The 46,575-nt window shown below is 64.2% G+C and carries 37 protein-coding genes and 4 pseudogenes; 30 read left to right on the forward strand and 11 right to left on the reverse strand.

The window, feature by feature from the left end; genetic code table 11:
- Positions 1-122: 122 nt before the first annotated feature.
- The 13 genes and pseudogenes from FUT88_RS13845 to FUT88_RS13905 all read left to right on the forward strand — a co-directional run bounded on the left by FUT88_RS13845 (position 123) and on the right by FUT88_RS13905 (position 14,948).
- Positions 123-1,130: a porin gene (locus FUT88_RS13845; protein WP_325205669.1), complete on the forward strand. Its 1,008-nt coding sequence runs from the start codon at positions 123-125 to the stop codon at positions 1,128-1,130.
- 164 nt (positions 1,131-1,294) lie between these two features.
- Positions 1,295-2,308 (forward strand): 2-dehydro-3-deoxygalactonokinase, encoded by a 1,014-nt coding sequence (locus FUT88_RS13850; protein ID WP_147215931.1) that lies wholly within the window; start codon positions 1,295-1,297, stop codon positions 2,306-2,308.
- Positions 2,309-2,384: 76 nt separating this feature from the next.
- Positions 2,385-3,389 carry an arabinose ABC transporter substrate-binding protein gene (locus FUT88_RS13855; protein ID WP_147215933.1) on the forward strand — a complete coding sequence of 335 codons (1,005 nt, stop codon included), beginning with the start codon at positions 2,385-2,387 and terminating at the stop codon, positions 3,387-3,389.
- A gap of 33 nt (positions 3,390-3,422) precedes the next feature.
- Positions 3,423-4,958, forward strand: a complete 1,536-nt coding sequence (araG, locus tag FUT88_RS13860) for an L-arabinose ABC transporter ATP-binding protein AraG (protein ID WP_147215934.1) — start codon at positions 3,423-3,425, stop codon at positions 4,956-4,958.
- Positions 4,959-4,975: 17 nt separating this feature from the next.
- Entirely contained in the window at positions 4,976-5,983 is a 1,008-nt protein-coding gene (gene araH / locus FUT88_RS13865) for an L-arabinose ABC transporter permease AraH (RefSeq protein ID WP_147215936.1), read from the forward strand.
- Between the two features lie 10 nt (positions 5,984-5,993).
- A pseudogene (locus FUT88_RS13870) lies at positions 5,994-6,907 on the forward strand (SMP-30/gluconolactonase/LRE family protein).
- A pseudogene (locus FUT88_RS13875) lies at positions 6,888-7,771 on the forward strand (aldose 1-epimerase). Before FUT88_RS13870 ends, FUT88_RS13875 begins: the two co-directional pseudogenes overlap by 20 nt.
- Positions 7,768-8,574 carry an SDR family oxidoreductase gene (locus FUT88_RS13880; RefSeq protein WP_147215937.1) on the forward strand — a complete coding sequence of 269 codons (807 nt, stop codon included), beginning with the start codon at positions 7,768-7,770 and terminating at the stop codon, positions 8,572-8,574. The pseudogene FUT88_RS13875 and the gene FUT88_RS13880 overlap by 4 nt, the downstream one beginning before the upstream one ends.
- Positions 8,571-9,197 carry a 2-dehydro-3-deoxy-6-phosphogalactonate aldolase gene (locus tag FUT88_RS13885; protein ID WP_147215939.1) on the forward strand — a complete coding sequence of 209 codons (627 nt, stop codon included), beginning with the start codon at positions 8,571-8,573 and terminating at the stop codon, positions 9,195-9,197. The genes FUT88_RS13880 and FUT88_RS13885 overlap by 4 nt, the downstream gene beginning before the upstream one ends.
- 20 nt (positions 9,198-9,217) lie before the next feature.
- Positions 9,218-10,366: a galactonate dehydratase gene (gene dgoD, locus FUT88_RS13890; protein ID WP_012762895.1), complete on the forward strand. Its 1,149-nt coding sequence runs from the start codon at positions 9,218-9,220 to the stop codon at positions 10,364-10,366.
- Positions 10,367-10,481: 115 nt separating this feature from the next.
- Positions 10,482-12,508: pseudogene (gene tkt, locus FUT88_RS13895) on the forward strand (transketolase).
- A gap of 86 nt (positions 12,509-12,594) precedes the next feature.
- A complete protein-coding gene (gene gap / locus FUT88_RS13900; RefSeq protein WP_009241512.1) occupies positions 12,595-13,593 on the forward strand; it encodes a type I glyceraldehyde-3-phosphate dehydrogenase in 999 nt (332 codons plus the stop codon).
- Positions 13,594-13,904: 311 nt separating this feature from the next.
- Positions 13,905-14,948, forward strand: coding sequence for a LysR family transcriptional regulator (locus tag FUT88_RS13905; protein WP_147215941.1), 1,044 nt, complete (start codon positions 13,905-13,907; stop codon positions 14,946-14,948).
- A 71-nt stretch (positions 14,949-15,019) separates the two neighbouring features.
- Here FUT88_RS13905 and fur read toward each other — a convergent pair whose 3' ends face one another.
- Entirely contained in the window at positions 15,020-15,451 is a 432-nt protein-coding gene (gene fur, locus FUT88_RS13910) for a ferric iron uptake transcriptional regulator (RefSeq protein ID WP_147215943.1), read from the reverse strand.
- Between the two features lie 149 nt (positions 15,452-15,600).
- Here fur and FUT88_RS13915 point away from each other — a divergent pair, with 149 nt between their 5' ends.
- From FUT88_RS13915 to FUT88_RS13950, 8 genes and pseudogenes are all read left to right on the forward strand, one after another.
- A complete protein-coding gene (locus FUT88_RS13915; RefSeq protein ID WP_147215944.1) occupies positions 15,601-16,257 on the forward strand; it encodes an outer membrane protein assembly factor BamE in 657 nt (218 codons plus the stop codon).
- 123 nt (positions 16,258-16,380) lie between these two features.
- Positions 16,381-17,172: a 4-hydroxy-tetrahydrodipicolinate reductase gene (dapB, locus tag FUT88_RS13920; RefSeq protein ID WP_147215945.1), complete on the forward strand. Its 792-nt coding sequence runs from the start codon at positions 16,381-16,383 to the stop codon at positions 17,170-17,172.
- A 175-nt stretch (positions 17,173-17,347) separates the two neighbouring features.
- The gene (leuS, locus tag FUT88_RS13925; protein WP_147215946.1) at positions 17,348-19,981 is read left to right on the forward strand and encodes a leucine--tRNA ligase; all 2,634 of its coding nucleotides are present in this window, start codon (positions 17,348-17,350) and stop codon (positions 19,979-19,981) included.
- Positions 19,982-20,011: 30 nt separating this feature from the next.
- Complete coding sequence (gene lptE, locus FUT88_RS13930; RefSeq protein WP_147215948.1) at positions 20,012-20,536, forward strand: LPS assembly lipoprotein LptE; 525 nt, start codon at positions 20,012-20,014, stop codon at positions 20,534-20,536.
- A 25-nt stretch (positions 20,537-20,561) separates the two neighbouring features.
- The gene (gene holA, locus FUT88_RS13935) at positions 20,562-21,638 is read left to right on the forward strand and encodes a DNA polymerase III subunit delta (RefSeq protein WP_147215950.1); all 1,077 of its coding nucleotides are present in this window, start codon (positions 20,562-20,564) and stop codon (positions 21,636-21,638) included.
- Positions 21,639-21,712: 74 nt separating this feature from the next.
- Positions 21,713-22,993: a glutamate-5-semialdehyde dehydrogenase gene (locus tag FUT88_RS13940; protein ID WP_147215984.1), complete on the forward strand. Its 1,281-nt coding sequence runs from the start codon at positions 21,713-21,715 to the stop codon at positions 22,991-22,993.
- An 85-nt stretch (positions 22,994-23,078) separates the two neighbouring features.
- The gene (locus FUT88_RS13945; protein ID WP_027680553.1) at positions 23,079-23,501 is read left to right on the forward strand and encodes a CopD family protein; all 423 of its coding nucleotides are present in this window, start codon (positions 23,079-23,081) and stop codon (positions 23,499-23,501) included.
- Positions 23,502-23,518: 17 nt separating this feature from the next.
- A pseudogene (locus FUT88_RS13950) lies at positions 23,519-24,927 on the forward strand (class I SAM-dependent RNA methyltransferase).
- Between the two features lie 33 nt (positions 24,928-24,960).
- Here FUT88_RS13950 and FUT88_RS13955 read toward each other — a convergent pair.
- From FUT88_RS13955 to FUT88_RS13995, 9 genes are all read right to left on the reverse strand, one after another.
- Positions 24,961-25,968, reverse strand: a complete 1,008-nt coding sequence (locus FUT88_RS13955; RefSeq protein ID WP_147215952.1) for a response regulator — start codon at positions 25,966-25,968, stop codon at positions 24,961-24,963.
- Between the two features lie 82 nt (positions 25,969-26,050).
- Positions 26,051-27,157, reverse strand: coding sequence for a two-component system hybrid sensor histidine kinase/response regulator PhcR (phcR, locus tag FUT88_RS13960; RefSeq protein ID WP_147215954.1), 1,107 nt, complete (start codon positions 27,155-27,157; stop codon positions 26,051-26,053).
- A gap of 7 nt (positions 27,158-27,164) precedes the next feature.
- Positions 27,165-28,493, reverse strand: a complete 1,329-nt coding sequence (locus FUT88_RS13965; protein ID WP_147215956.1) for a sensor histidine kinase — start codon at positions 28,491-28,493, stop codon at positions 27,165-27,167.
- 20 nt (positions 28,494-28,513) lie between these two features.
- Positions 28,514-29,926, reverse strand: coding sequence for a class I SAM-dependent methyltransferase PhcB (gene phcB, locus FUT88_RS13970; RefSeq protein WP_147215958.1), 1,413 nt, complete (start codon positions 29,924-29,926; stop codon positions 28,514-28,516).
- 662 nt (positions 29,927-30,588) lie between these two features.
- On the reverse strand, positions 30,589-31,626 hold the full coding sequence (locus FUT88_RS13975) for a two-component system response regulator (protein WP_147215960.1): 1,038 nt from the start codon (positions 31,624-31,626) through the stop codon (positions 30,589-30,591).
- 174 nt (positions 31,627-31,800) lie between these two features.
- On the reverse strand, positions 31,801-33,261 hold the full coding sequence (locus FUT88_RS13980) for an NAD(P)(+) transhydrogenase (Re/Si-specific) subunit beta (protein ID WP_147215962.1): 1,461 nt from the start codon (positions 33,259-33,261) through the stop codon (positions 31,801-31,803).
- Positions 33,258-33,587 (reverse strand): NAD(P) transhydrogenase subunit alpha, encoded by a 330-nt coding sequence (locus FUT88_RS13985; protein ID WP_147215963.1) that lies wholly within the window; start codon positions 33,585-33,587, stop codon positions 33,258-33,260. Before FUT88_RS13985 ends, FUT88_RS13980 begins: the two co-directional genes overlap by 4 nt.
- Positions 33,588-33,657: 70 nt before the next feature.
- Positions 33,658-34,020, reverse strand: coding sequence for an aspartate 1-decarboxylase (gene panD / locus FUT88_RS13990; RefSeq protein ID WP_009241493.1), 363 nt, complete (start codon positions 34,018-34,020; stop codon positions 33,658-33,660).
- Between the two features lie 81 nt (positions 34,021-34,101).
- A complete protein-coding gene (locus FUT88_RS13995) occupies positions 34,102-35,241 on the reverse strand; it encodes a Re/Si-specific NAD(P)(+) transhydrogenase subunit alpha (RefSeq protein ID WP_147215965.1) in 1,140 nt (379 codons plus the stop codon).
- Positions 35,242-35,475: 234 nt separating this feature from the next.
- Between FUT88_RS13995 and FUT88_RS14000 the strand changes: the two genes are divergently transcribed.
- From FUT88_RS14000 to FUT88_RS14020, 5 genes are all read left to right on the forward strand, one after another.
- Positions 35,476-37,602, forward strand: coding sequence for a TonB-dependent siderophore receptor (locus FUT88_RS14000; RefSeq protein ID WP_147215967.1), 2,127 nt, complete (start codon positions 35,476-35,478; stop codon positions 37,600-37,602).
- A 2-nt stretch (positions 37,603-37,604) separates the two neighbouring features.
- Entirely contained in the window at positions 37,605-38,747 is a 1,143-nt protein-coding gene (locus FUT88_RS14005) for a DUF1624 domain-containing protein (RefSeq protein ID WP_147215969.1), read from the forward strand.
- A 72-nt stretch (positions 38,748-38,819) separates the two neighbouring features.
- Complete coding sequence (locus FUT88_RS14010; RefSeq protein WP_147215971.1) at positions 38,820-39,314, forward strand: NUDIX hydrolase; 495 nt, start codon at positions 38,820-38,822, stop codon at positions 39,312-39,314.
- The gene (gene mnmA, locus FUT88_RS14015; protein WP_147215973.1) at positions 39,311-40,423 is read left to right on the forward strand and encodes a tRNA 2-thiouridine(34) synthase MnmA; all 1,113 of its coding nucleotides are present in this window, start codon (positions 39,311-39,313) and stop codon (positions 40,421-40,423) included. Before FUT88_RS14010 ends, mnmA begins: the two co-directional genes overlap by 4 nt.
- A 91-nt stretch (positions 40,424-40,514) precedes the next feature.
- A complete protein-coding gene (locus FUT88_RS14020) occupies positions 40,515-42,113 on the forward strand; it encodes an FMN-binding glutamate synthase family protein (RefSeq protein WP_147215975.1) in 1,599 nt (532 codons plus the stop codon).
- Between the two features lie 20 nt (positions 42,114-42,133).
- Here FUT88_RS14020 and FUT88_RS14025 read toward each other — a convergent pair whose 3' ends face one another.
- A complete protein-coding gene (locus FUT88_RS14025) occupies positions 42,134-42,742 on the reverse strand; it encodes a glutathione S-transferase (protein ID WP_024979069.1) in 609 nt (202 codons plus the stop codon).
- A gap of 239 nt (positions 42,743-42,981) precedes the next feature.
- Between FUT88_RS14025 and purB the strand changes: the two genes are divergently transcribed.
- The 4 genes from purB (at position 42,982) to FUT88_RS14045 (ending at position 46,530) form a co-directional block, all read left to right on the forward strand.
- Positions 42,982-44,355 carry an adenylosuccinate lyase gene (purB, locus tag FUT88_RS14030; RefSeq protein ID WP_147215977.1) on the forward strand — a complete coding sequence of 458 codons (1,374 nt, stop codon included), beginning with the start codon at positions 42,982-42,984 and terminating at the stop codon, positions 44,353-44,355.
- Between the two features lie 340 nt (positions 44,356-44,695).
- The gene (locus FUT88_RS14035) at positions 44,696-45,199 is read left to right on the forward strand and encodes a cytochrome b (protein WP_147215979.1); all 504 of its coding nucleotides are present in this window, start codon (positions 44,696-44,698) and stop codon (positions 45,197-45,199) included.
- A 98-nt stretch (positions 45,200-45,297) separates the two neighbouring features.
- Positions 45,298-45,870: a YceI family protein gene (locus FUT88_RS14040; RefSeq protein ID WP_147215981.1), complete on the forward strand. Its 573-nt coding sequence runs from the start codon at positions 45,298-45,300 to the stop codon at positions 45,868-45,870.
- A gap of 63 nt (positions 45,871-45,933) precedes the next feature.
- Positions 45,934-46,530, forward strand: coding sequence for a YceI family protein (locus FUT88_RS14045; RefSeq protein ID WP_147215983.1), 597 nt, complete (start codon positions 45,934-45,936; stop codon positions 46,528-46,530).
- The last annotated feature ends 45 nt before the right edge of the window (positions 46,531-46,575 follow it).

Raw genomic sequence — 46,575 nt, forward strand, 5'->3', positions numbered from 1 at the left:
TGCCTCCAGCGATCTCAAACCGCGCGCCGCACCGGACCCCGCCTACAAAAACATTTCAGGAGACGTCATGAATCGAACCACCGCTGTTCGCGGGATGCTGGCGTGCGCCTTGCGCTCGCTGGCTGACCGCCTCCCGCCTCGACACAACCAACGTCACGCTGTACGGCCGCGTCGCCAGCGGCATCGACTACCAGAACAACGTCGCCCCCACCGCGACCTCGCCGGGCGGCAGCCTCTGGCGCGCCGCCGACAACCAGTGGGGGACCAGCATGTTCGGGTTCATGGGCAAGGAAGATCTGGGCGGTGGCCTGCAGGCGCTCTTCCGGCTCGAATCCGGCTTCGGCGCGGCGCAAGGCCGGACCAACGGCGATGCGCTCTTCAACCGCCGTTCGTACGTCGGCCTGTCCAGCCCGACCTGGGGCACGTTGACGGCCGGCAAGAACCTCTTCATCAGCAACGACGTCTGGTTCCTCGACCCGACCGGCCAGCAGTTCATCGGCTCGGCCACGCTCGTGCGCGGACGCAACTGGCCGGGCGCCAACAACATCGTCGAATATCAAAGCCCGACCTGGGGCGGCTTCCAGATCGGCCTGCAGACCGGCTTGGGCGAGCAGCCGGGCTCCTTCACCAACAGCCGCCGCGATGGCGTATCGGCCGTCTACAAGACGGGCCCGCTGGAAGTACGCGCGATCTACGACGTGATCCGCGACGGCAACGGCAAGTTCAGCGACATCTTCAACTTCTCGAAGGAAGCGACGATCGGCGGCACGTACACCATCGGCAAGGCGAAGCTGTTTGCCGCGTATGAAAACCTGTCGGCGCCGGATGCCGCAGCGGGCGCGCCGACCAAGGCGAACCACTACTGGCTCGGCATCAACTACGAAGTCACGCCGGCGCTGACGCTGATCGGCGCGGCCTATCGCGTCAACGTCAACCATGGCGGCGGCAACGCCAACCTGTTCATGGCCGGCGCGAACTACAACCTGTCCAAGCGCACGATGCTGTACGCGAGCGTGGGCACGGTGCAGAACAGCTCCACCGCCAATTTCTCGGTGGAAGCGACCAACAACAACCCGGCCCCGGGCAAGAACCAGCTGGGTGCCTATACGGGTATCGTTCACTCGTTCTAAAAAACCGCTCATGATCCCGCTGTGCGCCCCGAACTTCACTGCGCGCGCCGCTGTCTTCAGCGATGGCGGCGCTTTCCGGGTCAACCTCGGGCCGCTTGCTGCGGGATCATGAAACGGTTTTTCGCCTCGGGCCCCGTCCCACGTCACACCAAGCAATGCCACGCATGAACATCCTCACCATCGATACCGGTACCACCAACACACGCGTCACGGTCTGGCGCGATGACGTTGCGCTTTGCCAGGCTGCGCGCCAGGTTGGCGTGCGCGATACCGCCATCACCGGCAACCGGACGACGCTGCAGCGCGGCGTGCAAGACACGATCGAAGCTGCGCTGCAGAAGGCCGGGTTTGGCATGAGCCAGGTCGACTTGGTGCTGGCGTCCGGCATGATCACCTCCAACGTCGGGCTGCACGAAGTCCCGCACCTGATGGCACCGGCTGGCCTGCGCGACCTGGCGGCCGGGATGGTGCAGGCGAGCATCCCCGAGGTGTGCCCCCAGCCGATCTGGTTCGTGCCGGGCGTGCGCAATCCGGTGGACAACCTCGGCCTGCACAACATCGAGTCGATGGACATGATGCGCGGCGAAGAGGTCGAGACCATGGGTTTGGTCTCGCGCCTTGGCATCACCGAACCGGCGGTGATCGTGCTGCCGGGCTCGCACTCGAAGTTCGTGCACCTGGACGCCGACCAGCGCATCACCGGCTGTGTGACCACGCTGGCCGGCGAGCTACTCCACGTGATCACGCACAACACCATCCTGGCCGACGCGCTCGACTCCGACTTCGCCACCGAGGTCGATCCGGAAATGTTGCTGGCGGGCGCGCGCAGTGCCAGCAGCATCGGTCTGGGGCGCGCCTGCTTCATGGTGCGCACGCTGGGGCAGTTCACGATCTACGAGCGCAATGCGCGGGCCAACTTCCTGCTGGGCGCCGTGCTGGGCGCGGATCTGCTCACGCTCAAGAACAGCAGCGCGATCCGCATGAACCCGGGCACGCAGTTCGTCATCACTGGCAAGCCGCTGTTGCGCGAGGCGCTGGCCGTGCTGGTGTCGGACGACGATTTCTTCTCGGGCAAGGTCACCGTCACCAGCAGTGAACAGCAGGAACACCTGGCCGGCAGCGGCGCGATCGCCATCGCACGCGAGCGCGGCCTGGTCAAAACCTTGAAGGTGGCGTAAGCCGGGCGCGCACGCCATTCCATCTTTCATCCAACCCAGAACAGATGCCGCAAAGACGGCGTCGCAAGGAGACAATATGCAACAACAACGACGCGGGACATTCAAGGCCATTGCGGCCGCCACGCTGTTCGCCATGGCCGGCGGCCTTTCGGTGTTTGCCCATGCAGCCGATGACGTGAAGATCGGCTTCCTGGTCAAGCAGCCCGAAGAGCCGTGGTTCCAGGACGAATGGAAGTTCGCAGATCAGGCCGCCAAGGAAAAGGGCTTCAAGCTGGTGAAGATCGGCGTGCCCAGCGGCGGCGAAGTCCTGACCGCCATCGACAACCTGGGCGCGCAGCACGCGCAGGGTTTCGTGATTTGCGTGCCCGACGTGAAGCTCGGGCCGGCGGTCGTGGCCAAGGCCAAGCAGAACAACCTCAAGCTGATGACGGTGGATGACCGCTTGGTCGATGGCGCAGGCAAGCCGATCGAGTCGGTGCCGCACATGGGCATCTCGGCCACGAAGATCGGCGAACAGGTGGGCGACGCCATCGCGCAGGAGATGAAGAAGCGCGGCTGGAACCTGTCGGAGGTGGGTGCCATCCGCATTGCCTATGACCAGCTGCCGACCGCCAAGGAACGCACCGACGGCGCAGTCGCCGCGCTCACCAAGGCGGGCTTCCCGGCCGCCAACGTGTTGACCAGCCCGCAGGCCAAGACGGATACCGAGGCCGCCTTCAACGCCGCCAACATCACGCTGACGAAGAACCCGAAGTTCAAGCACTGGATCGCCTTCGGCCTCAATGACGAAGCCGTGCTCGGCGCTGTGCGCGCAGCGGAAGGCCACGGCGTGAAGCCGGCGGACATCATCGGCGTGGGCATCGGCGGCAGCCAGTCGGCGCTCAACGAGTTCGCCAAGCCTGAGAAGACCGGCTTCTTCGGCACCGTGCTGATCAGCCCGAAGCGTCACGGCTACGAGACCTCGGTGAACATGTATGAGTGGATCAAGAACAACAAGGCGCCGGATCCGCTCATCCTGACCAGCGGCCGCCTGATGACGCGCGACAACGAAAAGGCCGTCCGCCAAGAGATGGGTTTGTGATTTTGCGGATGACGTTGTTGAAGGAGACTTGCCATGTCGGCGTTTCTTGAGTTTCGTGGCATCAGCAAGGTGTTTCCGGGTGTGCGGGCGCTGTCCGATGTGTCGTTCGGCATCGAATGCGGTCGCGTGCACGGCTTGCTGGGCGAGAACGGCGCGGGCAAGTCGACGCTGTTGAAGATCCTGGGCGGCGACTATCAGCCCGATGGCGGGCAGATCGTCGTCGAGGGAAAGCCGACGACGTTTCCGACCACGCGCGCGGCGCTGGATGCCGGTATTGCCGTCATCCACCAGGAATTGCAGACGGTGCCCGAGCTGACGGTGATGGACAACCTGCTGCTCGGCCACCTGCCGGCCAGCGGCGGGTTCATCCGCCAGCGCGAGGCGATGGCCTGGACGCGCGAGCAGCTCGGCCGCATCGGCGTCGACCTGGACCCGCGCGCCAAGCTGAAACATCTGTCGATCGGCCAGCGCCAGATGGTCGAGATCTGCAAGGCGATCCTGCGCGATGCGCGCGTGATTGCGCTGGACGAGCCGACGAGTTCCTTGTCGATCCGGGAGACCGACATCCTGTTCCGCCTCGTGAAAGACCTGCGCGCGCAGGGCCGTGCGCTGATCTACATCTCGCACCGGCTCGACGAAATTTTCGAGCTGTGCGATGGCTGCACGATCTTCCGCGACGGCCGCAAGGTGGCGGACTTCCCGTCGATGGCCAACGTCACGCGTGACGAGCTGGTGGCGCAGATGGTCGGCCGCCAGATCGACGACATCTTCGACTACCGCGCCCGCCCGCTGGGCGAGGTGCGCTTGCAGGTGGATGGCCTGATGGGCCCGAAGCTGGCCGAGCCGGCAAGCCTGTCCGTACGCCGCGGCGAGATCGTCGGCCTGTTCGGGCTGGTGGGCGCAGGGCGCTCGGAACTGGCCCGATTGATCTACGGGGCCGATCGCAAGACGGCGGGCAGCATCACGCTCGATGGCGTGCCGATCCGCATTCGCGATGTGGCCGACGCCATCCGCCAGGGCATCGTCCTGTGCCCGGAAGACCGCAAGGAAGAGGGCATCATCGGCTGCCGGTCGGTGTCGGAAAACATCAACATCAGCTGCCGGCGCAACCAGCGCCGCTTCGGCCTGTTCGTCAATGACCGGCAGGAAGCGAAGACGGCTGATCACTACATCAATCGGCTGCGCATCAAGACGCCCAACCGCGAACAGCCGATCCGCCTGCTGTCGGGCGGCAATCAGCAGAAGGCCATCCTGGCGCGCTGGCTGGCGGAAGACGACATGCGCGTGCTGATCATCGACGAGCCCACGCGCGGCATCGACGTTGGTGCCAAGAACGAGATCTACCAGGTGCTGTACGAACTGGCCGAACGCGGCGTGGCCGTGCTGATGATTTCCAGCGAGCTGCCGGAAATCCTCGGTGTGGCCGACCGCGTGCTCGTGATGAGCGAAGGCCGCATCGCCGGCGAATTGCCGCGCGAACAGGCCAACGAGCACGCCGTGCTCAAGCTCGCGCTGCGGCCTGAATCTGCGCCGTTGCCGTCCGCACCATTGCCGCCGCTGGCGGCATGAGAACCCCGGAGTCCAAGATGTCCCAGTCTCAACCCCTGCAACATTCCGATGCGCTCGCCGCATCGGCACGCTCTGCCATGAACAAGACGCGCCTGCTTCGCCTGCTGGACGATTTCAGCCTGCCGCTGATCTTCGCCATCCTCTTTGCCGCGCTGTCGTTCTCCGTCGAGTATTTCTTCTCGTGGCAGAACATGGTCGGCCTTGCGCTGTCCGTCTCGCAGATCGGCATGGTCGCCTGCACGATGATGTTCTGCCTGGCATCACGTGATTTCGATCTGTCGATCGGCTCCACGGTGGCGTTTGCCGGCGTGTTGTGCGCCATGATCATCAACGCCACCGGCAGCATTGCGCTCGGCATCGGCGCGAGCCTGGTGGCGGGCGCGATCATCGGCGGCATCAATGGTTTCGTGATCGCCAAGCTGAAGATCAATGCGCTGATCACAACGCTGGCCACGATGGAAATCGTGCGGGGCCTCGCTTTCATCGCCTCGCATGGGCAGGCGGTGGGCGTGTCCGACATGGATTTCTTCGACCTCGGCAACACGATCTTTTTTGGTGTGCCGACGCCGGTGTGGGTCGCGGCGCTGTGCTTTCTCGTGTTTGGTGTGCTGCTCAACAAGACGATCTACGGCCGCAATACGCTGGCGATTGGCGGCAACCCGGAAGCCGCGCGGCTGGCCGGCGTGAACGTCAACATGACGCGCATCGTGATCTTCCTGATCCAGGGCGTGATCGCCGCGCTGGCCGGCGTGATCCTGGCGGCGCGCATCACCAGCGGCCAGCCGAATGCGGCGCAAGGCTTTGAGCTGAACGTGATTTCCGCCTGCGTGCTGGGCGGCGTGTCGCTGCTCGGCGGCCGCGCGACCATCAGCGGGGTGCTGGTCGGCGTGCTGATCATGGGCACCGTGCAGAACGCGATGAACCTGCTGAACATCGACGCGTTCTATCAGTACCTCGTGCGCGGCGCGATTCTGCTGGCGGCGGTGTTGGTCGACCAGTTGAAGAACCGCGGCGGTCGTGAGTGAGGCCGTGCAGATGACAACCGCAACCACGCTGTCCGATCTGCGCTGCACGCTGGGCGAAGGCATCGTCTGGGACGGCGCCCTGCGCGTGCTCTGGTGGACCGACATCCAGGAATCGCTGCTGTGGCAGCACGATCCGGCGACGGGGCAGGAGCGTCAATGGCCGCTGCCGCAACGCGTCGGCTCTTTCGTGCTGACGGACGAGCCCGGCGTGCTGATCCTCGGCCTTGCCAAGAACATCGCCCGCTTCGACACGCGCACCGGCGCGCTCACGCTGCTGGCTGACGTCGAATCCGACAACCCGACCACGCGCGTCAATGACGGCCGCGCAGACCGCTCCGGCAACTACGTCTTCGGCACGCTGCACGAGGGCGGCCCCGAACCCACCGGCAGCTTCTATCGCTTCACGCCGATGGGCACGTTGCAACGCCTGGCGCTGCCGCACATCGCCATCGCCAACAGCATCGCCTTCAGCCCCGACGGCGAGACCATGTATTGGTGCGATACCAACAGCCGGCGCATCCACGCGTGCGACTACGACGGGCAGACCGGCGCAGTCGCCAATATTCGCGTCTTCGCCGATCTGCGTGACCAGGATGCCGATGGCGCCCACAAGGGTTCGCCCGATGGCTCGACCGTCGACGCAGACGGCTGCCTGTGGAATGCCGAGTGGGGCGGCAACCGACTGACGCGCTACGCACCGGATGGCCGCGTGCTGGCGCGCGTGTCCGTGCCGGCATCGCAGCCCACCTGCCCTGCATTTGGTGGCGAGGCGCTCGACACGCTGTATCTGACGACGCGCGCGACGGATTGTCGGCGCGCCGCCTGGCAGAAGACGTGAATGCCGGCGCGACGTTGCAGCTTGCCGTGCCGGACGTACGCGGATTGCCGGAGGGCCGGTTCGGCCATGCCTACGTTGCAGCTTGAGAACGGCACGCTGCGCGCCGAGGTATTGCCCGAAGCCGGTGGCGGCTTGCTGCGTTTCGATCTGCTGCGTGACGGCGATGTCGCGCCGATCTTTCGGCCGGGGACAGCAGAAGCCGCGCTGCACGATCCGAGAGCGCTCGCCTGTTTTCCGCTCGTGCCGTGGTCCAACCGCATCGGCGGTGGGCGCTTCCAGTTCGAGGGGCGGACCATCGACGTGCCGGGCACGCGTGACGACGAAGCGTATCCGCTGCACGGCCACGGCTGGCTGATGCCGTGGGAGGTGGTCTCACAAACAGACACGTCAGTCGAACTCGCCGCAACGGTCGACCACGGCCGCCCCTTCCGCTACCTGACGACGCAGCGCTACACGCTCGCGGGCAACACGCTGGAAATCTCGCTGACGGTACGCAACGAAGGCGCGCCGCTGCCGTTTGGGCTGGGCGTGCATCCGTTCTTTCCGCGCACGCCGGATGTTCGGTTGCTCGCCAGCGCCACGGCCATGTGGGAATCCGCATCGGACCATCTGCCGACGGTTCTGCAGGCGCCGCATGCAGATGCAGACTTTCGCAAGCTCCGGAAGCTCGAAGCCAACGCCGCCATCAATCACAGCTTTGAAGGCTGGGATGGCCACGCCGAGATCGTCTGGCCCAGCCGCCGCGTGTCTGTGCAGATCACGGCCGACACGTCGCGCTATGTGCTGTACACCCCAGCCGGCTACGACTTCTTCTGCTTCGAGCCCGTCGACCACGCCATCAACGCGCACAACTTACCTGGCCTGCCGCAAGACCACGGGCTGACGATTCTCGCGCCGGCCAGAGCCTGCGGCGCAGCTATCAATTCACCGTGAATCGAACTGACGCATGACTGCTTCTCCGATGTCTTTTCCGCCGCGTCTTGCCGGCAAGGTCGCCTTGGTGACAGGCGCCACGCAAGGCATTGGCGGCGCGATTGCCAAGCTGTTCGCGCAGCACGGCGCGCGCGTGATCGTCAACGCGCTGATGCGTGACGCGCGCGCCGAAGCCTTTGCCGCCGAAATTGGCAACAGCGTTGGCAACGACAACATCCTCCTCGTGCAAGCCGACGTGCGCGACCGCGCCCAGATCGACGCAATGGTCGCTGCCGGCGTCGAGCGCTTTGGCGGGATCGACGTGCTGGTCAACAACGCCGGCATCAACGTGTTTTCCGATCCGCTCGAGTTGAGCGAGGACGACTGGGCGCGCTGCCTTTCCGTCGATCTGGAAGGCGCGTGGCACTGCGCGCGCGCCGTGCTGCCGCACATGCTGGCGCGCGGGGCGGGCAGCATCGTGAACATCGCGTCGGTGCATGGGCACAAAATCATTCCGGGCGCGTTTCCCTATCCGGTGGCCAAGCATGGGCTGATCGGGCTCACGCGAGCGCTGGGCATTGAATATGCAGCGCGCGGAATCCGCGTCAATTCGATTTCGCCGGGGCTGATCCTCACGCCGATTGCCGAGGCCGGCTTTGCCGCCGCTCCTGATCCGGAAGCCGAACGCCGCCGCCAGGCCGAGCTGCTGCCGTGCAAACGCATCGGCGAGCCCGAAGAGGTGGCCTACACCGCGCTGTTCCTCGCCTCCGACGAGGCGCGCTTCATCAACGCGACCGACATCCTCATCGATGGCGGCCGCTCGCAGCTCTATCACGAATGACCTGGACAACCCACCTTCCGCTGATCGCCATCCTGCGCGGCATCCGCCCTGACGAGGTGCTCGCGCATACGCAGGCGCTTGTCGATGCCGGCTTCGATGCCATTGAAATTCCGCTGAACTCGCCCGACTGGGGGCAGAGCGTGCAGCTCGCCGCGCGTTCCTTTGGCGACCGCGCGCTGATCGGCGCGGGCACCGTCCTGCGCGCCGAAGACGTTGACCTGATGGTCGCGGCGGGCGGCAAGCTGGTCGTCACGCCCAACACGCATACGCCGGTGATCCGCGCTGCCGTCGACGCCGGCCTCGTCACCTGCATCGGCTGCATGACCGCCACCGAGGCTTTTGCCGCGCTTGACGCGGGCGCGCAGGCGCTGAAGATCTTCCCGGCCGGCAATCTCGGGACCGGTTATGTCCGCGCGCTCAAGGCCGTGCTGCCCGCTGACGTGCCGGTATTTGCCGTCGGCGGCATCACGCCGGAGAACCTTGCCGATTACCTTGCCGCCGGCTGCATCGGCGCCGGCCTCGGCAGCGACCTGTATCGCCCGGGCCAGCCCGTCGAGCGCACCGCCGAACGCGCGCGCGCCTTCGTCACCGCCTACCGCGCCGTCCAATCTGTCCGCACCTGAACGCACCTTCGATTCGATCCATGAAAATCACCCGCCTGACCACGTACCGCCTGCCCCCGCGCTGGATGTTCCTGAAAGTCGAGACCGACGAGGGCGTCACCGGCTGGGGCGAACCCGTCATCGAAGGCCGTGCGCGCACGGTGGAAGCAGCGGTGCACGAGCTGTCCGACTACCTCATCGGCCAGGACCCGAGCCGCATCAACGACCTGTGGCAGACCATGTATCGCGCCGGCTTCTACCGCGGCGGCCCGATCCTGATGAGCGCCATCGCCGGCATCGACCAGGCGCTGTGGGACATCAAGGGCAAGGTGCTGGGCGTGCCGGTGTACGAACTGCTCGGCGGCCTCGTGCGCGACAAGATGCGCACCTACAGCTGGGTCGGCGGCGACCGCCCGGCCGACGTGATTGCCGGCATGAAGGCGCTGCAGGCCGGCGGCTTCGATCACTTCAAGCTCAACGGCTGCGAAGAGATGGGCATCATCGACACGTCCCGCGCGGTGGATGCTGCGGTCGCCAAGGTTGCTGAGATTCGCTCGGCGTTCGGCAACACCGTCGAATTCGGGCTGGATTTTCACGGCCGCGTTTCTGCGCCGATGGCCAAGGTGCTGATCAAGGAGCTGGAGCCGTATCGCCCGCTCTTTATCGAAGAGCCCGTGCTGGCCGAGCAGGCCGAAACCTATGCCCGCCTGGCCGCCCACACCCATCTGCCAATTGCCGCCGGCGAGCGCATGTTCTCGCGCTTCGACTTCAAGCGCGTGCTGGAGGCAGGCGGGGTGTCGATCCTGCAGCCGGACCTGTCTCACGCCGGCGGCATTACCGAATGCGTGAAGATCGCCGCCATGGCCGAGGCTTACGATGTGGCGTTGGCGCCGCATTGCCCGCTTGGCCCCATCGCGCTGGCGGCCTGCCTGCACGTGGATTTCGTCAGCTGGAACGCCACGTTGCAGGAACAAAGCATGGGCATCCATTACAACAAGGGCGCCGAACTGCTCGATTACGTGCGCAACAAGGCCGATTTTGCGCTGGAAGGCGGCTATATCCGCCCGCCGCGCCTGCCCGGCCTGGGCGTGGACATCGACGAGGCGCTGGTCATCGAACGCAGCAAGGAAGCACCCGACTGGCGCAACCCGGTGTGGCGCCACGCCGACGGTTCCGTCGCAGAGTGGTAAGCCGGGCGGGGGAGGGGACGTCGTAGCACGTTTTACTGACCGCGATCACCCCAGCCGGGTCATTCCCGTCTGGTAAAATCGCGGTTTTCCCGCCTATCTCCTGCCGCAGGTTCGCATGACCGCCCCCGCCCTCCACTCGAATACCACCCAGCCTACCCAGTTGATGGCCAGCGCCATTCGCGTGCTTGCCATGGACGCCGTCCAGCAAGCCAATTCGGGCCACCCCGGCGCGCCGATGGGCATGGCGGATATCGCCGTGGCACTGTGGAGCCGCCACCTGCGTCACAACCCGCTCAACCCGCGCTGGCCCGACCGCGACCGCTTCGTGCTGTCCAACGGCCACGGCTCGATGCTGATCTACGCGCTGCTGCACCTGACCGGCTATGACCTGCCGATGTCGGAACTGAAGAACTTCCGCCAGTTGCACAGCAAGACCGCCGGCCACCCGGAATACGGCATCACCCCGGGCGTGGAAACCACCACCGGCCCGCTGGGCCAGGGCATCACCAACGCCGTGGGCATGGCCCTTGCTGAGCGTCTGCTGGGCCAGGAATTCAATCGCCCGGGCTTTGACATCGTCAATCATCACACCTACGTCTTCCTGGGCGACGGCTGCCTGATGGAGGGCATCAGCCACGAGGCTTGCTCGCTGGCCGGCACGCTGGGCCTGAACAAGCTGATCGCGCTGTGGGACGACAACGGCATCTCGATCGACGGCGACGTCGTCCACTGGTTCAACGACGACACCCCGAAGCGCTTCGAAGCCTACGGCTGGAACGTGATCCGCGCCGTCGACGGCCATAACGTTGCCGCCGTGGAAGCTGCGATTGCCGAAGCCAAGAAGTCGGACAAGCCGACGCTGATCTGCTGCCGCACGCTCATCGGCAAGGGTGCGCCCAACAAGGAAGGCGGTCACGACGTGCACGGCGCCCCGCTGGGCGGCGTGGAAATCGCGGCCGCGCGCGAAGCGCTGGCCTGGCCGCACGCACCGTTTGAAATTCCGCAAGCCGTGTACGACGCGTGGGATGCCAAGGGCCAGGGCCAGGCACTGGAAAAGGCCTGGAACGCGCTGTTCGACGCGTATTCCGAGCGTTACCCGGCCGAGGCCGCGCAGTTCGAGCGCCGCATGCGTGGCGAACTGCCGGAAGCCTTCGACAAGGCCGTCGCCGAGTTCATCGAGAAGTGCGAGCAAAAGGCCGAGACCATTGCCACGCGCAAGGCCAGCCAGAACACGCTGGAAGCCTATGGCCCGGTGCTGGGCGAGCTGCTCGGCGTTCGGCCGACCTGACCGGCTCGAACCTGACCAACTGGAGCGGCAGCAAGGCCGTGCGTGTGGATGCCTGGGGCAACCACATCAACTACGGCGTGCGCGAGTTCGGCATGAGCGCCATCATGAACGGCATCGCGTTGCACGGCGGCTACATTCCGTACGGCGGCACGTTCCTGACGTTCTCCGACTACAGCCGCAACGCGCTGCGCATGGCCGCGCTGATGAAGATCCGCTCGATCTTCGTCTTCACGCACGATTCCATCGGCCTGGGCGAAGACGGCCCGACGCACCAGTCGATCGAGCACGTTGCCAGCCTGCGCCTCATTCCGAACATGGACGTCTGGCGTACCGCCGACACCACCGAAACCGCCGTCGCCTGGGCTGCCGCCATCGAGCGCCAGAACGGCCCGAGCTGCCTGATCTTCAGCCGCCAGAACCTGCCGTTCCAGGCGCGCAACCCGGCCACGCGCGAGGCGATCGCCCGCGGCGGCTACGTGCTGCGGGATGGGGCAAATGCGGCCGCCAACGGCAAGCCTGACGTGGTCATCATCGCGACCGGCTCGGAAGTTGGCCTGGCGGTCGGTGCAGCAGACCAGCTCGCCGCCGAGGGCATCCACGCGCGCGTGGTTTCGGTGCCGGCCACGACCGTGTTCGACAAGCAGGATCCGGCCTACAAGGCGAGCGTGCTGCCGGCCGGCGTGCCGCGCATCGCCGTGGAAGCGGGCGTGACCGATTTCTGGTGGAAGTACCAAGTGCAAGCCGTGGTGGGCATCGACACGTTCGGTGAATCCGCCCCGGCAGGCGTGCTGTTCAAGCACTTCGGCTTCACCGTCGAGAACGTGGTGAACACCGCCAAGAGCGTCATTGCTTAACTGAATTTGCGTACGCGGCACCCACGAGGTGCCGCGCTGGTTTTTATCGCATCGTCGATTTCTTTTCTGCTATCAGGAGACTGACCATGACCATCAAGATCGGCATCAACGGCTTCGGCCGCATCGGACGCATGGTGTTCCGCGCTGCCGCCGCCAACTTCAAGGACATCGAAGTTGTTGCCATCAACGACCTGCTGGAGCCCGACTACCTGGCGTACATGCTGAAGTACGACTCGGTGCACGGCCGCTTCGACGGTGAAGTGTCGGTCGACGGCAACACGCTCGTCGTCAACGGCAAGAAGATCCGCCTGACCGCCGTGAAGGACCCGTCCGAGCTGAAGTGGGGCGAAGTCGGCGCCGACGTGGTGATCGAATCGACCGGCATCTTCCTGACCAAGGAAGGCGCGCAAAAGCACATCGACGCGGGCGCCAAGAAGGTGATCATGTCGGCTCCGTCGAAGGACGACACCCCGATGTTCGTGTACGGCGTGAACCACGAAACGTACAAGGGCGAGGCGATCATCTCCAACGCTTCGTGCACGACCAACTGCCTGGCGCCGGTTGCCAAGGTGCTGAACGACAAGTGGGGCATCAAGCGCGGCCTGATGACGACCGTGCACGCTGCCACCGCCACGCAGAAAACCGTTGACGGCCCGTCCAACAAGGACTGGCGCGGCGGCCGCGGCATCCTGGAAAACATCATCCCGTCGTCGACCGGCGCTGCCAAGGCCGTGGGCGTGGTGATCCCGCAACTCAACAAGAAGCTGACCGGCATGTCGTTCCGCGTGCCGACCTCGGATGTGTCGGTGGTCGACCTGACCGTCGAGCTGGAAAGCGCCGCCACGTACGCTGAAATCTGCGCCGAAATGAAGGCGCAGAGCGAAGGCGCGCTGAAGGGCGTGCTGGGCTACACCGAAGACAAGGTCGTCGCTACGGATTTCCGCGGCGATGCACGCACCTCGATCTTCGACGCCGAAGCCGGCATCGCACTGGACGGCACCTTCATCAAGGTCGTGAGCTGGTACGACAACGAGTGGGGCTACTCGAACAAGTGCCTGGAAATGGCGCGCGTGGTCGGAAAGTAATCCTGCTGAACGGCACAGAAGAACGCGCCTTCGGGCGCGTTTTTCTTAGGTGGGCCAAGCGCAGGCCAGTCACAGGCACGCCCGCCTCGCCTGAGGCCCGTCGACGTTTGTTATGGACGGGAAAGAAAACGTTTGCGGGCGAGCAAATTTCCAATTCGCGCTACAGGAATTCGCTTTGAAAATCGGGTTGCAGTCCGTACACTGAACAAATACTACATTGTGATGTGGCGGGCTTTTACGTCGCGTCCGGCCCATTGCCTCGGCAATGGTTGCCTTTCCAGTTTTCCAACGTGTTCGAGCCAAGGCGTCCCATGGTCAACGTCGATACCAAGCTGCTGGTGATTTTTGTTGAGCTGCTGAGCAAGCGCAACGCCACCTACGTGGCTGAAAAGATGCACATGACCGCACCGGCTGTCTCGCATTCGCTGGGTCGTTTGCGCGAGATCTTCGACGATCCCCTTTTCATTCGCGTTCCGCACGGCCTGACGCCCACGCCCAAGGCGCTTGAGCTGGGCCCGAAGGTGCGCGAGATGCTCGACCTGTGGGCGGCCATCAACGAGGGCGATATCGCCACGTTCGACCCCGCCGAAGCCACCGGCACGTTCAACGTCAGCTTTGCCGGCACGCTGGGCGATGCGCTGTTCGACCGCTTCCTGCTGCGCATCAAGCGCCTGGCGCCGGCATTGCAGGTGCGCCTGACCGAATCGTCTTCGTGGGAAGCCGATGTGGCGGCCATGCGCGCCAACGAGCTGGATCTGGCCTTCTCTCCGTTCCCCACGCGCCACCCCGAGATCATGGAAGAGGTCGTGACCTCCTTCAACATGTGGGTCTGCGCGCGCAAGGACCACCCGATCCTCGGCGATCGCTGCACGCTGGAGCAATACCTCGACTGCGAGCATATCTTCATCGCGCAGGGCAGCCCGGGCAGCCGTGTCGCGCCGTCGCTCATTCCGCTGGACTACGCCTTGCAGCAGCGCGGCCTCAAGCGCAACTCGACCATGACGGTGCACAGCTGGCGCACCCAGGGCGAAGTGGCGGCCCAGACCGACATGATCTTCACGGTCAATTCGCTGATGAAGGATATGGTCTGCAAGATGTACGACCTCAACGCATTCCCGCTGCCGACCGAGCTGGAAACTGTGCTGGGCCTGAACATGCTGTGGCACCGCAGCCGCAACACGCACCCGATGCTGGTGTGGGCGCGTCAGCTCTTCAAGCAGGTCGTGGCCGAATACACCGGGCAGGCGTCCGGCGCGCCGGCCCATCCGCCCGTGCAGGCCAAGGAACACGGCAAGGCCGAGAAGGGTGGTCAAGGCGACGCAGAAAAGGAGGGTGAGACGCGGCTGTCCGCCTGACATCCGCCATCTCGCCGCTCCAATGAAAAACGCCGCAGACGATGCGGCCGTTTCCTTTTGGCGACGATGCTTCAGCGCTTTGGCCGGTGCGGGCAGGCTTCCTTCGTGCAATTGCCATAAAGCGACAGCGCGTGCTCCTGCAGCGCAAAGCCGCGCGCACGGGCGATGCTCTGCTGGCGCTGTTCGATCTCGGCATCAAAAAATTCTTCGACGCGGCCGCAATCGAGGCACACCAGGTGATCGTGGTGCTTGCCCTCGTTGAGTTCGTAGATGGCCTTGCCGGATTCGAAGTTGTTGCGTGACAGCAGCCCCGCCTGTTCGAATTGCGTCAGTACGCGATAGACCGTGGCCAGGCCAATGTCCATCTGCTCGGCGAGCAGGATGCGGTACACGTCTTCGGCGCTCATGTGGCGCTCTTCGCTGGTCTGAAAGATCTCGAGGATCTTCAACCGCGGCACCGTGGCTTTCAGACCGATGTTCTTGAGGTCTGCAGGACTCGGCATGCGCCAGGCTCCCTAGAGTACAATGTTCGGATTCCAATCATAAGGGTTTTGGCGGCAAAAGTCCTATTGACGGGCCTGCACAATGTGCCTGGCCGTCGCCGATTCCTCCCGTACCGGCACACCCGGAACCGTTTGAAGGCCGATCGCTCATGACCTTTTCCTTTGCGCGCAGTCCTGTCCGTTTTGCCCACGTCGCCCGTCGCGGCGGCCTGTTGATGGGTGCCATGCTCGCTGTGTCGGCGTTGCTGGCCGGATGCGGCACCTATGACAGCACCACGCGCAAGATCGCCAATGCCGTCACGCCGTATCGCATCGACATCGTGCAAGGCAACTTCGTGTCGCGCGAACAGGCGGCGCAGCTCAAGGAAGGCATGACCCGTGACCAGGTGCGCTTCGTACTCGGCACGCCGCTGTTGACGGACATGTTCCACGCCAACCGCTGGGACTATATTTTCTCGTTCAAGCGTGGCAATACGGCTGTTGTGCAGGAACGCAAGCTGACCGTGTGGTTTGACGGCGATCGCCTCGCCAAGTGGGTGGGCGCTGATGAACTGCCGTCCGAAGCGGAGCTGATCTCGGAAATCGACGGCATCAAACGTCCGAAGAAGGACGCCGCGCAGGCCGCTGCTGCCGCGGGCGCGGCACCCGCTGCACGTGCACCGTCGATTCCGTCGGCTGAAGTGACGGACCGCGTGCAGTCGACCGCAGGCTCCAAAAACAACGTTGACGTGACGCTGCCGGAGCGCCGCACTGGCGGTGGTGGTACTGACACCAGCGTTCCGCCGCCGGCCACCCAATCGCAGTGAACGCCGTGAAGCGCGCATAGCCAGCGCGCCGGCATCACGACTTCGAGCGAGCGGCGGACGGGTTCCGCCGCTTGTGCGTTTTACAGACCGTTTTCTCTTTTGCAGCTTTTCGCTCTCACCGACATGAAAATTGCGATTGCAGGCGCCTCGGGCCGCATGGGCCAGATGCTGATCGATACCGTACTGCGCACGCCGGGCGTGACGCTGGGCGCCGCGCTGGACCGCGCGGGCAGCGATGCCGTGGGACAGGACGCCGGCGCCAAGCTTGGCAAAACCACCGGTGTCATCGTGACCGACGACGTGCGGGCGGGGCTCTCGAACGCGGACGTACTGATCGATTTCACGCGTCCTGATGCGACGCTCAATCACCTCAATATTGCGCGTGAGGTCGGGACCGCCGTGGTGATCGGTACGACCGGTTTCACGGCCGAGCAGAAAGCCAGCTTCAAGACTTACGGCGAATCGATCGGCGTGGTCTGGGCTCCGAACATGAGCGTGGGCGTGAACGCGACGTTCAAGCTGATCGAAGTCGCCGCCAAGATCCTGGCGCAGGGCTACGACGTCGAGATCATCGAGGCGCATCACAAGCACAAGATCGATGCCCCGTCGGGCACCGCGCTCAAGATGGGCGAGATCGTGGCGGAGGCGCAGGGCACCAAGCTGGCCGATCGCGCGGTCTATACGCGCGAAGGCGAGACCGGCCCCCGCGAGCTTGGCACCATCGGTTTTGCCACTGTGCGCGGCGGCGACATCGTGGGCGACCACACCGTGCTGTTTGCTGGCGACGGCGAGCGCATCGAAATCACGCATCGCTCCAACACCCGCCAGTCGTATGCCGAAGGTGCCGTGCGCGCTGCGATGTACGTGGCCGGGAAGAAAGGCTTGTACGACATGAACGACGTGCTCGGCCTGTAATCAGGCTGACGGCAGAGGGCGCTGGCAGGCCTGTCCGGCGCCTTTTTTCACCGCTCGCGATCGCCCGGATGGGGCGGATGGCGACGGTATAATCGGGCCTTTTCCGTTATTCAATCCGGCTGCGCGCGTTGGCGGCGCGGCTGCAATCGCCGGGGCATCCGGGCGACCCATCACCATGCAAGACAAATATTCCCCGTCCGACGTCGAACAGCAAGCGCAGCAACACTGGCAGGCACTGGATGCCTACCGCGTGACCGAACACGCGCGCGCTGCTGACGGCTCGGACAAGCCCAAGTTCTACGCCTGCTCGATGCTGCCGTATCCGTCGGGCAAGCTGCACATGGGCCACGTGCGCAACTACACGATCAACGACGTGATGACGCGTCAGCTGCGCATGAAGGGATACAACGTGCTGATGCCGATGGGCTGGGACGCCTTCGGCATGCCGGCGGAAAACGCGGCGCTCAACAACGGCGTGGCACCCGCTGCATGGACCTACGACAACATCGCTTACATGAAGAAGCAGATGCAGTCGATGGGCCTGGCGATCGACTGGTCGCGCGAAGTGGCGACCTGCAGCCCCGACTACTACCGCTGGAACCAGTGGCTGTTCCTGAAGATGCTCGAAAAGGGCATCGCCTACCGCAAGACCGGCACCGTGAACTGGGACCCGGTCGACCAGACCGTGCTCGCCAACGAGCAGGTGATCGACGGGCGCGGCTGGCGCTCGGGCGCGGTGGTGGAAAAGCGCGAGATCCCGATGTACTACCTGGGCATCACCAAGTATGCGCAGGAACTGCTCTCCGACCTGGACCCGCTGGGCTGGCCCGAGCGCGTCAAGCTGATGCAGCAGAACTGGATCGGCAAGAGCGAGGGTGTGCGCTTTGCATTCCCGCACAACATTGCCGCTGACGACGGCAAGCTGATCAACGACGGCAAGCTGTACGTCTTCACCACGCGTGCCGACACGATCATGGGCGTGACGTTCTGCGCCGTGGCCGCGGAGCATCCGATTGCCGCGCATGCCGCGCAGGGCAACCCGGCGCTCGCCGCGTTCATCGAAGAGTGCAAGCACGGCAGCGTCATGGAAGCCGACATGGCGACCATGGAAAAGAAGGGCATGCCGACTGGCCTGACGGTCACGCACCCGCTTACCGGCGAATCCGTGCCGGTGTGGGTCGGCAACTACGTGCTGATGACCTACGGCGACGGCGCCGTGATGGGCGTGCCCGCGCACGACGAGCGCGATTTTGCCTTCGCGAACAAGTACCACCTGCCCATCAAGCAGGTGATCGACGTGAAGGGTCAGCGGTACGACACGACCGCCTGGGCCGACTGGTACGGCGACAAGGAACACGGCGTGCTGTTCCACAGCGGCAAGTACGATGGCCTGAACTATCAGCAGGCCGTCGACGCCGTGGCTGCCGATCTGGCCGCACAAGGCCTGGGCGAGAAGAAGACCACCTGGCGCCTGCGCGACTGGGGCATTTCGCGCCAGCGCTACTGGGGCACGCCGATCCCGCTGATCCACTGCGAGAGCTGTGGCGTCGTGCCCGTGCCCGAGCAGGACCTGCCGGTGCGCCTGCCCGAAGATCTCGTTCCGGATGGCACGGGCAACCCGCTCGCCAAGGATCCCCGCTTCCTGAATTGCACGTGCCCGTCGTGCGGCAAGCCCGCGCGCCGCGAGACCGACACGATGGATACCTTCATCGATTCGTGCTGGTACTACATGCGCTATACGTGCCCGGACGGCGAGACCATGGTCGATGCCCGCAACGATTACTGGATGCCGATGGACCAGTACATCGGCGGCATCGAGCACGCGATCCTGCACCTGCTGTATGCGCGCTTCTGGACCAAGGTCATGCGTGACCTGGGCCTCGTCAAATTCGATGAGCCGTTCACCAACCTGCTCACGCAGGGCATGGTGCTTAACGAGACGTACTACCGGGAAGATGCCGCAGGCAAGAAGCAGTGGATCAACCCCGCCGACGTCGACGTGCAGACCGACGAACGTGGCCGCCCCGTGGGTGCCACGCTCAAGGCCGACGGCCAGCCGGTGGTGATCGGCGGCGTCGAAAAGATGTCGAAGTCGAAGAACAACGGCATCGACCCGCAAGCGCTGATCGATCAATACGGTGCCGACACGGCGCGCCTGTTCACGATGTTTGCTGCGCCGCCCGAGCAACAGCTCGAGTGGAACGACGCCGGTGTGGAGGGCGCCTCGCGTTTCCTGCGCCGTCTGTGGAATTTTGGCGTGGCCCATGCCGACGCCATTCGCGCCGGTCACGGCAATGGCGTTGTGGCGGGTGCAACGGATGCCGATCGCGCGCTGCGCCGCGAGCTGTACACCGTGCTCAAGCAAGCGAATTACGACTACGAGCGCCTGCAGTACAACACCGTCGTCTCGGCGACGATGAAGATGCTCAACGCGCTGGAAGGCGCCAAGGACGCCGGTGCCGACGCACGTCGCGAAGGCTTGGGGCTGCTGCTGCGCGTGCTGTACCCGGTCGTGCCGCACATCACGCACGTGCTCTGGACGGAACTGGGCTACGCCGGTGCATATGGCGATCTGCTCGACGCCCCGTGGCCGCAGGTCGACGAAGGCGCGCTGGTGCAGAGCGAGATCGAACTTGTGCTGCAGGTCAACGGCAAGGTGCGCGGCAGCATCGTCGTGCCGGCCGACGCCGATCGCGCCGCCATCGAAGCGATTGCCGCCAAGGATGAAGCGGTCCAGAAATTTGCTGAAGGCAAGCCGCCCAAGAAGATCATCGTGGTGCCGGGCCGTCTGGTGAACGTGGTGGCCTGATCGGCCATCCCACTCAAGGAACGCATGGTTATGTCGTTGTCCCGAGGTTTGTCCCGCCGCCGCTTTGGTCGCTCTGTCATTGCCCTGGGGATTGCGCTGCCGGCGCTGTCCGCCTGCGGCTTCCACATGCGGGGCAATACCGACTTCGCGTTCAAGCGGCTGTACATCAACTTGCCGCAGAACTCGCAGATGCGCGCGCAGTTGCGCCGGCTGATCGACAACGGCTCCGACACCGTCATCGTGTCGGATAAGAAAGACGCCGATGCGCTGCTCGACGTGCTGGCTGAAGACCGTGTGAAAACCATCTCGTCGCTCACGCCGCAGGGTGTGGTGCGCGAGTACCGCATCACGTATCGCTTCCGCTTCCAGCTGCGCGATGCGCACGACAACCTGCTGATCCCGCCGTCGGAAATCACGCAGTTCCGCGATCTCTCGTACAACGAGACGCAGGTGCTCGCCAAGGACTACGAAGAAGCGGCGCTCTACCGAGACATGCAGGGCGATACGATCAACCAGCTCGTGCGGCGCCTGGGCGCCGTGAAGCTGCCGTCGTAAGCGGCGGATCAGGGCAAGGTTTGCCATGCAATTGCGGCTCGACGCGCTCGAAGGTCATCTGAAGCAGGCTTCTGCCAAGGGGCTCGCGCCGCTGTACGTGGTGCATGGCGACGAGCACCTGCTCGCACTTGAGGCGGTCGATGCGCTGCGGCAGGCCGCGCGCGCGCAGGGCTTTACCGAGCGCGACGTGATGAGCGTCGAGCGTGGCTTCTCGTGGTCGCGCGTGACCGAGGCCCAGCAGTCGATGTCGCTGTTCGGAGATCGCAAGATCGTCGAGCTGCGTATTCCGTCGGGCAAGCCCGGCAAGGATGGCGGCGAAGCACTGCGCGCATTGGCTGCGGGCACGCCGTCCGGGCCGGCCACCGACACCGTCACGCTGATCACGCTGCCGCGTCTGGATTTTGCGACTGCCAAGTCGGCGTGGTTCGCGGCGCTCGAAGGCGCGGGTGTGTCGATCAAGGTCGATTCGGTGGACCGCACCAAGCTGCCCGGCTGGATTGGCGAGCGTCTCGCGCGTCAGCAGCAGCGTGTGGAGCCCGGTGAGCCTGGCCGCCGCGCGCTGCAGTTCATTGCCGACCGTGTGGAGGGCAATCTGCTCGCCGCGCATCAGGAAATCCAGAAACTCGGCTTGCTGCATCCGCCCGGTGTGCTGACGTTCGACGATGTGCACGATGCGGTCCTCAACGTGGCGCGCTACGACGTGTTCAAGCTATCCGAAGCCATGCTGGCGGGCGATGTGCCGCGTCTGGTGCGCATGCTCGAAGGCCTGCGCGGCGAGGGCGAAGCTACGGTCCTGGTCCTCTGGACGTTGACGGAAGAAATTCGCGTATTATCAAAAATCGCTTCGGGCGCGGCCCAAGGCAAGCCGGTGGCGTCCATGCTGCGAGAACTCCGGGTGTGGGGGCCACGCGAGCGGCTGGTGCCGCAGGCGGCGCAGCGGCTGTCACAGCGCGAGCTGGAGGGTGCGCTCTCCATGGCCGCCAAGCTGGATCGGCAGGTCAAGGGCTTGCGCGAGCCGTCGCTGCCGGCCGAGCCATGGGATGGCCTGCTGCAACTGGCGATGCGCATCGCGCGGCCGGGCAGTCTTCCGGTGCCGGCCTGATCCACACCATCGGCCGCAAGTCTCCGAATTGTCCTCACACTGAATTTGCCGGCAGCTCGCCGGTCGCGATCATCATGAAGCAGCTCGACGTGAACGAATACATGGCCCTGGTCGGCCGTCAGGCGCGCACCGCCTCGCGTGGCATGGCCCGGGCCGGCACCGCGCAGAAGAACCGCGCGTTGTTGCACATTGCCGCCGCCGTCCGTCGCGATGCCGCCAAGCTCAAAGAGGTCAATGCCCGCGACGTCGAACGTGCTCGCGCCAACGGCCAGGACGCCGCCTTCATCGACCGCCTTACGCTGACTGATCGTGCCATCGAGACCATGGCCGCCGGCCTGGAGCAGATCGCCGCGCTGCCCGACCCGATCGGCGAGATCAGCAACATGAAGTTCCGCCCGACCGGCATCCAGGTCGGCCAGATGCGCGTGCCGCTTGGCGTGATCGGCATCATCTATGAGTCGCGGCCGAACGTGACGGTGGATGCCGCGGCGCTGTGCATCAAGTCTGGCAACGCGACCATTCTGCGCGGCGGCTCCGAAGCGATCGAATCGAACGGCGCGCTGGCGGCGCTCATCGAGGAAGGGCTGGCCGATGCTGGCCTGCCTGCCAACGCCGTGCAGGTGGTGGCCACCACGGATCGCGCGGCGGTCGGCAAGCTCATCACCATGACGGAGTACGTCGATGTGATCGTCCCCCGCGGCGGCAAGAGCCTGATCGCGCGACTGATCGAAGAAGCGCGGGTGCCGATGATCAAGCATCTGGACGGCATCTGTCACGTCTACATCGACGTCGACGCCGACATCGAGAAGGCCGTGCGCGTGTGCGACAACGCCAAGACGCAGCGCTACGCACCGTGCAATACGATGGAAACGCTGCTCGTGTCGCGCGATGTGGCTGCGCGCGCGCTGCCGCCGCTGGCAAAGATCTACCAGGACAAGAGCGTGGAACTGCGCGTGTGCCCGGCCACGCGCGCCACGCTGGAAGCCGCCGGGTTCGGCAATCTGAAAGACGCCGTCGAGGCCGACTGGCACACCGAATATCTCGCGCCGATCCTGTCGATCCGCACCGTCGACGGCCTGGACGATGCCATCGAGCACATCAACACCTACGGCTCGGCGCACACCGATTCCATCATCACCGAGAACTACTCGACCGGCATGCGCTTCCTGCGCGAGGTCGATTCGGCCAGCGTGATGATCAACGCGTCCACGCGCTTTGCCGATGGGTTCGAGTACGGCCTGGGCGCCGAGATCGGCATCTCCAACGACAAGCTGCACGCGCGTGGGCCGGTGGGGCTGGAGGGGCTGACCTCGCTGAAATACGTCGTGTTCGGGCACGGCGAGATTCGCACCTGATATCGCTTGCTGCACATTGAGCGCCGCCATGAGCGGCGCGCTGTTTTTACCGATCGCGCTTCACACCATTCACGGGACGCTTCGCATGCTCTGGGTCAAAGCCTTTCACATCGTCTTCATTGCGTCGTGGTTTGCCGGGCTGTTCTATCTACCGCGCATCTTCGTCAACTTGGCAATGGAAACCGAGCGCGCGGCTATCACGCGCCTGCTGATCATGGCCCGCAAGCTGTTCCGCTTCACGACCATGCTGGCGATTGTCGCGATCCTGCTGGGGTTGTGGCTGTTCCTGGGATATCGCATCGGGCTGTATCCGCCCAATGGCTGGATGCACGCGAAGCTCGCGCTGGTGCTCGTGACGATCGGTTATCACCATGGCTGCGGCGTGCTGCTGCGCAAGTTCGAGGCCGGCGCCAACAAGCGCTCCCACAAGTTCTACCGCTGGTTCAATGAGCTGCCGGTGCTGTTGTTGCTGGCGATTACGATCCTGGTGGTCGTGAAGCCGTTCTGATTTTTTCTGGTTTTCCGATGGCAACTGCTTACTTCGCGCCATGCCCCCGAGGGCTGGAACAGGCGCTGGCCGATGAACTGGCCGAAATCGCCATCCGCCCCGAGGTGGACGAGCTGGCCGCGTTCGAGGTGGGCCGCACCGTACCGGGTGGCGTGCACTTCTTCGGCACGCAGGGCGCGGCGTATGCCGTCAACCTGCATAGCCGCATTGCCAGCCGTGTGCTGATGCGCCTGGCTTCGCGCGGGTATCGCTCGGAAGACGACATCTACGCGCTGGCCGCGGCGCAGCGTTGGGAAGACTACTTCACGCCCGACGAGATGATCCGCGTGGACGTGACCGCGCACAAATCGCCGTTGCAGAGCCTGAAGTTTGTCGGCCTGCGTGTGAAGGACGGGGTGTGTGACCGCTTCCGCCAACGCATGGGCGCGCGGCCCAGCGTTGATACCGTCTCGCCCGACGTGCGCATCTACGCGTACCTGACCGAGACCGATTGCACAATCTATCTCGACACCACCGGCGAGCCGCTCTTCAAGCGCGGCTGGCGTCAGGAAAAGGGCGAGGCGCCGCTGAAGGAAAACCTCGCCGCCGGCATTCTGCGCCTGACAGGCTGGACGGGCGCACATGGCATGCCGTTCTACGATCCGATGTGCGGCAGCGGCACGTTCCTCGTTGAAGCTGCACAACGCGCGCTCGGCATTGCGCCGGGCGGTCAACGCGCCTTCGCCTGCGAATGGTTGCAGGACCACGATGCCAAATGCTTCAAGCGTCTGCGCGAAGCCGCTGCCGACGCGGCCGCCGCATCCATGCGCCGGGCACCGCCGCTGGTGGCGGCGCCGACATTTCCACCGACATGCTCGCTTATGCCGCCGCCAATTGGCAGCGTGCCGGTCTGCCCGGCGAGCCGGTGCTCAAGCAGGTCGATGCGCGCTTCGGCAAGCCGCCGTTCGAGGCCGCCGGCGTGTTGTTGATGAACCCGCCTTACGGCGAGCGTATCGCCGTGCGCGGTGCACATGGTTCTCGCCGCCGCCGGCCGGAAGGCGAAGGCGACGAGGATGGCACCGTGTTTGAGCGCGCCAGCCGCGCCATGGGTGCCCCGCGCGACGATGGCCGCCGTCCGATGCGCGAACTGCGTCAGCCGGAGCCGCCGCCCCCGATCGACCCCGAGGAAGAGGCCGCCGCCAACGAATTTGCGCAGGCCTTTGCCGGCACGCTCAAGCGTGAATTCGCCGGCTGGAAGGCGTTCGTCTTCACGGGCGATCTCTCGATGCCGCGTCGGATGCGGCTGAAGGAGTCGCAGCGCACGCCGCTGTACAACGGCAACATCGAATGCCGTCTGTTCCGCTTCGACATGGTGAAGGGCGGCATGCGCGATCGCCCGGAGCGGCCTGTTAAAGGCGATGCCTCAAACGACAACGCCGACGCATAAGCATCGGCGTTGTGTGCCAACGGCGGGCCCGGTTCAGGCGGCCTGCAGATCCTGGAAATGCTCCATCCACGCCGTGAGTTGTTCCGGCGTGAGCTGCGTCTGGTTGTCGAGCAGGCGCAGCTTGACGGTCGCGCCGTCGCGCTCGGCCGTGAGCGACCAGCCTTTTCCGTCGAGCCACAGCAGGAACGCCAGCCATTTGGCATGCGCGTCCGACACCTTGTGCGTGGACGCGGCTTCCAGGAATTCCGTCAGCGTGGTGAGATCCACCACCGCCGCAGCATCGCTGCCCGACGGCGAGACCTTGCCGTGCAGGACCTCGGCCAGCACCTCCAACGCCTGGGCTGCCGGCTTGCTGTCAAAGCGTGACGACAAGTCGAGATAGGCCTGGCGCACAGCGTGGCTGAACTCGCCGGTGCGCAGGCTTTCTTCGCCGACCAGCTCGGTGTAGTCCTTCATCGCCCAGTCCGGCTGCGCAAGCGATTGCAGCCCCACCGCGGCAGCGGCTCGCAGGTAATCGTTGACGGCGCTGAACGACGACAGGCCCGACACCGCGAGGTACAGCGTCTGCAGCGCGCCGATGCGGTGCGTGAGCGTCTGGCTTTGGCGCACGGTCATCTTCTCGCGCAGCAGCGCGTCACGCTCACGGCGCAAGTCAGAGAATTCCAACGCCTGCTTCAGTTCCACGCGCAGCGCCGTGATGTCCCACGGCTTCTTGATGTAGCGGTGAATCTGCCCCTGGTTGACGGCCTCCACCGTATCTTCGATTTCGGAGTAGGCGGTCGTCAGGATGCGCACCAGGTGCGGATAGCGCTCGCGTGCATAGCGCAGCAATTCGTTGCCGAGTTCACCGGGCATGCGCTGGTCCGACACGAGCACGCCGAGCGTGGCGGCGTGCTGGTCGAGCATGCGCTTGCCTTCTTCGACGGAGGTGGCGGTGACGACCGGCGCCAGTGAACCGATGGCACGGCCGAAGTAAGTCAGCGCCAATGTCTCGTCGTCCACGTACAGGATCTTGGGCTCGTTGCCCCCGGGATTGGTCATCCGTCACTCCTCATAGCAAATGCAGCCAATACGGCGAACGCGCGGATCACGTGCGGCGTGGTTCGTAGTGTTGATGGTCTTGTCATGGGAACGTCAGAGTCACGCGCGTGCCTGCGCTGGGTGCAGAATCAATCGCAATCGCTCCCCCGAACGATTGCATGATCCGCGTACAAAAAATCATGCCCATGCCGTTGCCGCCTTCTTCGGCGCGCGTGGTCACGGGGTCGATGGTCAGCCGCGCAAGAACGTCCGGCGCGATGCCTGGGCCGTTGTCTTCGATGCGGATCATGTGCTGGGCGTTGCCCGCATCCGGAGCGCGGCTGGCGATGATTTCGAGCTTCGGCGCATCGGTCTGCCGCAGTGCCTGCAACGCATTGCTCGTGAGCGACGAGAGCACCAGCATCACGCAGTTGGGCAGCGTCTGGATCGGAAAATCGTCTTCCACGCGGTACGACACCCATTCGCGCTGCGCGTTCGTGAATGGGTACGTGTCGAACAATGCGCGGATCAAGCCACCCGCACTGTTGGGCGTGGCTGCCGTGCCGGGCTTGCCGTAGGTATTGCGCACGGAATTCAGGAACGTGGCGATGACCGAGAGGCAGTAGCGCGCGTTGTCCTGCACGCGGTCGGCGGCGCGGCCAATTTCTGGAAGGGCGCCGGGCGTGGGCTCCGTCTGATCCACGCGCATGCGGATGCCGCGCGCAAAGTTCGAGATGGCGGCCAGCGGCGTGTTCAGCTCATGCGCAAGAAAAGCCAGCGTTTCGTCGATTGCCATGAGGCGCTGGGTACGCAAGAGGCGATCCTGGCGCAGGGCCAGCGCCTCCTGCAGCGAGCGACGCACGTCTTCGGGCTGATAGGGCTTCTCCAGGATCTTGAACACGCGTCCGGTGTTCACGGCCTGAATCAGCAGGTCCTTGTCGGCATATGCGGTGACGAGGATGGTGGCAATGTCGCCGTATTCCGCGTCGATGAAGCGCAGCAGTTCGGTGCCGTCGCCGCCCGGCATGCGGAAGTCGGTCAACACCACGCTGATGCGCTCGTGGGAATCGCGCAGCACGGCCTTGGCCTCTTCGACGCTGTTGGCTGTCAGCACCTCATAGCCGGCGCCGATCGTGCGTGCAAACCATTTGCAGGCCTGCGCTTCGTCGTCGACGTAGAGGATGGTGACGGTGTCCGGCGTGGTGTCCATGATGCGTCTACTCCGAGCGCGGCAGATCAAACGTGAAGCGCGCCCATTCGCCTTCCTTGCTCGTCACCGCCAGGGTGCCGCCGTGGCGCTGGATCACGCTGTAGCTGATCGACAGCCCCAGTCCCAGGCCCTTGCCGACATCGCGCGTGGTGAAGAACGGCTCGAACACGCGCGACAGGTTCTTCTCCGAGATGCCGGGGCCGTTGTCGGTCACCACCACATGCAGGCGGTTGTCGATCCACTCGCCGGTAATTTCGATGCGTGGGTTCTCGCGCTGCACCTTTTGCATGGCAAGCGCGGCGTTCGACAGCAGGTTGATCAGCACGCCGATGATGGCCGCCTCGTCGCCGCGCACCAGCGTATCCGGCGGCAGCTTGCGTTCGAGCGCCACGCCGCGCAACTCGTGGCTCGTCAGCCGGACGGCCGAGTCGATGGCCTTCTCCACCAGGAATGGCGCATCGGCCTCGCCCTTCTCGGGGCTGCGGTAGGCGAAGGTCTTCAGGTCTGACACGATGTGCTGCACGCGCTGCATGCCTTCCTTGGCATCGGCCAGGCATTCGAGCAGCATCGGGCTGCCCTTGGCGATCGGGTCTTCCTGCGCCACGGCGATGGCCATCAGGCAGAAGTTGACCGGGTTGTTGATCTCATGCAGCAGTCCGGCAGACAGTGTGCCGATAGCGGCCATCTTTTCCTGCTGCAGAAGCTGGCCCTTGATATCGGTGAGATTCTGGTTGGTCTGCGCCAGCTGCTCGTTCTTCTGGGCCACCTCTTCCTTGAGCCGGAAGAGCTGGAAGCGTCCACGCTCGTTGAAGTACGTGTACAGCGTGCTCGTCGCAATCGAGAACAGGATGAACAGCGAATGCACGATGAAGATTTCGCGCGACTGGATCCCGCCCGGGTGCAGCGTGCATGCGATCACCCAGAAGATGTATGTGCAGGTGCCGAACAGCACGGCCTGCAGAAAGCCGATCGGCATCACCATGCCCACCGCGTAGATCGCAAGGTTCAGCCCAGAGTAATACGGTGAACTGGCGCCCTCGGTGTCGTAGATCATCCACGAGATCATGATCTGCGGGCAGATCAGCCAGAAGAACGTGAGGCTCTGCACGTGTTCTTCGCCCCAGCGCGTGTACAGCACCAGCAGGGCGCCGAACATGATGAGCGACGTGATGACGCGCAGCGACGCGAACAGCCAGAGCTTGTCCACATACATGCCGTAGTCCAGCCCGACACCGGCCAGCACCAGCACGATGCCGGTAATGGCCGCCATGCGGCTGAAGACGAGCCGGAACTGCTTGAGCTCGGCCTGGTATCCGCGATGTGTAATGGGCTCCATGCGTGTTCCTGGGCTGCGGATTAAGCGGCGGGTGTGGCGGGCCCGGCCACGCTGGCCTGGGCGAATACGTTGACGCCGGTCACGTCGGTATAGACGCGCACGTCGTGCGAGCCCTCAGGCAGCAGCTCGGCCATCAGGGGTTCATCGCGATAGACGAGGTACCACTCGAGCACGTGTTCCATCACGAAGCGCATCGGGTTGTTGCCGTGCACGTTGGTCGCAAGAATGGCGCCGCCTTGGCGCGTACGCGCAGCAAAGTAGGAGAGCAGGCGCTGGCAGACCTTGTTGGACAGATAGTCGAACAGGCCGGCGCAGTACACGGCATCGCAATCGCCGGCTTGCGGGCTGTCGGCCGTGATGCGCCGCTTGAGCAGTTGATGCACCGATTCATGCACGAAATCGACGGTAACGGTCTTGCGCGCGCGGTCCATGGCACGGCGCATCTGCTCGCGGGTGTAGTTGAGCGTCTCTTCGCTGAAGTCCACCAGCTCAAACGACAGCAGCGACGGTTCGGGATGCTGCTGAATGAAGCGCTGGATTTCCACCGCCGGCCCGCAGCCCACGTTCAGCACCTTGAAGGTCCGGCCTGCCGCCTTCGCCTGTGCAGCCAGGTCGCTCAGATACTGCACAAGAATGTCGATGCGGTTACGGTGCGCCTCGGCCACGTCGGTGCGCAGGAAGGCGGCGTTGACGATCTGGAAGTACGTGTTTGGCCCTTCGCGCGGGTCGGAGAGGATCTGGTTGACCATCTCATAATCGCCTGCGTAGCCGAGCGGCTTGGTGTACGTGCGATAGATGAACGGCGCGCGCAACAGCAGCGGATGCAGCGCCGCTTGCGCGAACGTGCGATGCGCGGGTGCAAGCTCCGCCTCGACCTTGCCGGCTTCCGATTCCAGGCCGTCCATGTAGCCCTTGAGCTTGAGCATGATCGGCTCGGCCAGCTCCTGGAAGACATCCATGCGCAGCTTGTTGTCTTCGCGCGGCAATGTCTTCGACAGATCCACCTGTTCCACCCAGCGCGACACTTCGGCCAGGAACGCACGCATCTCGTTGACGACGATCTGATAGTCGCGATGGATGCGGAAACGCTCCTGCCATTCCTGCACGAACGTTCGCGCTTCTTCGCCCACCGAAGCAGGCGTGTCGGCCACTTCCGACAGCTCGCGCCATTCGTCGATCAGCGTGAGCGAGACGACGGCGGTCAGGCCCGTGTTCACCAGGCTGATCACCACCGCCTTGCCGAGATAGGCCTGCCGGGTCCCCATCTTGATGGCGAGCTCGGACAGCACCTCGCTCACCTGCACGATCGAATAGGGGTTGTAGATCTCCATCACCAGGGCACGCCGCTGCAGCGTGATGATGGTGCCGCGGACCTGCTGACCCTGTGAGTTGCGGAAGCTGACCGCGGGATCGATTTGGTTGGGTGAGTACACGGTGCGAATTTGCCGGAGACTTCAGGGAAAACGTCTGCCAAGCGGGACGCTCACTCCAACAACCGCGTACTCGGAGTCGCACTGCGAATCCGGGCACCGCGAACACGGCGCGCCCCGCCGACACTGCCGGGCATGCCGCCGCATCAGTCGTGAAAGCGTGCTTGAAGCCGTCCGCTGGCCGTGCGCAATACGCGCCAGCCCGGGCGTCTCTCGCCCAAACCCGCTCCGAAAAGATCGGGGAAGATGACCGACTGCAGCCGGCGCCTTCAGTATCCCTACTGCGGCACCCTTACCTGTACTGCTCGCCGATCAACAGCGTGGCAACGGGAATCGTGCAACCGTGAACCATGACCAGATTGGAACGATGCACTCCCCTGACATCCGCAACGCGCGCTGCTTGAACGCGCGGCCCGCTGCTGCATCCCAAATCGTCTCTCAAGGAGAATCCCGCACAGTAATGAACTCCAGGCGCCGTATCGAATGTTGCGTGCCGGCACCCGCGTTCGCCATGATGCCGCAGCTATGCCACGCACGCATCAGGGCGATTCAGCCGGGCCACGCTCTGACGTCGTGGCTGCCGGATGACGCAATCGATTGTACTTGCCCAATGTGACCCACACAATGCGGAAACCCGCAGTGCAGAGCAAAGCGGAAACACCACCTCAGCGTGATTTGCGGCCGGTGAGCGCGTCCGGATCCTGCTTGTAGTTGGTGAGAAACTGGGTATAGCTGTAGACCTGCGCCGGCAGCAGGTGGCTCGGCATGTCGAACAGTGCGTAGTAGTACGGCTCGCGGCCCTGGCATACCTCGGCGGGCAGGCAATATTGTTCCCACTCCACACAGGCCGGGGTGTACATGCCGTCGCCAGGCCAGAAGAACGGGACGATCTGCTTGTCGTGCAGCCCCTTGAGCAGCGCGTCGGGCGCGTTGTAGGCCTCGGCGTTTTCCAGGTGCGTGAGCATGCTCGCGTTGGTCTCGATGACCATGAGCGTCGCCCGACCATCAGCGGTGAGCAGCAGCACGCCGGCGGGGTGCGGATACAGGTAGTACTCGATGAAGCGGTAGCGCGCGGACAGCTCACGCACGAGCCGTGTGATCGCCGGGTCCGACAGAAAACTGAAGGAGTGGCGCGACAGCAGATCGCGCAGTGTGCTCGACAGGTTGCTGAAGTAGCGCACCTGCAGCGCTTCGATTTCCGAGCTGAGCCGCTCGGCCATCGCCGGATTGTCTTTCTTGATGTAACGGTCGATCAGGCCGTCGTTGAAACCCTGCACGGCGATGTTCTCGTCGGCCATGCCGGTGAGCAGGATCGTCATGCACGGCAGGTCTTTCAGCTTGGCGCAGAATTCCAGCCCGTTCATGCGCGGCATCGAGTAATCCACCACGATGACGGAGGGCTGCAGGAAGCGGTTGACCTCGTGGATCTGGCGGTAGACGCGGTCGACGTCGAGCTGGATCGTGCGGCGCTCGGTCGAGAACGTCAGATCGTCGTGGGTGACGCGCACCGGCAGAAAGCCCGGCATGCGCAGCGAATGCCACTGGCGCAGCCACGCCAGCGCCTCTTCCGGGTCATTGAAGGCCAACAGCGCACGCGATGGGTCCATCTGGAACCCGAGGCTTTCCACGAACGATTGGCTGTCGTCGACCACCACCGTCAGGGTCGGGTGGAAATAGACCGGCAGAGCGCTGTCCTGTTGCATACGTCGGGAAGAGTCGGAAGAGGGCTGGGTGCAGCGCACGGCCGGTGTGGCCAGCGCTGCCCGTTTCCACTACGTTACTGTCTGCCGCCGCCGGGAGCAAGCGGAACCCGTCTGACCTGACGGACCGTTGACGGCCATCAGTGGGGCCGTCAGTGGGGCCGCCAGTGCGCCGCTTTACTCGACGGATTTCACCATGTCCTCGACGACCTTCTTGGCGTCGCCAAACACCATCATCGTCTTGTCCATATAGAACAGCTCGTTGTCCAGCCCGGCATAGCCGGCGTTCATCGAGCGTTTGTTCACGATGATGGTCTTGGCCTTGTAGGCCTCCAGGATCGGCATGCCGGCAATGGGCGACTTCGGATCGTTCTTGGCCGCCGGGTTGACCACGTCGTTGGCGCCCAGCACCAGCACCACGTCGGCCTGGCCGAACTCGCCGTTGATGTCTTCCATTTCGAAGACCTGGTCGTAAGGCACTTCCGCTTCGGCCAGCAGCACGTTCATGTGGCCCGGCATGCGGCCGGCGACGGGGTGGATCGCGTATTTGACGGTCACGCCCTTGTCCGACAGCTTTTCGGTCAGCTCCTTCAGGGCGTGCTGTGCGCGCGCCACCGCCAGACCGTAGCCGGGGACGATGATGACCGTCTCGGCGTTGCCCATGAGGAACGCCGCATCATCGGGCGAACCCGATTTGACCGGGCGCTGCTGCCCGCCGCCACCCGCTGCCGCTCCAGCGGACGCTTCGGAACCAAAGCCGCCCAGGATCACGTTGAAGAATGACCGGTTCATCGCCTTGCACATGATGTACGAGAGGATGGCGCCGGACGAGCCCACCAGCGAGCCGGCGATGATTAGCATCGGGTTGTTGAGCGAAAAGCCGATGCCGGCCGCCGCCCAGCCCGAGTACGAGTTCAGCATCGACACCACCACAGGCATGTCGGCGCCGCCGATCGGGATGATGATCAGCACGCCCAGCACAAACGCGATGGCCGTCATGATGATGAACGGCAGCCAGCTCTGGCTCAGGAAGAACAGGATGCCGAAGCCGAGCATGGCCACCGCCAGCAGCAGGTTCAGCATGTGCTGGCCGGCAAACTGCACCGGCGCGCCCTGGAACAGGCGGAACTTGTATTTGCCCGACAGCTTGCCGAAGGCGATGACCGAGCCCGAGAACGTGATCGCACCGACGAAGGTGCCGATGAACAGCTCCACGCGGTTGCCCAGCGGCAGCACGTTGTCGCCCGCCACGGTGATGCCGAAGGCCGACGGTTCGGCCACCGCAGCAACGGCAATACACACTGCAGCCAGACCGATCAGCGAGTGCATGGCGGCCACCAGCTCCGGCATCTTGGTCATCTCGACCGTGCGCGCCACATAGGCGCCGATACCGCCGCCGACCACCAGGCCCGCGAAGATCAGGATGAAACCCGTGGAGGCGCCGCTCTCGGTGCCCGCAAACATCTCGGCCTTGAGCTTGTAGATGAGCGCGACGGTCGTGACGGCGGCGATCGCCATGCCCGTCATGCCGAACGCGTTGCCGCGCCGCGCCGTGGTCGGATGCGAAAGCCCCTTGAGCGCCTGGATGAAGCAGACCGAAGCCAGCAGATACAGCAGGGTGACGAGGTTCATGCTCATTGCTTGGCTCCCTCGCTGTGACCGGCCTTGGCCTTCGGCTCTTTCTTCTTGAACATTTCCAGCATGCGCTGGGTGACCAGGAAGCCGCCAAACACATTCACCGCTGCCAATGCCACCGCCACCACACCCATGGTGCGGCCCAGGCCCGTTTGCGTGAGGCCGGCCGCCAGCATGGCGCCGACGATGATGATGGCCGAGATGGCGTTCGTCACGGCCATCAGCGGCGTATGCAGCGCCGGCGTGACCGTCCACACCACGTGGTAGCCGACGTAGATCGCCAGCACGAAGATGATCAGGTTGATCACCGTGTGATTGACCAGCTCCATGAGTGCTCCTCCTCGCTTCTTGGTCGATGTGCGAAGCGGCCAGACCGTTCAGGCCCGGCCGCCCGGCGCGTCAGGTTTCCTTGATGGCCTTGATCTTGTTGCCCTCGCCCAGCAGCACGACCTTGGGCTTGTAGCTGGCGACTTCTTCTTCGTTCATCGGGGCATAGGTGCAGATGATCAGCAGATCACCTACGTGCGCCCGGCGCGCTGCGGCACCGTTGAGCGAGATTTCGCCCGAGCCGCGCTTGCCCTTGATGATGTAGGTGGAGAAACGCTCGCCGTTGTTGACGTTGTACAGCTCGATCTTTTCGTATTCGCGCATGTCGGCGGCGTCGAGGAGGTCCTCGTCGATGCCGCACGAACCTTCGTAGTCCAGATCGGCCTGGGTGACCGTCGCGCGGTGCAGCTTGGCGCGAAGCATGTTGCGTTGCATGAAGCTTCCTTGAAACAGAAATGAAATCGCCACTGGCGACCGCGCCGGGCCGTGACGCCCGGCAGGCCGCCGTCTCCGTTCTTATTTGGCGGCGCTCGTGGCTGCGGGAGCGCGCACCACCTGGCCGGCCTGGCTGAGCAGGCAGGCGGCCACGATGTCGTCTTCGCGGTTGATGTTCAGGCCGCCATCCTTGTCGATGATCAGCTTGAGGAAATCGAGCACGTTACGGGCGTAGAGGGCAGAGGCGTCGGCCGCCACCATCGACGCGAGGTTGGTGTAGCCCACCAGCGTGACGCCGTGTTTGACGACCACGCGGTCGGCTTCGGTCAGTGGGCAGTTGCCGCCTTGCGCAGCCGCCAGATCGACGACGACCGAGCCGGGCTTCATGGCCTGCACGGTGGCTTCCGACAACAGCGTCGGCGCGCGGCGGCCCGGGATCAGCGCCGTCGTGATGACGATGTCGGCCTGGGTTGCGCGCGTGTGCACCAGTTCCGCCTGGCGGCGCATCCAGTCGGGCGGCATCGGGCGGGCATAGCCGCCGACGCCCTGGGCGATTTCGCGCTCTTCGTCCGTCAGGAACGGCACGTCCAGGAACTTGGCGCCCAGCGATTCGATCTGCTCTTTCACCGCCGGCCGCACGTCGGATGCCTCAATGACGGCACCCAGGCGCTTGGCCGTGGCGATGGCCTGCAGGCCGGCCACACCAGCGCCGAGGATCAGCACGCGCGCGGCTTTCACGGTGCCGGCTGCGGTCATCAGCATCGGCATGAAGCGCTGGTAATGGTTGGCAGCGACCATCACCGCCTTATACCCGGCGATGTTGGCCTGGGAGGAGAGCACGTCCATGCTCTGCGCGCGCGTGGTGCGCGGCGCCGCTTCCAGTGCGAACGCGGTGACGTTGGCGGCGGCGAGGCGGGCCGTGTTCTCGTCATCGAACGGATTGAGCATGCCGACCAGCACGGCGCCCGGCTGCATCTGCGCCAGTTCGGCCGCTTCCGGCGAGCGCACCTTCAGCACGATCTGCGCGCCCAGCGCCTCGGCCGCGGTGCCGATTTTGGCTCCGGCCGCGACATATGCGTCGTCTGGCTGGGCAGCGGCGACACCGGCACCCGATTGCACCGTCACCTGATGGCCAAGCGCCACGTACTTTTTCACCGTTTCCGGGGTCGCGGCAACGCGCGTCTCGTCCGCCCGCGTCTCCTGCGGGATGCCGATGTGCATCGTGTTCTCCTCGTCATGGTGCCCGCGCGTGCGGAATGGCGCGCTGGGTCGGTTTTTGTTGAACGATGTGGAGCTTACCCGAACTTTTTGGCAGGCGGACCGCTCCTGAAACGCTGCTCGAACATGAGCATTGGCTTAGCGACACGCGCCGGAATGTCGCGCGGGGCTCTCCTTTTATTGCAACTGAATTGCAATTACGTTAGCGTGGCTGTTTTCCATGTGCCAATTATTGCCATGCAGCGTAGACGACGGTCCATCCCCTCGCAAACCAGATGGAGCCTTCTTGGAGCGGTTTTGTGCAGCGCATCAAATATATGCAACGCCGAGCCGGCACCAACGTTTGCGCTGGATGAATCCATTGTCAGGGGCTCGGCGGGCGACGAACGTTTGCGTGTGCGGCGGGCGAGTTCCGCCACGCTGACCGACACGCCGCTCAAAGACGTGCCGCAGGCGGTGGGCGTCGTGACGCGCGGCGCGCTCGATGACTTTGGCGCAACACGTTTGGACACTGCGCTTGACTGGGTCAGCGGGATCAGTCGGCAGAACAATCTGGGCGGCATGGCCGACAACTTCGCCATTCGCGGCTTTGCGGGCGACCTCAACACGGGCGCGGATTACCTCGTCAATGGCTTTTCGGCCAATCGCGCCAACAGCGTGCCGGTGGACGCCATCAACATTGGGCGCATCGATGTGCTCAAGGGGCCATCGGCGGCGCTGTATGGGCGCAGCGACCCCGGTGGCATCGTGAACATCGTCACGCGTACGCCGCAGTTCAAACCGTCGCGCGAGGTGACGCTGGCGGTGGGCAACCCGGATCGATACCGGCTCGCGACAGAGATGACCGGCCCGCTGTCCGAGCGCCTTGCCTATCGACTGGGTGTGGCGGCGGAAAGCAACCAGAGCTTTCGCGATTTCTCGTCGACTCGGCGATACGTCGTCGCGCCGTCGCTCACGTGGTTGGCGACGGACGACACCGTGGTCACCTATGCGTTTGAAGCGGCGCAGCTGAACACGCCGTTCGACCGGGGCATCGTCGCCATTAACAAGCAGCTGGGCGCGTTGCCGCCTTCGCGCTTTCTCGGTGAGCCGGGCGACGGCGATACGACTGTGCGCACGCAAAGCCATCAGTTGACCGTCGAGCACCAATTGAACAGAGGTTGGAAACTCAATGGCGGGTTGCAGTATCGATCATCGCAATTGTTCGGCAAGTCGTCGGACGCCGCGAGCCTGCAGGCGGACGGCCGCACCCTGTGGCGCCAGGCCCGTGAACGCGACTACCACGCCAATGACCTCGCCGGCCGTGTCGACGTGCAGGGCGATGTGCATACCGGAGCGGTCAAACATACGCTCGTCGCGGGTGCGGATTTCTACAACTTCCGCTACGACCCGGTGCTGTATCGCGCCAACCCGAGCGCCGGCGCGCCGTATGCCATCGATATTTTCGACCCCGTCTATGGCCAGCCGCGGCCGAATGTGCGGCTGAGCATCAGCACGCGCGAGTCCCAGCGCGGTTATGGCGCCTTCGTGCAGGACCAGGTGATGCTGTCCCCGCAATGGAAGCTGCTGGCCGGCGTGCGCATGGACCGCTTCCTGCAGCACGCCGACAACCGCCTGACAGGCGCGCGCGTGGCGCAGCAGCAGACGGCCTATAGCCCGCGCATCGGCATCGTGTATCAGCCCGTGCAGACGCTGTCGCTGTATGCCAATACATCGCGGTCGTTCCGGCCCAACACGGGAGTGGGCGCGCAGGGCAACGCGTTCGCGCCGGAGCGGGGGCGCGGCCACGAAGTGGGCGCCAAGCTGGAAACCCCCGACGGCCGGCTCGGCGGCACGCTGGCGCTGTACTCGATCGACAAGACGAATGTACTGACGGGCGATCCGCGCGATCCGACATTTCAGCGCACGGCGGGTGCGGTGCGAAGCCGCGGTGTCGAGCTCGATGTGTCGGGGCAGGTGACGAAGAACGTCAAGATGCTGGCCACGTATGCCTATACCGATGCCCATGTCACCGCCGATACGGTGCTGCCCTCGGGCGCGCCGCTGTCAAACATTCCGCGTCATAGCGCCAGCGTGCTGGGCCTGTATGAGTTTGGCGCGGGCGCGTTGGGCAGGGCCGGCGCGGGTGGCGGCGTGGTCTACGTAGGTGAGCGCGCCGGCAACAGCGTCAACAACGGCTTCAAGCTTCCCGCCTACACCACCGTGCGCCTGCATGGCTATGTGCAGCCGACGCGCGCGCTGCGTCTCTCGCTCACGATCGACAACCTGTTCGACAAGCGCTATTACGCCAGTTCGTACAACGAGCTGTGGGTGGCCCCCGGTGCAGAGCGGCAAATCACGCTGGCCGCCAAATACAAATTCTGACGATGGCGCCCACTTCTTCGCGGCTTGCCGCAGTGGATGCGTTGCGCGGCCTGGTCATGATGCTGATGGTGGTCGACCATCTGCGGGAGTTCTTCTTCCTGCACGCGCAGGTGGCCGATCCTGTCAATCTGGCCGTTACGCCGACGGCACTGGCGCTCACGCGCTTCGCAAGCCACCCCTGCGCGCCGGTGTTCGTGTTTTTGGCGGGCATGTCGGCATGGATGTCCGGGCAAAAGCAGGGCGGGGATCGGCGCGGAGTGTCGGCACATCTCTTCAAGCGCGGGCTGTTTCTCGTGGCTCTGGAACTGATCGTCGTGAACTTTGCCTGGACGTTCACGGTTCCGCCCACAACGGTCTATCTGCAAGTCATCTGGGCGATCGGGTTATCGATGATCGCGCTGGCGGGGCTGATCTGGCTGCCGCGTGGCGGTCTGCTGGCGGTCTCGCTGATGATCGTGGCGGGGCATAACCTGCTCACGGATGCGCAGGTGGCGCCGGATTCATCGTGGCATGCACTGTGGGCGGTGCTGCATCAGCGTGACTGGATTGTGTTGGCCGATGGGCTGCGGCTGCGCACGTCGTATCCGGTGCTTGCGTGGATCGGCGTGATCGGTCTGGGTTATGCCTTTGCGCCGGCGTACGCGCGGCGTTCGCCCGGGGCCCGCCGTGCGTTGTGCTGGCGGCTCGGCGCTGCAAGCCTGACCGGTTTGGCGGTGCTGCGCATGCTCAATGGCTATGGCGAGCCGCAACCGTGGGTGCTCGATCCTGATGCGCTGACCACCGCCGTGTCGTTCGTCAATCTCACCAAATACCCGCCGTCGCTCGATTTTCTGCTGATGACGCTGGGCTTGGGGCTGTGCGCGCTGGCGTGGCTGGACCGCCTGCCCGCACGCGCAGCCGACATGCTCCAGACGCTGGGCGCCGCGCCGATGTTCTTCTATCTGCTGCATTTGTATGCGCTGCACGTCGCGTATCTGGCGGCGTTACAGGCGTTGGGCGCAAACCATGGCGAGCGCTTCGGCTTCAACGCGGTATGGCAACTGTGGGCGGCGTGGCCAGTCACGATCGCGTTGCTGTATTGGCCGACACGCTGGTTTGCAAGACAGCGCTCCACCGGGCGCCATCGGTGGATGCGCTATTTGTGAAGCGGTCGCGATCACAAGCGGATGTTGCCTTGCAGGGCTACAATAACGCCTTGTTTTTGTTGCCTTTTTGCCATGAACCAAGCCGTCCGCTGGAAACCCAGCGTTACCGTTGCCGCCGTCATTGAACAGGACGGGCGCTTTCTGCTGGTGGAGGAGCACACCGATGTCGGCTTGCGCCTGAACCAGCCCGCCGGCCATCTCGACCCGGACGAAAGCCTGGTCGACGCCGTCGCGCGCGAGGCGCTGGAAGAAACCGCGCACAGCTTTGTACCGACTGCCTTTCTCGGCTGCTACATGGCGCAGTTCCAGCCGCCGCAAGGGGATCCGGTCACCTATGTGCGGATGGCGTTTACCGGCGAGCTGGGGCCGCAAGACCCGCGCCGCACGCTGGACGACGGCATCGTTCGCACCGTGTGGATGACGGCCGATGAAATCCGCGCCAGCCAGGAGCGCCATCGCAGCCCGCTGCTGCTCGCCTGCGTGGAAGACTACCTGGCCGGCAAGCGCTATCCGCTCGACGTCATCCACACGCACGCCAGCGTGTACGGGCTGGGAGTGCAGCCATGAGCAAGAAGCGCATCGTCGTCGGGATGTCGGGCGGCGTGGATTCGTCCGTCACCGCGTGGCTGCTCAAACAGCAGGGCTACGACGTCGTCGGCCTGTTCATGAAGAACTGGGAAGACGATGACGACAGCGAATACTGCTCGACCCGGCAGGACTGGATCGACGTGGTCTCGGTGGCCGATCTGATCGGCGTCGACGTGGAAGCTGTCAACTTTGCCGCCGAGTACAAAGACCGCGTATTTGCGGATTTCCTGCGCGAATACTCCGCCGGCCGCACGCCCAATCCCGACGTGCTGTGCAACGCCGAGATCAAATTCAAGGCCTTCCTCGACCACGCGATGGCGCTCGGCGCCGACACGATCGCGACCGGGCACTACGCCCGCGTGCGCGAGGTCGATGGCCGATTCGAACTGCTTAAGGCCTTCGACCACACGAAAGACCAGAGCTACTTCCTGCACCGGCTGAACCAGGCGCAGCTCTCGCGCACGCTGTTCCCGCTCGGCGAGATGCCGAAGACGAAGGTGCGGGAAATCGCCGCCGAGATCGGTCTGCCCAACGCCAAGAAGAAGGATTCCACCGGCATCTGCTTTATCGGCGAGCGGCCGTTTCGCGATTTCCTGAACCGCTACCTCCCGACCAAGCCCGGCCCGATCAAGACGCCGGACGGCAAGACCATCGGCGAGCATATCGGTCTGGCGTTCTACACGCTGGGGCAACGCAAGGGCATCGGCATTGGCGGCAGCCGCGACGGTAACGGCGATGCCTGGTACGTGGCGCGCAAGGACATGACGGCCAACACGTTGTACGTGGTGCAGGGTCACGATCACCCATGGCTGCTGGCCCATACCGTGCACGCCGAGGATCTGAGCTGGGTTGCCGGCCAGGCACCCGCCGAAGGCACGCACCTTGGCGCCAAGACGCGTTATCGCCAGGCGGATGCGCCTTGCACGGTCGCACGCGCGGCCGACGGCGCGCTCACGCTGACTTTTCCGGAGGCGCAGTGGGCGGTTACGCCGGGTCAATCCGCTGTGCTGTACGACGGTGAGATCTGCCTGGGCGGCGGCATTATTTCTGCCGCTGAGCCCGCTATCGTCGAAAAGGCAGTCGCCTAAGCAGTTTTTGCAACACTGCGTTGTGTCCGCTGCGGCTGCTGCTGCACTCGTTTAAGCTTGCGCCCTGATTTGTCTTCAAACAGGGTTGGTCATGCTGCCACGTCGTTACTGGGCCTTTGCGGGCGTTGTGCTGTTGTTTGCCGTCACCGCCGGGTTTGCGGTAGCGGGGCGCCTGCATTGGGTGTGCGCGGTCATTCCGGGCATGTTCGTCATCCTCGGCGTGCACGACATCACGCAGACGCGCCACTCGGTGTTGCGCAACTACCCGCTCTGGGGCCATTTTCGCTTCCTGTTCGAGTTCATTCGTCCGGAAATCCGCCAGTATTTCGTTGAAGACGACACCGACGAAAAGCCGTTTTCGCGTGCCCAGCGCAGCATCGTTTATCAGCGCGCCAAGGGCGAAGTCGACAGCCGTCCGTTCGGTACCGAAGTCGATGTGAAGGTGGCCGGGCACGAATGGATCGGCCACTCGCTGGCACCGTCGCGCATTGCCTCCTCGGACTTTCGCGTGATGGTGGGCGAGGGGCGCGCCAAGCCGTATTCGATGTCTGTGTTCAACATCTCGGCGATGAGCTTCGGGGCGCTGTCGGGCAATGCCATTCGCGCACTCAACCGCGGTGCCAAGCTCGGCAACTTCATCCATGACACGGGCGAGGGTTCGATCTCGCCGTACCACCGCGAAGAGGGTGGTGACCTGATCTGGGAAATCGCCTCAGGCTACTTCGGCTGCCGCGATGCCAATGGCCGCTTTGATCCGGACCGCTTTGCCGAACAGGCGCGCAGCCCGCAGGTGAAGATGATCGAGGTGAAGTTGTCGCAGGGTGCCAAGCCGGGGCACGGTGGCGTCTTGCCTGCGGCCAAGGTGACGCCCGAGATTGCCGCCACGCGCGGCATCCAGATCGGCAAGGATTGCATCTCGCCGGCCTCGCATTCGGAGTTCAATTCGCCGCTGGGTTTGCTGCAGTTTGTAGACCGGCTGCGTACGCTGTCGGGCGGCAAGCCGACCGGCTTCAAGCTGTGCATCGGGCATCCGTGGGAGTTCTTTGGCATCGTGAAGGCGATGCTCGAGTCCGGCATCCTCCCGGACTTTATCGTCGTTGACGGCGCGGAAGGCGGCACGGGCGCCGCGCCGCTGGAATTTACCGACCACGTCGGCACGCCGCTGCAGGAAGGGCTGCTGCTGGTGCACAACACGCTGGTCGGGACCAACCTGCGCGACAAGATCAAGATTGGCGCGTCGGGCAAGATCGTCACGGCGTTCGACGTCGCTCGCACGCTGGCCATGGGTGCCGACTGGTGCAACGCTGCGCGTGGCTTCATGTTTGCGCTGGGCTGCATCCAGGCGCAGAAGTGCCACACCGACCGCTGCCCGACCGGCGTGGCGACACAGGACCCGTCTCGTCAGAAGGCGCTGGTGGTGCCGGACAAGGCCGAGCGCGTGCATCAATATCACGCGCACACGCTGCATGCGCTGCTGGAGCTGACACAGGCGGCGGGCCTGCAGCATCCGGCGGATTTCCGCGCGCACCACATCGTGCGGCGCGTGTCAGGTAACGAGGTGCAGTTGCTCTCGACGCTGCTCAAGTACCTGGAACCCGGCGATCTGCTGGCCGGGCGGTACCGTTACCAACTGTATGAGCGCTACTGGCCGATGGCCCAGGCCGAACGGTTTGATCCGGTGGCCGTGTAACGCTCCCCAATTGCCCTGGATTACTGCGGCTGGGTTTCCATGAAACTCGGCCGCTTCTCAATGCGCGCGTAGAACGTGGCGAGGTTCGCGTGACGTTCGCGCCAGTCGATCTGCGGCTGGCGGAAATCCAGATAGGCAAGCGCGCAGCCGACGGCAATGTCCGCCAGCGTGAGGTGGTTGCCGTTGCACCAGGTCTTGTCGGCCAGGCCTTGCGACATGGCTTGCAGCGCTTGGTCGATCTTGTGGGTCTGGCGCGCGAGCCACGTTTCGCTGCGCTGCTCCGGTGTGCGCTGCGTGTGTTCAATGCGCAGCATGAGCGCGGCGTCGAGCAGGCCGTCAGCCAGCGCTTCCCAGCAGCGCACTTCCACGCGCTCCCGGCTCGATGGCGGAATGAGGCGCGCCACCGGCGACAGCGTGTCGGCGTATTCCGCAATGACGCGCGAGTCGAACAGGGCGCCGCCGTCGTCCATTACCAGGCAGGGCACCTTGCCCAGCGGGTTGAACTGGTGGATCTGCGTACCTGCGCTCCACACGTCTTCCAGCACGAACTGGTAGTCGATTTTCTTTTCAGCCAGGACCACGCGCACCTTGCGGGTGTACGGGCTGGCGTGCGATCCGATCAGTTTCATAGGCATGTCATGTTGGAGGCGGAAGTATAGCCGCGCACTTTCCCGAGTGCGCTGCGCGGCGCCTGAACCCGACTCAACCAAACGGAGGCTTGCTTTAGGCCGGATTGGCCGTGAAAGACAGGTGCCGGGTGGTAAAATCGCGGGCTCGCCTGGGTGCGCGTATGCACCTTGGTTCAACGCGCAACGCTGCGTCCGGGTTGTCCGGATTGAGATTCCCTTCACATTTTTCCCCGCCTGCCATGTCGTCGCTTTCTGCCCTGACCGCTCTGTCTCCCATCGATGGCCGCTACGCTGCCAAGGCCGATCCGCTGCGCGAGTGGCTGTCGGAAGCCGCTTTCATGCGCAATCGCGTGAAGGTGGAGGTGCATTGGCTGATCGCGCTGTCGCAGGCCGGGCTGGCGGAGATCCCGCGTTTCTCGGCCGCCGCCGAAGGCGCACTGCTGGCGCTGGTCGAGAACTTTGCCGAGGCAGACGCCGCCCGCATCAAAGAGATCGAAGCCGTCACCAACCACGACGTGAAGGCCGTCGAATACTGGATGAAGGAGCGCGTGAAGGGCAACGCCGAGCTGGAAGCCGCCAGCGAATTCATTCACTTCGCCTGCACGTCGGAAGACATCAACAACACCTCGCACGGGATGATGCTCAAGGGCGCGCGCGACACGGTCATCGTGCCGACGCTGCGCCGCGTTCAGGCGCGCCTGGTGGAGCTGGCCCATGCCAACGCCGACGTGCCGATGCTTTCGCGCACGCACGGCCAGCCGGCCAGCCCGACGACGCTAGGCAAGGAAATGGCCAACGTGGCCGCCCGCCTGGACCGCGCCATCCGCCGCATCGAAGCGGTTGAACTGCTGGGCAAGATGAACGGCGCGGTGGGTAACTACAACGCGCACCTGTCGGCGTATCCGTCGCTGGACTGGGAGGCCTTCTCGAAGAACGTGATCGAGACGCGCCTGGGCCTGACGTTCAACCCGTACACCATCCAGATCGAGCCGCACGACTACATGGCGGAGCTGTTCGACGCCGTGGCGCGCGCCAACACGATCATCCTGGATCTGGACCGCGACGTCTGGGGCTACATCTCGCAGGGCTACTTCAAGCAGAAGACCAAGGCCGGCGAGATCGGCTCGTCGACCATGCCGCACAAGGTCAACCCGATCGACTTTGAAAATTCCGAAGGCAACGTCGGCTTGGCCAACGCGGTGCTGCGCCATCTGTCGGAAAAGCTGCCCGTGTCGCGCTGGCAGCGTGACCTGACGGATTCGACCGTGCTGCGCAACATCGGCGTGGCGTTCGGCTACAGCCTGCTGGCGTACGACGCCTGCTTGCGCGGCCTGGGCAAGCTCGAAACCAACCCGGCCCGCCTGGCCGAAGACTTGGACAACTGCTGGGAAGTGCTGGCCGAGCCGGTCCAGACCGTGATGCGCCGCTATGGCATTGCCAATCCGTACGAGCAGCTCAAAGAACTGACGCGCGGCAAGGGCATTTCGCGCGAGGCGCTGCGTGAGTTCATCGGCACGCTGGCGATTCCCGAAGACGCCCGCAAGCTGCTGCTCGACATGACGCCCGGCAGCTACATCGGCAAGGCTGAAGAACTGGCGCGCCGTATCGCCTGATTGTTGCAAAAATTTGGTGGTGCCGTCTGAAGAACGGCCCGTTCTCGAATCCGAGGGCGGGCCGTTTTGCTTGGTGTGCGCTGTAGAACCGTTCTACGCGCCGCTGATATGAGCATGCCTAGTCAATCAAAAAATTTGAATCGCTTGGTGAACTTCAGCTTGCCTTGGCAGGTCGGATCGCGCAAATAATGCACAATCGTTTGGCGTCGTGGTCTTACCCACAGGCGCCGCCTACCGAGCGCTACAACATACCGAGGGAACCGATGTCACAAGCCGCCCACTCGAATCTCGCCATGCGCGCGCCGCTGACCACGGCGCCTATGCCAAGCCTGCGATTGCGATGCACTGGATCGTCGCGCTGCTGATCTTCGCGGCCTTCGGGCTTGGTCTGTACATGACCGATATCCCAGGCTTTACGCCGACCAAGCTGAAACTGTTCTTGTATCACAAGTGGATTGGCATCACGGTGCTGATCTTTGCCGTGCTGCGTGTGCTGTGGCGCCTGACGCATCCGGCGCCGGCGCCCGTGCCGGGTATGCCGAAGTGGCAGCACGCCGCCGCGGAAGCCGCACACGTCGGGCTGTATCTGCTGATTCTGGCGGTGCCGCTGAGCGGCTATTTGCTGAGCGTCGCGGCCGGCGTCAAGGTCGTCTACCTTGGCCTATGGGAACTGCCGATGCCGTTCGACAAGAGCGACGCGCTGAAAGACGTCTTCAGCATGGCGCACGAATGGCTCAACTGGACCATGGCGGCCATCGTCGTGGTGCACATCCTGGCAGCGCTCAAGCACCACGTCGTCGATCGTGACGGCACGCTGCGCCGCATGGTGCCTTTCCTCCGCTGATTTCCAAACGCGCCGGTGCACGGTGTGTGCCGGTGCTTCTGCCTGTCCATCCTGACCAAGACTGCCGGCACGACCGGCCTGACCGAAGGAGTCTGATGATGAAACGTTTTGTGCGCCCCCGCGCCATTGCCCTGGTTGCCGCTGGCGCGCTGTCGATCGCTGCCGTATCGGTATCGGCCATCGCCCAGGTGGACGCCGCCAAGAGCAGCGTCACCGCCACCGGCAAGCAGCTCGGCGTGCCGATGGACATCAAGTTCGGCAAGTTCGACGCCGTCGTCAATTACAACCTGGCCAACGTGGCTGCATCGACTGCCAAGGTGGACATCGATGTCACCAGCGTCGACGTTGGCAGCAAGGAATACAACGACGAACTGAAGAAGAAGGACTGGTTCGACACGGCCAAGTATCCGAGGGCAACGTTCGTCTCGTCGGCGTTCAAGCCCGGCGCGGGCGGCAAGGTCGACGTGGTCGGCAAGCTGACCATCAAGGGCATTACGCAGGATGTGACTGCACCTGTCACGTTCAAGCAGGAAGGCGCCAATCAGGTCTTTGAAGGCGCTTTGCCGGTCAAGCGCAACGCATTCAAGGTGGGTGACGGTGAATGGAAAGACACGTCGGTCGTCTCGGACGACGTGACGATCAAGTTCCGCGTCGTCATCGCCAAGAAGTAATCGGTAGTCCTAACTCAACGTTTTTTCGGCCCTCGTGTGCCGCTTTTATCCGCAGGAGTTCTCATGAAATTGCGTACCCTCGTTGCCGCACTGTCGGCCATTGCTGCCACTGCCGCTTTCGCTGCACCGGTCACGTACCAGCTCGATCCGAACCACACTTACCCGAGCTTTGAAGCCGACCACATGGGTGGCCTGTCGAAGTGGCGCGGCAAGTTTGAAAAGTCCAGCGGCACCGTGACGCTGGATCGCGCCGCCAAGACCGGCAGCATCGATGTGACCGTGCAGACCGACAGCATCGACTTCGGTCACGCCAAGATGAACGAGCACGCCAAGAGCGCCGAGATTTTCGACGTGGCCAAGTACCCGACCGCCACGTTCAAGGGCAACTTCACGAAGTTCAAGGGCGACGTGCCGACCGAGGCCGAGGGCCAGTTGACGCTGCACGGCGTGACCAAGCCGGCCAAGCTGGAGATCGACGCGTTCAAGTGCATGCAGCATCCGATGCTCAAGCGTGAAGTCTGTGGCGCGGACGCCGAGATGAAGTTCAAGCGCGATGACTTCGGTGTCGACTACGGCAAGGCCTACGGTTTCAACATGGAAACCAAGCTGAAGATTCAGGTGGAAGGTGTCAAGCAAGACGCCAACGTCGCACAGCAGTAAGCCAGGCGGCACGCCTCTGCCAAAGAAAAAGCCCCGCAATTGCGG

This window comes from Ralstonia sp. TCR112 (assembly GCF_007997035.1).
Taxonomy (GTDB): domain Bacteria; phylum Pseudomonadota; class Gammaproteobacteria; order Burkholderiales; family Burkholderiaceae; genus Ralstonia; species Ralstonia edaphi.

What these genes read in the sequence shown, in the direction of transcription:
- FUT88_RS13850 (WP_147215931.1), top strand. Translation starts at nt 1,295, where the DNA reads ATGAACATCCTCACCATCGATACCGGTACCACCAACACACGCGTCACG.
- FUT88_RS13855 (WP_147215933.1), top strand. Translation starts at nt 2,385, where the DNA reads ATGCAACAACAACGACGCGGGACATTCAAGGCCATTGCGGCCGCCACG.
- araG (WP_147215934.1), top strand. Translation starts at nt 3,423, where the DNA reads ATGTCGGCGTTTCTTGAGTTTCGTGGCATCAGCAAGGTGTTTCCGGGT.
- araH (WP_147215936.1), top strand. Translation starts at nt 4,976, where the DNA reads ATGTCCCAGTCTCAACCCCTGCAACATTCCGATGCGCTCGCCGCATCG.
- FUT88_RS13880 (WP_147215937.1), top strand. Translation starts at nt 7,768, where the DNA reads ATGACTGCTTCTCCGATGTCTTTTCCGCCGCGTCTTGCCGGCAAGGTC.
- FUT88_RS13885 (WP_147215939.1), top strand. Translation starts at nt 8,571, where the DNA reads ATGACCTGGACAACCCACCTTCCGCTGATCGCCATCCTGCGCGGCATC.
- dgoD (WP_012762895.1), top strand. Translation starts at nt 9,218, where the DNA reads ATGAAAATCACCCGCCTGACCACGTACCGCCTGCCCCCGCGCTGGATG.
- gap (WP_009241512.1), top strand. Translation starts at nt 12,595, where the DNA reads ATGACCATCAAGATCGGCATCAACGGCTTCGGCCGCATCGGACGCATG.
- FUT88_RS13905 (WP_147215941.1), top strand. Translation starts at nt 13,905, where the DNA reads ATGGTCAACGTCGATACCAAGCTGCTGGTGATTTTTGTTGAGCTGCTG.
- fur (WP_147215943.1), bottom strand. Translation starts at nt 15,451, where the DNA reads ATGCCGAGTCCTGCAGACCTCAAGAACATCGGTCTGAAAGCCACGGTG.
- FUT88_RS13915 (WP_147215944.1), top strand. Translation starts at nt 15,601, where the DNA reads ATGACCTTTTCCTTTGCGCGCAGTCCTGTCCGTTTTGCCCACGTCGCC.
- dapB (WP_147215945.1), top strand. Translation starts at nt 16,381, where the DNA reads ATGAAAATTGCGATTGCAGGCGCCTCGGGCCGCATGGGCCAGATGCTG.
- leuS (WP_147215946.1), top strand. Translation starts at nt 17,348, where the DNA reads ATGCAAGACAAATATTCCCCGTCCGACGTCGAACAGCAAGCGCAGCAA.
- lptE (WP_147215948.1), top strand. Translation starts at nt 20,012, where the DNA reads ATGTCGTTGTCCCGAGGTTTGTCCCGCCGCCGCTTTGGTCGCTCTGTC.
- holA (WP_147215950.1), top strand. Translation starts at nt 20,562, where the DNA reads ATGCAATTGCGGCTCGACGCGCTCGAAGGTCATCTGAAGCAGGCTTCT.
- FUT88_RS13940 (WP_147215984.1), top strand. Translation starts at nt 21,713, where the DNA reads ATGAAGCAGCTCGACGTGAACGAATACATGGCCCTGGTCGGCCGTCAG.
- FUT88_RS13945 (WP_027680553.1), top strand. Translation starts at nt 23,079, where the DNA reads ATGCTCTGGGTCAAAGCCTTTCACATCGTCTTCATTGCGTCGTGGTTT.
- FUT88_RS13955 (WP_147215952.1), bottom strand. Translation starts at nt 25,968, where the DNA reads ATGACCAATCCCGGGGGCAACGAGCCCAAGATCCTGTACGTGGACGAC.
- phcR (WP_147215954.1), bottom strand. Translation starts at nt 27,157, where the DNA reads ATGGACACCACGCCGGACACCGTCACCATCCTCTACGTCGACGACGAA.
- FUT88_RS13965 (WP_147215956.1), bottom strand. Translation starts at nt 28,493, where the DNA reads ATGGAGCCCATTACACATCGCGGATACCAGGCCGAGCTCAAGCAGTTC.
- FUT88_RS13975 (WP_147215960.1), bottom strand. Translation starts at nt 31,626, where the DNA reads ATGCAACAGGACAGCGCTCTGCCGGTCTATTTCCACCCGACCCTGACG.
- FUT88_RS13980 (WP_147215962.1), bottom strand. Translation starts at nt 33,261, where the DNA reads ATGAGCATGAACCTCGTCACCCTGCTGTATCTGCTGGCTTCGGTCTGC.
- FUT88_RS13985 (WP_147215963.1), bottom strand. Translation starts at nt 33,587, where the DNA reads ATGGAGCTGGTCAATCACACGGTGATCAACCTGATCATCTTCGTGCTG.
- panD (WP_009241493.1), bottom strand. Translation starts at nt 34,020, where the DNA reads ATGCAACGCAACATGCTTCGCGCCAAGCTGCACCGCGCGACGGTCACC.
- FUT88_RS13995 (WP_147215965.1), bottom strand. Translation starts at nt 35,241, where the DNA reads ATGCACATCGGCATCCCGCAGGAGACGCGGGCGGACGAGACGCGCGTT.
- FUT88_RS14000 (WP_147215967.1), top strand. Translation starts at nt 35,476, where the DNA reads ATGCAGCGTAGACGACGGTCCATCCCCTCGCAAACCAGATGGAGCCTT.
- FUT88_RS14005 (WP_147215969.1), top strand. Translation starts at nt 37,605, where the DNA reads ATGGCGCCCACTTCTTCGCGGCTTGCCGCAGTGGATGCGTTGCGCGGC.
- FUT88_RS14010 (WP_147215971.1), top strand. Translation starts at nt 38,820, where the DNA reads ATGAACCAAGCCGTCCGCTGGAAACCCAGCGTTACCGTTGCCGCCGTC.
- mnmA (WP_147215973.1), top strand. Translation starts at nt 39,311, where the DNA reads ATGAGCAAGAAGCGCATCGTCGTCGGGATGTCGGGCGGCGTGGATTCG.
- FUT88_RS14020 (WP_147215975.1), top strand. Translation starts at nt 40,515, where the DNA reads ATGCTGCCACGTCGTTACTGGGCCTTTGCGGGCGTTGTGCTGTTGTTT.
- FUT88_RS14025 (WP_024979069.1), bottom strand. Translation starts at nt 42,742, where the DNA reads ATGAAACTGATCGGATCGCACGCCAGCCCGTACACCCGCAAGGTGCGC.
- purB (WP_147215977.1), top strand. Translation starts at nt 42,982, where the DNA reads ATGTCGTCGCTTTCTGCCCTGACCGCTCTGTCTCCCATCGATGGCCGC.
- FUT88_RS14035 (WP_147215979.1), top strand. Translation starts at nt 44,696, where the DNA reads ATGCACTGGATCGTCGCGCTGCTGATCTTCGCGGCCTTCGGGCTTGGT.
- FUT88_RS14040 (WP_147215981.1), top strand. Translation starts at nt 45,298, where the DNA reads ATGAAACGTTTTGTGCGCCCCCGCGCCATTGCCCTGGTTGCCGCTGGC.
- FUT88_RS14045 (WP_147215983.1), top strand. Translation starts at nt 45,934, where the DNA reads ATGAAATTGCGTACCCTCGTTGCCGCACTGTCGGCCATTGCTGCCACT.